Consider the following 57,198-nt stretch of genomic DNA (forward strand, 5'->3'; position numbering starts at 1 on the left):
TGGCAGGTTACAGGGCAGAAAGGCAGTGTTTACACTGGCACTATCAGGCAAGCAGCATCAGGCACAGACGGGTTCTGTCATACCTGAGTCTGGCAGAAGAAGTCATCCGGCATGAGCCCGGGAAAGTGAGACGCCTGAATATAGTTAACGAGATGAAAAAGCTGGGAAAAGAGTACAGTAATATGGTCATGGTGGCATGACCATATTACTGGGGATCCCTCAGCCCGGTGGGAGAGGGTTAGGATGAGGGCATCAGACCGCACCATTCCCGGCTATTACGCTGCCCGCTCATCCCGGTTCGCCATTACTTTTGGCGTATTCACCTCTATCCAGTCCGCCAGCGCGGCCACTTTCTCGCTCACCTCTACGCCAAGCGGCGTCAGGCTATACTCAACGTGCGGCGGTACAACAGGATACGAAACGCGATCGACAAAACCGTCATGCTCCAGTGCCTGCAGCGACTGGGCCAGCATCTTCTCGCTCACGCCGCCCATTTTACGGCGCAGATCGCTGAAGCGATGCGTTCCCTCACGTAGCGCCACCAAGATCAGAACTCCCCAGCGGCTGGTGACATGTTTGAGCACCTCTCTGGACGGGCACTGCTCCGCGAAGAGATTACCATCGCGCATTTGTTCGCTGAGTGTCGGTATCGTCATTTAATACTTACCTTTTTGTACGTACTTACTAAAAGTTAGTTATGGTGCTAGTGTGCCACAACACCAGACAAACACGAAGGAGATTGATCATGATCGCGATTACCGGCGCTACCGGCCAGCTTGGCCGCCTCGTTATCGAACAGCTGTTAAAAACCGTCCCGGCAAACCAGATTGTCGCCATTGTGCGTAACCCGGCGAAAGCGGAAGCCCTGAGCCAGCAGGGTATTGTGGTTCGTCAGGGCGATTACACCGACCAGGCCGCGTTGACCACGGCGCTGAAGGGAGTGGAGAAACTGCTGCTGATCTCATCCAGCGAAGTGGGTCAGCGCGCCACGCAGCACCAGAACGTCATCAACGCTGCCAAAGCGGCTGGCGTGACATTTATCGCCTACACCAGCCTGCTGCATGCGGATAACTCACCGCTGGGCCTGCACGTTGAGCATGTTGCTACGGAAAAAGCGCTGGCAACATCCGGCATTCCTTATGCCCTGCTGCGCAACGGCTGGTATACCGAAAACTACCTGGCGAGCGCGCCGCCTGCGCTGGAACACGGCGTGTTTATCGGTGCCGCAGGTGAAGGCAAAATCGCCTCAGCCACCCGTGCGGATTACGCGGCGGCGGCGGCAAAAGTGGTTTCGGAAGAGGGCCACGCTGGCAAGGTCTATGAACTGGCAGGCGACAGCGCGTGGACGCTGAGCGAACTGGCGGCTGAACTCAGCAAGCAGAGCGGTAAACCGGTGGTTTATCAAAACATGAGCGAAGCGGATTTCGCCGCTGCGCTGAAGAGTGTCGGCCTGCCTGCCGGGCTGGCGGATATGCTGGCGGACTCTGATGTGGGCGCATCTAAAGGCGGGCTCTTTGACGATAGCCATACGCTGAGCAAACTGATTGGGCGACCAACGACCTCTCTGGCGGAGAGCGTCAAGGCCATCCTGTAATTGTTACGGATTGGTTATTTTTTGTGGCATCCCCTCGGGTCATCTCTGATAATGAAGCGATGACCCACGAGGAGGCTCACCGTGCAAGGCGTACCGGAACAATTTAGCGATGAGAGAGACAGCGCGCGCTTTCGCCATCTGGCGCAGTTGCCGGGTCTGGAACTTTATCACGCGCATATCGCTGACTACGCCTTTGAGCCTCACACGCATGAAGCCTTCGGCATCGGCACCATCGAAACCGGTGCCGAGCGCTTTCGCTATCGCGGTACCCAGCACCTGGCCGCTGAAAAATCCGTTGTCACCATGAACCCGGACGAGATCCACACCGGTGAATCGGCCACCGAGGGCGGCTGGCGCTACCGGATGGTTTACATCGAACCCGCTTTACTGGAAGAGGTGACTGGCCTGCGCCACTGGTGGTTTAGCGACGTTACCCGCCACGACCCTCTGCGTTCGCAGCAAATCGGCCAGCTGATCTACGGCCTGTGGCATACCCAGGACCCGCTTGCGCAAAAAGGACTGCTGCTGGATCTGATTGAGACCTTCCAGCCGTTGGCCCATCACGCTCCAATAATTAAGGAAGGCGCGCACCGGTTCGAACGGGTACGCGAGTATCTGCACGACAACTACATGCACGCCGTGACGCTGGACGAGTTGGCCAACGTGGTTTCTCTCAGCCCTTACCATTTTCAGCGCCAGTTTAAAGCCCATTTCCACGTCACGCCGCACCAGATGCTGATGGCTATTCGTCTGTGGCGCGCCAAAGGCTTCCTTACGCACGGTATGCCCGCCGCCGAAGTGGCCGCCGCGACCGGGCTGACCGACCAGTCGCATTTAACCCGCGCGTTTACCCGCCGCTACGGGATTACGCCCGTCCGCTACCAGAAACAAGTTATCGGGCGCTGATGCGCAATCTCATACAATACGCGCGCAATCCCCCCTTCTACACTGAGTACAAAGTCAATTGATGTGGATGGAATAATGATTAGTGGCGTGTTGTATGCCCTGCTGGCAGGGCTGATGTGGGGGCTGATTTTTGTCGGCCCGCTGATTGTGCCCGAGTATCCGGCGGCCCTGCAGTCAACCGGACGCTATCTGGCGCTGGGGCTGATTGCCCTGCCGCTGGCCTGGCTCGGTCGTACGCGTTTACGCCAGCTCAACCGCCAGGACTGGATGACCGCGCTGGCGCTGACCATGATGGGCAACCTTATCTATTACGTCTGCCTGGCGAGCGCCATTCAGCGTACCGGCGCGCCGGTATCGACCATGATTATCGGCACGCTGCCTGTCGTTATCCCCGTCTTTGCGAACCTGCTGTACAGCCAGCGCGATGGCAAACTGGCATGGTCAAAAATGGTACCCGCGCTGATCTGCACGGGCGTCGGGCTGGTCTGTGTGAATATTGCCGAGCTTCGCCACGGGCTCGCTGATTTCAGCGTCTGGCGTTACGGCTCGGGGATCGGTTTAGCGTTTATTTCGGTCGCCTGCTGGGCCTGGTATGCCCTGCGTAATGCGCGATGGTTGCGGGAGAACCCGGATAAGCATCCGATGATGTGGGCAACGGCACAGGCGCTGGTAACGCTGCCAGTCTCGCTGGTGGGCTATGCCGGGGCGTGCCTCTGGTCTGCGCAGCAACAGCCGGACTTCGCCCTCCCTTTCGGGCCGCGGCCGTGGGTCTTTGTCGGGCTGATGATCGCTATCGCTGTGCTCTGTTCCTGGGTGGGTGCGCTGTGCTGGAATATCGCCAGCCAGAAACTGCCCACGGTGATCTTAGGGCCGCTGATTGTCTTCGAAACGCTGGCCGGGCTGCTGTACACCTTCCTGATGCGCCAGAGCGTACCGCCGCTGTTAACGGCCTGCGGAATAGTGCTGCTGGTGATGGGGGTAGTGATGGCGGTAAGAGCGAAGCCGGAAAAACCGATGGTCGTTCCGGCGTCGGAAATGTGAGGCGTTTGCAGGGCCTGCAAAAACGTAGGCCCGGTCAGGCGTAGCCGCCTCCGGGCAAGCTTTTAAAACGTTTCCCAGTTGGCTTCAGACGCAGAAGCAACGGGCTGCGTTTTTGGCGCATAGGTTTTCGCCGGAGCCGCCTTCACTGCCTGGCTGCGGGCAATTTTAAACACTGCCACCGCGTCGTTCAGGCGTGCCGCCTGGTCTTCCAGCGCGGCCGCTGCGGCCGCAGACTCTTCCACCAGCGAGGCGTTCTGTTGGGTAACACGATCCATCTCTGCCACCGCCTGGCCCACCTGGTCGATACCGCGGCTCTGTTCATCAGACGCAGAGGCAATTTCACCCATAATGTCGGTGACGCGAGTCACGGCGTTAACAATCTCCGCCATGGTGGCCCCGGCTTCGTTCACCAGCTGCGAGCCTGCGTTAACCCGCTCACCAGAGTCATCAATCAGCGCTTTGATCTCTTTCGCCGCCTGGGCGCTGCGCTGAGCGAGCGTACGCACTTCTCCGGCTACCACCGCAAAGCCACGCCCCTGCTCACCTGCGCGCGCCGCTTCAACTGCCGCGTTAAGAGCCAGGATGTTCGTCTGGAAGGCAATGCCGTCAATGACATTGGTAATTTGCGCAATTTTGCTGGAACTGGTGGCGATTTCGTCCATGGTGCGCACCACGCCTTCTACAACGTTACCGCCCTTCTTCGCCGTTGAAGAGGCATCAAGCGCCAGACGGGAAGCCTGACGGGCATTGTCGGCGTTTTGTTTCACCGTTGCCGTCAGCTGCTCCATACTGGCAGCCGTCTCTTCCAGCGAGGCAGCCTGCTGCTCGGTACGGGAAGAGAGATCGTTACTGCCCGCAGAGATTTCCCCCGCACCGGTGTAAATGGTATCCGCACCTTCACGAACCACGCCCACGGTGTTTGCCAGCGCGGTTTGCATCTCCTGGACGTTTTGCGCCAGCACGGCCATCTCGTTTTTACCCTCTGCATGGATCGGCTGGGTTAAATCACCGGCGGCAATGGCGCGGATATGACTTATCACATCCTGCAGCGGCAACAGCAGCACGCGGCGCATGGCAATCCAGCTGGAGATAATCACGATAATTACCAGCAGCATAACCGCAGAGAGGATCCACAGGATACGCTTGTAATCACTTTCGTTATCTTTGATACCTTTATCCGTAAGCACGGCCTGGGCTTCACGCCATTCCCGGTAAACGTTTTGCATCGCGGTCTGTTTCTGCTCTGCATTCTGCTTGAACATCTCTTCCAGATTGCCCTGAGAGAGCAAAACGTTCATTTGGGTCAGCGTCGCGGAGTAATTGCGGTACTGCTCTTCCAGGCGATTTGCCAGATTGGGATCCAGCCCTGGGGTATTCGGCAAAGCATAGTATTTGTCGTAATGAGACTGGGCATTGGCCAGCAGGTTTTTCGCCGTGTTTACCAGCTCATTGAGCTGTCCGCCGTTAATCTGCGATGCCATACTGCTTTGCAGACGCAGCATGCCGCGGTTCAGGGTGACGCGCGCCTGGTTCAGGCTGATCCATGCATCGGTAAACTCCGCCACGTTCTTGCTGGATAGCTGCGACACGGTGAAATTGTCTTTATCGTTATTCAGCGCGTTGATAAAGATACCGGCGGAAACGAGTTGCATGATGCCGAGCACAAGCAGCACCGAAATCAAAAGGGTAATGACTTTTATACGTTTAAACATGCGTTGCCTTTGTAATATGCAGGTTTGTCTGACGTGGGTATATCGGCAGGCGCGGCGGGTTGTTTACTGTTTCTCCACGTTAAAAAAGTTTCTAAAGTTATTTTCTGCATTCATTCAGTGAGTTAAACACGCTAATTTTTTGTGACTTACATCTCATTTTCACCCTTGCCTCTAAAGGGTTATAGCGCCGCCTTAAAGATGTATTTAATATACATCTTATATTCTTGATGATGAGGTAACTGCTATGGCCTTCCGCGACCAACCACTCGGCGAGCTGGCGCTCTCCATCCCTCGCGCTTCTGCGCTGTTTCGTAAATACGACATGGATTACTGTTGCGGCGGTAAGCAAACTCTGGCACGTGCGGCCTCGCGCAAAGAGCTGGATGTAGAGGTTATTGAAGCGGAGCTGGCTCTGCTGGCAGAGCAACCCATCGACAAAGAGTGGCGCACGGCCCCGCTTGCCAAAATCATCGACCACATTATCGTGCGTTACCACGATCGCCACCGCGAACAACTGCCGGAGCTGATCCTGCAGGCCACCAAAGTTGAACGTGTGCACGCCGACAAGCCTTCCGTGCCGCGCGGCCTGGCGAAATACCTGACCATGCTGCATGAAGAACTCACCAGCCACATGATGAAAGAAGAGCAGATCCTCTTCCCGATGATTAAACAGGGAATGGGCAGCCAGGCGATGGGGCCAATTAGCGTGATGGAAAGCGAACATGACGACGCGGGTGAACTGCTGGAAGTCATCAAACACACGACCAATAACGTCACGCCGCCGCCAGAAGCCTGCACCACATGGAAAGCGATGTACAACGGCATTAACGAGATGATCGATGACCTGATGGAACACATCAGTCTTGAGAATAACGTTCTGTTCCCGCGTGCATTAGCGGGTGAATAAAAAAGGCCACTGAAGCCTGATGCCCTCACCCGGCCCTCTCCCACGGGGAGAGGGTGCAAAAACTAAAAACGGCAACCGAAGTTGCCGTTTTGCTTTTACCTTACGCCTGCCATTCGTTTCTTACCAATGAACAGCCAGCCCAATCCCAGGGCAATGAACCACAGCGGCGTGACGATCAGCGCCTGACGGGTGTCATCTTCCAGCGTCAGCAGAACCAGAACGAACGCGAAGAACGCCATGCACACCCAGCACATCAGCTTGCCCAGCGGCATCTTATAGATCGATTTCTCATGCAGATGCGGACGCTGTTTACGATACACCAGGTACGAACAAAGGATGATCGTCCAGACGAACATAAACAGGATCGCCGAAACGGTGGTGATCATGGTGAACGCACCGATAACGCTCGGGTTCACGTAGAGCATTACCACCCCACCCAACAGGCACATGCAGGAGAACGTCAGCCCTTTCGCCGGAACAGCACGCTTAGAGAGCTTCGCGAACGCGCTCGGCGCAACGCCTTCCTGCGCCAGGCCAAACAGCATGCGGCTGGTTGAGAACACACCGCTGTTCGCCGATGACGCTGCAGATGTCAGCACCACGAAGTTAATCAGGCTCGCTGCTGCAGGCAGTCCCACCAGCACGAACAGTTCAACAAATGGGCTCTTGCTTGGCACAACCGAGCTCCACGGCGTTACGGACATAATAATGATCAACGCGAAGACGTAGAACATGATGATACGAACCGGAATGGAGTTGATTGCACGCGGCAGGGATTTTTCCGGGTCTTTGGTTTCCGCAGCGGTGGTTCCCACAAGCTCAATCCCCACAAAGGCAAATACCGCAATCTGGAAGCCGGCAAAGAAGCCGCTGATGCCTTTCGGGAACCAGCCGCCGTCATTCCACAGATGGGTAAACGAAGCCTGTACGCCAGTTGGCGACTGGAAGTGCGTCAGCACCATTACCAGGCCCACCACAATCAGCGCCACAATAGCGACAATCTTGATCATCGCGAACCAGAACTCCATCTCACCGAACATCTTAACGGTGGCGAGGTTGAGGCTCAGCAGCAGAATAATCACCGCCAGCGAGGCGACCCAGTCCGACAGCCCCGGGAACCAGAACTGCGCATAGGCAGTAATGGCGACGACATCCGCCATGCCGGTTACGACCCAGCAGAACCAGTAGGTCCAGCCGGTGAAATAACCCGCCCAGGGACCGAGCAGGTCGGAAGCAAAATCGCTGAAAGATTTGTATTCGAGGTTGGAGAGCAGCAATTCACCCATTGCACGCATCACAAAAAAGAGCATAAAACCGATGATCATATAAACAAAAATGATCGACGGCCCGGCAAGACTGATGGTTTTGCCTGAGCCCATAAACAGCCCGGTACCGATGGCACCCCCGATGGCGATAAGCTGAATATGACGGTTTGTGAGATTGCGCCGTAGCGACTGTTCAGACGTCGCCTCTTCTGTCGCGGCGACTTTGACCTGATCTACCATGTAATTTTCCTGTTTATGCCTGTCTGTGTTGTTAAGGCTCTTCTGGCCTTTAAAAACGTCAAATAAATGACGGTCCCTTTGTAAGGGTTTATCGATATTAGGTAAGAATCGGCGGGATGAATACTATGATTTAGATATTATGTTAATAATATGTTGGAAGTGAGTGTCATATCACTCATACAGCGCGAAACAGCTCACAAAAATACACGCAACAGTTTCGTTTGCAAGATAAAATATTGATTCCGTCGTAACTATAGGTTTTAACACTATTTTCCTCTCCCCGGACGGAGAGAGGAAATAAGAAAAGCCGATTACAGGATTTCCAGCAGCTCGACTTCAAACACCAGGGTGCTGAATGGTGGGATGGACGCACCAGCGCCACGCTCACCGTACGCCAGGTTGTGTGGGATAGTCAGTTCCCATTTGGAGCCGACTGGCATCAGGGTCAGAGCCTCAATCCAGCCTGCGATAACGCCGTTAACCGGGAATTCAGCCGGTTCGCCGCGTGCAACAGAGCTGTCGAACACGGTACCGTCGATCAGCTTACCGGTGTAGTGTACGCGAACGTGGTCAGTGCGTGCCGGGATAGCGCCGTCGCCCTGGTTGATCACGCGGAACTGCAGGCCAGACTCGGTGCTGTTCACGCCTTCACGCTCACGGTTCTCTTCCAGATATTTCACACCTTCTGCCGCCATCTCTTCGAAGCGCGCGCGACGCACAGCGTCCGCACGTTCGTGGATTTCACGCAGCGCACGGTGCACAACATCAACCGGAACGGCTGGCTGTTTGCCTTCCAGCGCGTCAGCGATACCCGCCACCAGCGCTTCTGGTAACAGACCTTCCAGGCCGGATTCGCTCAGTTGCTGTCCTACCTGCAAGCCGATACCGTAACTTGCCTGCGCTTCGATAGTGTCAAAAGTCGGGGTGGTCATGGGTTTTCCTTCCATCACATTTAAAGTAGCGGGCAGCATAGCAGCCATGCCCTTATGGGTAAAACTTTGTCTGAAGTTAAGGTGACAAACTGCGACGAAACAGAAACAATAGAGGTAACCAGGATTAATCCCGAATGGATGTCACGGATGTCGGGTTTGCTACGCCGTTCAGGCAGTTAGCGAACTATACTTCGGAGCACAGGATAAAAAAGACGCGGAGCAGGAGGAGAGCCATGCCCGGGCGATTTGAACTGAAACCTACCCTGGCGAAAATCTGGCATGCGCCGGACAATTTTCGCATTATGGACCCGCTACCTCCTCTGCATCGCAGAGGGATTATCATAGGCGCGCTGCTGATGATCGTCGGTTTCCTGCTCCCTTCTGGCGGCGATAATGTCGACACCGCACCGGTCACCCGCAATGCGCAACTGGATCTTCAGTCGCAAACGCGCCCGCAGCCTGACACGCAACCCATGCAGACACAGCTTGTGACGCCGTCTAACGATCCGGGACAGGTTGCACCGGTTGAGCCAGAGCCTATTCAGGAAGAACAGCCGCAGGAGCAGGCCGCAGCCCCGTCTGAACCCCAGACGCAGCAGCCAACCGGCATTGAGCAGCAATGGCGTTCCTACCGCGTGGAGGCGGGCAAAACGCTTGCCCAGCTGTTCCGCGACCATAACCTGCCGCCAACCGATGTCTATGCGATGGCTCAGGTAGAAGGTGCGGGCAAGCCGCTCAGTAACCTGCAGAACGGCCAGATGGTGCAGATCCGCCAGAATGCCAGCGGCGTGGTCACCGGGCTAACGATTGATACGGGAAATGGCCAACAGGTGCTGTTTACCCGCCAGCCAGACGGCAGTTTTATCAGAGCACGGTAATGGCGTAGGCCGGGTAAGGCGAAGCCGCCACCCGGCACTTTTGTTCTCAGGCACTCCGTTTATTCACCCACCAGATCCCCGAGCAGACCAGCACCAGCGCAATCGCGTATTTAATCTCAAGGATGTTTTCGCCGAGGAAAATAGCGGACAGTACCGTCCCGGTGACGGGAATCACAAAGTTGAACGGGGCAATCATACTGACGCGGTTCACTTTCAGTAGCGCGCTCCACAGGGCGAAGGCGACGGATGAGAGCAACGTCAGATACCCTAATACCGCCACCGCGGTAAGGCTATGCACCTCCAGCGTCCCGCCCGTTGCATATCCCCCTGCCACCAGCGCAAGACCACCAATGCCCAGCTGCCAGCCGGTCATCACCGTGGGATCAACCGTCTGAGAAATCCGTTTGCCGTAAAGCGTGGCGGCGGAGAGGATGAACGCCGCCAGCACCACAAACCCGTCACCATTCCAGACAAAGCGGAAATCACGAATACCACTGTGGAAATTCACCAGCATCACCCCGGCAAACCCCAGAATACAGCCCAGCGTTTTGTTATAGCTGAGCTTGTCGTTGTGGTAGATAAAATGCGCCAGCAGTACGCTGAAGAAGGTGCCGGTGGCGTTCATGATCGAGCCATTAACGCCCGTGGTGTATGCCAGCCCGATATAAAAGAAGGTGTACTGAATGGTGGTCTGCGTCAGTCCCAGGATCGTAAGCTGGCCAAACTGCGTGGGCGTGAGCCTGGCGATGGGTTTACGCTGTGCCAGCGCAAAAAGCAGCAGCAGTGCTCCGGCAAACAGAAAACGGTATCCGGCAAAGACGACTTTTGACGGGATATCATCGGTTGCGATCTGAAAGAGTTCATAGCCACTTTTAATGGCCGGGTAAGAGCTACCCCAGAGCAGACAGCAGAGTGTGGCGCAGGCGTAGGCCACATTGCGACGGGCAAAGACAGGCGTAGACAGAGCGGTTTCCATGGCAAATCTCAAAGATAAAATTGCGTTTCATTTTATTATCAGAGAATGCGTCAGGAATCGCGACCATACAAGCTAAAAGAGAGGTTCGTCAGGTTTTAAAAAGCAAAACGCCGGCACAAGGCCGGCGCTTCGACGCGAGCAGAGTAAAAAATTACTCAGCTACAACGTTAACAACCAGTTTAGCGAACACTTCGCTGTGAACCTGGAAGTCAACTTCGTGCTCACCAGTGGTACGCAGAACGCCGTTCGGCAGACGAACTTCGCTCTTAGCCACTTTAACGCCTGCTGCAGAAACTGCATCAGCGATATCGCGGGTACCGATGGAACCGAACAGTTTACCTTCGTCGCCAGCTTTGGAAGCGATGGTAACAGTGCCCAGTGCGTTGATTGCTTCAGCGCGAGCGTTAGCAGCCGCCAGAACGTCAGCCAGTTTGGCTTCCAGTTCAGCACGACGTGCTTCGAAAAACTCTACGTTTTTCTTGGTAGCAGGAACAGCTTTACCCTGTGGAACCAGGAAGTTACGAGCGTAGCCCGCTTTAACGTTTACCTGATCACCCAGGCTGCCCAGGTTTGCTACTTTATCAAGCAGAATAACTTGCATTACCTTATCCTCTTAAAGTCGTATTAATGGACCGTGCCCGATTACTGATGACGATCAGTGTACGGCAGCAGAGACAGGTAGCGAGCGCGTTTGATAGCGCGAGCCAGCTGACGCTGGTATTTTGCACGAGTACCGGTGATACGGCTTGGGACAATCTTACCGCTTTCGGTGATGTAGTTTTTCAGCGTTGCGATATCTTTATAGTCGATCTCTTGAACGCCTTCCGCGGTGAAACGGCAGAACTTGCGACGACGGAAATAACGTGCCATATGGCTAGTCTCCAGAATCTATCAAATCAATCTGCTCGGCATGCAGAACCATTTTGCTCAGACCGTTCTTTGCCTTGTGGCAAGAGATGAACCCCTGAACGATTACTGCACTACCGACCGTTAAACTGTGAGTAATGGCCTGGTTTTCGTGTCCGCTAATGATAACGGGCATTTGGCACCACGCCTGCCGGTGAAACCCGGCTTCCTCTTGCACAGAACGATGCTCAAGCACGAACTGGCAATGCGGAATTCCTGATGGACTGACCTTTCGAAGGGGAGCCCTGCATACGATGCCGGACAACGCCAGACGGTTGGTCATCAGAAATTACTCTTCAGAATCCCCAGCATCAGAATCATCTGCGGTTTCGTTTGCGAAATCATCGCGACGCTCACGGCGCTCGTCTTTCGCTTTAACCATCGGAGATGCTTCGGTAACTGCGTGTTTGGTACGCATAACCATGCTGCGGATAACGGCATCGTTGAAGCGGAAGGTAGTTTCCAGCTCATCGATCACTTCCTGCGGAGCTTCAACGTTCATCAGAACGTAGTGTGCTTTGTGCAGTTTGTTGATCGGGTAAGCCAGCTGACGGCGGCCCCAGTCTTCCAGACGGTGGATCGTACCTTCTGCACCAGTGATGGCAGCAGAGTAACGCTCGATCATACCCGGAACCTGTTCGCTCTGGTCAGGATGGACCATAAAAACGATTTCGTAATGACGCATCGAATTGCTCCTTACGGATTATTCAGCCTCCTGTCTGGGTCAGCCGAGGCCCGGGGAGGCAAGGAACGTGTTAAAGGTCGGCTGAAAAATTGACGCGTCATAATACTTGCGCCCCCCAGGAAACTCAAGCTGATTGCACAAATAATTCGCACAAACCGCAAAGCTGGTCTAAGTGGGTGATTTAAAATTAACCACATCAGGAAGCGTTGTTTTTTTGAACAACTGCATCAGAAATGGTCACGCATCCTCGCTGGATAAGTGATTACACTTTAATCAGAGACCATATAAATACCGGAGGGGAGCAAACAACCGTCTCACAGCACGCAGTCGTGGAGCGCATATCATGAAAAAAATCGCAATTGCCGTAATGGCTGCGCTTTTGCTCAGTGCAAACGCGATGGCAGCCATCAAGATAGACAGCCGACAGGCCAGAAACATGGATGATGTGCAGAGCTTAGGCGTTATTTACATCAATCACCATTTCGCCACAGAGAGCGAAGCAGATCAGGCGCTTAATAAAGAAACCGATGCTCAGGGGGCAAATTACTACCACGTTATTCTGATGCGTGAGCCCGGCAGCAACGGCAACATGCACGCCAGTGCAGATATTTACCGATAACGCTTTGACGCTAGCACCAGGAAAGCTAACAAAAAGAATATAGCCATCGTTTTACTTGCCCCCTGCCCGGGGGCTTTTTTTTATGAATGGCTCTGAAATACCACCGGTTACAACTGTTTTCGGTATTCCAGAGCACTTATTCACTTCTGCCCGTAATAGGCGTTTGGACCGTGCTTGCGCATGAAATGCTTGTTCATCAGGTAATCATCAATGCCCTGAAGCTGTGGGTTGATGCCGCGAGCAATCCACGCCATGCGTGCCACCTCCTCCATGACTACCGCGTTATGGACAGCGTCATGCGCATCTTTTCCCCAGGCGAACGGACCGTGCTGATAGACCACAATGCCCGGCGTATGCAGCGGTTCGCTCTCACCCAGCGTTTCGATAATGACGTTGCCGGTGTTGAGCTCGTACTCGCCTTCCACTTCGGTCTGCGTGAGTGCCCGCGTGCACGGAATGTCACCAAAGAAGTAGTCCGCATGCGTGGTTCCCAGAGCCGGAATGGCCCGCCCCGCCTGTGCCCAGGCTGTGGCATGCGTAGAGTGCGTATGCACTACGCCGCCCAGAGAAGGGTAACGCCGGTAGAGCGCCAGATGGGTGGCTGTATCTGAAGAAGGGCGCCATTTGCCGTCGACAACGTTACCCTCAAGATCAACCACCACCATATCGTCAGGGCTCATAGCGTCATATGCCACGCCGCTGGGCTTAATCACCACGAGTCCCTGCTCTCGGTCGATAGCACTGACGTTTCCCCAGGTGAAGGTCACCAGCCCATAGCGCGGGAGATCCATATTAGCGTCAAAGACCTGCTGCTTAAGCTTAAGCATATTCAGCCTCCAGTAAGCCGGCCCGTGCCATACGTTCCCGTACCCAGTCGCGAGCGTTAGCCACTTCACCTGCCGGGTCATCTGACGTTTCGCTCCACATCTCAATCAGGTAAGGTCCGCAATACCCCGCCTGTTTGAGCGTCTGGAAGCACCGTTCGAAGTCCACCACCCCGGTGCCGAACGGAACGTTTTTGAATACCCCAGGACGTGTATCTTTGACATGAACCGCGACGATATGGCCCATCCCCGCCAGCAGTTCCATTTGTACGTCGTTATCCCACGCCGACAGGTTGCCGATATCAGGATAGAGCTGGAACCACGGATTGTTCAGGTAATGCGCGTAGCCCAGCGCCTTGCTGATCGAGTTCATTAACGGATAGTCCATGATCTCCATCGCCAGCGTCACCTGCGCGCGGCTAGCCATTTCAACGCTCTCTTTCAGGCCATCACGAAAACGACGACGCGTTTCGTCATTGGCTTCCTGATAGTAAACGTCATACCCGGCAAGCTGTATCACGCGAATACCGACATCCTGCGCAAAACGAATGGCTTTACGCATGATCTCCAGCCCCTGCGCGCGCACCGTATCATCTTCACTGCCAAGCGGAAAACGGCGGTGGGCACTGAGGCACATAGACGGCACGCGTACGCCCGTTTCGGCGACCGCACTCACCAGCGCCAGACGCTGCTCCTGGCTCCAGTCGAGGCGAGAAAGACGTTCATCGGTCTCATCCACGGACATTTCGACAAAATCGAAGCCCAACTGTTTCGCCAGTTTCAGCCGCTCCAGCCAGCACTCCCCCGCGGGGAGTGCCTTTTCATAGATGCCAAGCGGGACCTGTTTAGACAACATACCCGCTCCTTAGCCCCAAAGCTGAGCGATTGAACGTTTGAACTGACGTGCCGCTTCCACCGGAGACGCGGCATCACGAATGCTGCGACCCGCGATAAAGACGTGAATAGGGATACCTTTAAACAGCGGCAGATCTTCCAGTGCCAGGCCACCGGTAACGGTCACTTTAAAGCCCATGTCAGCAAGACGTTTAATGGCGCTGATATCCGCGTCTCCCCACGCCACGCCGGCGGCCTGCGCATCACGGCTGCGGTGATAAACGACCTGCTGAATGCCAGCATCGCGCCACGCCTGGGCCTGTTCCCAGGTCCAGAAACCGGTCAGTTCAATCTGCACATCGCCGTTGAACTCTTTCGCCACATCCAGCGCGCCTTTCGCGGTGTTGATATCTGCACAGCAGATCACAGTGACCCAGTCGGCATTGGCTTCAAAACACATGCGGGAGAGAATTTTGCCTGCATCGGCAATCTTGGCATCGGCCAGCACGATTTTATGCGGGTAGAGCGCTTTCAGATCGCGAACGGCGCGCACGCCTTCGCCTACGCACAGAATGGTGCCAACTTCGATAATATCCACCTCTTCCGCAATCAAGCGGGTGGTTTCATACGCATCGGACAGAGTCTGGTTATCCAGCGCAACCTGCAACATTGGTAATGACATTTTCAATTCCTTCTTAAACTGCCGCCGCTGTGGCGTTATCAATTAAATCCAGCACTTCCTGCTCGGTGCGGCAGGCGCGTAAACGATCAAAATTCGCTTCGTCATCAAACAGGTTAACGATCTGCATGATGCCAACCTCCTGATGGGTATTGGCATCGACGGCCGCCATGGTGATCAGGATGTCGACCGGGTCGTTATCTTCATGGTTAAACACCAAAGGCGTTTTCAGCGTTACCAGCGCGAAGCCGGTTTTCTTCACGCCCTCTTCCGGGCGACCGTGCGGCATTGCAAGGCCTGGCGCGATGACAAAATAAGGACCATGCTGCGCCACACCATCAAGAATGGCCTGGTAATACCGCGGCTCGACAACGTCAGCCTTAACCAGCAGATCCACACTCAGCTTGACCGCCTCCTGCCAGGTGCTGGCCTCAGCCTGTAAAAGGATGGAGTTATTCTCTGCCAGCGAATCACGTAGTTTCATGTGGCGTCCTTACTTCACGTCTTGTGGGAAATGCGCTTTGATCACTTCCAGCAGTTTTGGGCCGAAATCCGCAGGGGAGAGCATATTGCGTACCCCCACGACATACTTGTTGCCAGAAACGCTAATTTCACCGGCGATATGGGTAGACGCGATGATGATATCGGCGCCGTTCAGTTCACTTTTGTATTCACCCACCGCGCAGCTGTTCACCGTGTGGTCAATGTTTGACTGGGTTAAAAACTGGTCCACTTTCATCTTCATGATCATGGAGCTACCTTGCCCATTGCCACACACAGCCAGGATACGTACGGTCATAATCGAAACTCCTTAGTGAGCAGAAACTTCTGCTGTTTGTTTTTCCGCATCTTCTTCAGCTCGCAGAGAACGGCCAGCGAAGAACATATAAGCCAGAGCAATCAGGATGATGACGGCCATAAAGACCAGCCCGACGGACGCAAAGCCCTGCATCATTGGCGGTGCCAGGATTGACCAGTCCGCCATGCCCATCCAGGCGCTCATACCGGTGAGCTTGACCGCCCACACGCAACCGAAGATCTCCACCATGCCCATCACCAGACAGATCTTGAGCGCCGCGCGCCAGCCGCCAAAGTGGTTAGCAAAGACGCCAATGGTGGCGTTGGAGAAGAACATTGGGATAAAGCCAGGAATAATCAGAATGGATGAGCCGCAGCCGACCAGAATGCCTACCGCAATCAACTGGCCGATGGTGCCCCACATGAAGCCCCAGACCACCGCGTTTGGCGCAAAGCTGTAGATAGCCGCACAGTCAATGGCCAGCACCGCACCAGGAATCAGGCGTTGGGAGATCCCATTAAAGGCTTCAGACAGTTCGGCAACAAACATACGGACGCCCTGGGTAATGATGAAAATGGCTACCGCGAAGGAGAAACCGGTCTGCAGGATATAAACCGTCCAGTGCGTTTTCCCCGCCATCGCCTGCACCACATCAATCCCGAAGGAGAGCAGAATGGCGCCGAAGAAGATGGTCATCACAATGGCGGTTGAGACGATGTTGTCGTGGAAGATATTCAGCCAGCCCGGCAGCTTGAGATCTTCTACGCTGTCCTCTTTTTTACCCAGGTACGGTGCGACCTTGTAAGCGAGCCAGGCGGCGAATTGCTGCTGATGGCCGATGGAGAAACCGCAGCCGTCGGTGACCTCCTGCGTCGGCTTGTACATCATGTTGGAGGTGATACCCCAGTAGAGCGATACCAGCACGGCGGTGCAGATAACCGTGGTCCACATGGGGTAGCCGAAGATATAGAGAGACACCGCAATCAGCCCGGCCTGCTGGAACATAATGTGGCCAGTCAGCATGATGGTGCGGATGCCGGTAATGCGGCGCAGCAGAACGTAAATGATGTTCAACGCCAGCGCGAGCAGTACCGCGTACCCCACCCAACTGTAGGCATCTCCCATGCGGTCAATGGTGGCCATCATCGACGCGTAGGTGTCAGAGATGGCGCCGTTGATGCCATACACCTCCGACATCTTCGCAACCACAGGCTTAAAGGTGCTGGTCAGAATACCTGAACCCGCCTGCAACAGCATGAAACCGATGATGGTTTTGATTGTGCCTTTGATGATGACGCTGACGCTTTTGCGCAGAAGGATGTAGCCCAGGCACGTCACGATACCCAGCAAAAGCGGGGCGTTAGTCATTACCTGATTAAAGAACACGGTAAAGACGTTGTAGAGGATCTCCATAACTCTCTCCAGAAATGAGAACACGAGGGGGTAATCCCTGTTCGGTTGGTGCCATCACTCTATTAATCACAAATAATCACCACAAGATTGCATTTGATTATTTGTGACGTATCACGCAAATTATTTCCATGGTGTTAGTAATGATTTTCACTACCGATTCTCACGTATAAATTATTCCTTATAATTCATACAATTAATCATTGATAGCGGATATTCTAACAACGTAGAAATGGATTATCTGTGACATGGCGAAGATAAATTTCCTCAATTTACTCGTTGCAAACCGATTCAAAGAGTGCCAGCATTAATCACAACAAATCACCAAATGATTACTTTTGATTAAACCAGGAGTCAAAACGATGAGTAAAGTGAACACCATCACCCGTGAATCATGGATTCTGAGCACCTTCCCGGAATGGGGCAGCTGGCTGAATGAAGAGATTGAGCAGGAACAGGTTGCTCCTGGTACGTTTGCAATGTGGTGGCTGGGTTGCACCGGCATCTGGCTGAAATCCGAGGGTGGCGCCAATATTTGCGTTGATTTCTGGTGCGGTACCGGCAAACAGAGCCACGGCAATCCACTGATGAAAAAAGGTCATCAGATGCAGCGCATGGCAGGTGTAGAAAAATTGCAGCCGAACCTGCGTACCACGCCGTTTGTTCTTGATCCTTTTGCCATTCGCCAGATCGACGCCGTCCTTTCCACCCACGATCATAACGATCACATCGATGTAAACGTGGCGGCAGCGGTGATGCAAAACTGCGCGGACGACGTGCCGTTTATCGGGCCGCAGACCTGCGTGGATCTCTGGATTGGCTGGGGCGTGCCGAAAGAGCGCTGCATCGTCATGAAGCCAGGCGACGTGGTGAAAATTAAAGACATTGAAATCCACGCGCTGGACGCCTTTGACCGCACCGCGCTGATCACCCTGCCTGCTGACCAGAAAGCCGCAGGCGTCCTGCCAGACGGCATGGATGAGCGAGCAGTGAACTATCTGTTTAAAACCCCTGGCGGTTCCCTCTACCACAGCGGTGATTCTCACTACTCCAACTACTATGCGAAGCATGGTAACGAGCATCAGATTGACGTGGCGCTGGGCTCCTACGGCGAGAACCCACGCGGCATCACCGACAAAATGACCAGCGCCGATATGCTGCGCATGGCGGAAGCACTGAACACCAAAGTGGTGATTCCTTTCCACCACGATATCTGGTCAAACTTCCAGGCCGATCCGCAGGAAATCCGCGTATTGTGGGAGATGAAAAAAGACCGTCTGAAGTATGGCTTCAAGCCATTTATCTGGCAGGTAGGCGGCAAGTTCACCTGGCCGCTGGACAAAGACAATCTCGAGTATCACTACCCACGCGGTTTCGATGATTGCTTCACCATAGAGCCAGACCTGCCGTTCAAGTCATTCCTCTGATTGTGAACCCCCATCGCCAGACCTTACGTCTGGCGATTTCATATTTATTTTAGTAATTTCACGCTATTTCAAATATCATCTTTTCAAATCAATTCTTATCGGAATAGCTCATGACGGAAGCGCAACGGCATCAAATATTACTGGAACTCCTGGCGCAAACAGGGTTTATCACCGTCGAGAAAGTGATCGAACGTTTAGGGATTTCACCCGCGACGGCACGACGAGATATCAACAAGCTGGATGAGAGCGGTAAGCTGAAAAAAGTCCGTAACGGCGCGGAAGCCATCAGCCAGCAGCGCCCCCGCTGGACGCCGATGAACATCCATCAGGCGCAAAACCACGATGAAAAAGTGCGCATTGCCAGAGCCGCATCACAGCTGGTCAACCCGGGTGAGAGCGTGGTGATCAACTGCGGCTCCACGGCATTTCTGCTGGGCCGCGAGATGTGCGGTAAACCGGTGCAAATCATCACCAACTATCTGCCGCTGGCTAACTATCTTATCGATCAGGAACATGAAAGCGTGGTGATCATGGGCGGCCAGTATAATAAGAGCCAATCCATTACCCTCAGTCCCCAGGATAGCGAAAACAGCCTCTATGCCGGGCACTGGATGTTTACCAGCGGCAAAGGCCTGACCGCGGACGGGCTCTACAAAACCGACATGTTAACCGCGATGGCAGAGCAAAATATGCTTAACGTCGTGGGCAAGCTCGTCGTACTGGTCGACAGCAGCAAAGTCGGCGAGCGAGCTGGCATGTTGTTCAGCCGCGCCGAACAGATTGACATGGTGATCACCGGCAAACATGCCAATCCAGAGATCCTCCAGAAGCTGGAAGATCAGGGCGTCAAAATTCTGCGCGTTTAAAGATGCTGGCGGAAAAAGTCCACCGTCGCGTCCAGCGCCGCTGGCGTGATACGGTGGCGAACCCCCGCTTCCCACAGGCAGGTCAGGTTGCCGTCCAGCCCTTCGCGCTGTAGTGCCTGCTGGAGACGGAAGGTTTCGCCAGGGGGCACCACATCATCCGCGTCACCATGCCACAACAGCAACGGGCGATCGGCCAGACGCGATAACGCCCGGGTCACTTCCCATTCGGCCAGCAACGCATCAATCTCCGTCGCGTCTTGCGGTGGAAACAGCGTTTTTGACAATGACGTAAAATAGCCCGAGCCCATCAGGCACGCCACGGAGCTCACCTCAGGGTGGCGGGCCATGATCCCGAGCGCCGTCATTCCCCCCATCGATGCGCCGGCCACCGACAGCCGTTGATCCGCCACCAGCCCCGCCTGGTAAAGCGCATCGCGCAGCCCGGCAAATTCGGTAAGGCTACCGTGCAAAATCTGCCAGAACTGCCCAAGTCGCACCTGTTCATCACCGGTAAAACGTGCACCGTGATCGGGCGCATCCGGCATCACTACCCGAAAACCGGCCTGCGCCAGCGCCACCGCAAAGTAGCTGTAAACCAGCTTCGATGAAGTAAAGCCATGATAAAAAACCACAACAGGCAGCGGGTGTGCACTTTTTCCCGCAGGGATAGCGTGTAATATTTCATGATTGCCGAGGCGGCGAGTTTCAATTTCAATCATTGTCGACCCTGTGCTGATGAATGATTCATAATGTTGAGAACTGGATTACGCTTTCACGATATTTTCATTCGAAATATACGTACCAGATAACACTTCGGGAACATTCCCCCAAAACTAAATTCGCAGACAACTACACTATGGCTATCAGGAAACGAGATATGGTTATGCGCAGGTTTGCTACTTTATTGTTGCTGGTTCTGCTCAGTGGCTGTAGTGCACTACAGGGGACACCGCAACCCGCTCCCCCGGTCGCCGACTATCCGCAGGAGATTCGTCGTAATCAGACGGAAGGATTACAACGAATGGGTACCGTCTCCGCGCTGGTTCGCGGATCCCCGGATGACGCAGAGGAGTCAATAAAGGCGCAAGCTGCCGCCGCCAAAGCAGATTATTACGTCATCATTATGATCGATGAAACCATCATTACGGGACAGTGGTATTCACAGGCTATTTTGTACCGTAAATAACGATCTTCATTTGAACGACATTTACACTGCTTTGCGTCCATAGACATTTTCCTGTCCACAATAAACTCCATGCCCGCGACAATGGAAGTGAGTTTATTTGCGAAGGAGTGCCCGGCGGATACCGGAGAAATGTGAAATGGAGCTGACAATGAAACGAACTCTTGCTTTGACCTCTCTGTTGCTCTCAGTAGGCCTTGTGAGCACGACTGCACAGTCAGCAGAATTCGCCAGTGCTGATTGCGTCACTGGCCTTAATGAAATTGGCCAGATCTCCGTCAATAACATTTCGGGGAGCCCGCAAGATGTTGAACGTGTCGTGGCACTAAAAGCCGATGAACAGGGCGCTTCCTGGTATCGAATTATTCGGATGCAGGAAGATAACCGCAGCGATCATTGGCGCGTACAGGCTATTCTCTACGTCTAATCACCTCCGATAAAAGCCACTTATTTTTAGTGGCTTTTCGTTTTTGCAAATTTTTTATCTTCTTTCAACCCTATTAAAAACAACCTGATAACATTTTGTTACATTATTTAAGTAAATGTTAGCTCTGTCCTGCCGTTGAAAAGCCATACCTTTTCAATAATGAGCAATTTATGATCACCTTTTTTCGCCGTGCGGGTCTGGGCGCAAAGCTATCGCTTCTTACCGGCGTGAGTGTCGCCACGCTGTTTCTGCTTTTCACTTTTCTGCTCAGCCATAAAGCCAGCCAGCAGCTTGAAGCCCTTGCGGTAGAAGACCTGCATAACCAGTCCACCGGTATGGTTGATATGGTACAGATGTTTAACACCAGTCTGAGCGAAGAGGTCGAGAGCTATACCCGGCTGTTCACCACCTTTTTACCGCAGCCTTTGAGCGTCGACAGCAGTCAACTCCAGACCATTAACGGGCTTAGCGTTCCCCTTCTGAAAGGGGGTGAAACAGGCCTGCATGAAAACAATGCACTTTCTGACGACTTCCTGACGCGTACAGGGGCAATCTCGACCCTGTTTGTGCGCAGCGGTAATGACTTTGTCCGTGTCGCCACCTCCCTGCGCAAAGAGAACGGCGATCGGGCAATGGGTACCGTTCTGGACACTGCCAGCCCGGCCTATGCGGCCGTCACTAAAGGCGAGGTCTATCGCGGTCTGGCGTTGCTGTTCGGTAAGCGCTATATCACCCAGTATCAGCCGTTCAAAAACGCAGAAGGCCAGGTCATTGGGATCATTTTTGTTGGTGTGGATATCACCCACTCCTGGAACGTGATGCGCGAAAAAATTCTCAATCGTCGTTTAGGTGACAGCGGACACTTCTTCGTGCTGGATCGCAGCAACGGTAAAACGCGCGGACAGTTCCTTTTCCACTCGAACCGGGAAGGCCAGCTTCCTGAGTGGGACAGCGCCACCCAGCAGCAGTTGCTGAGCAATACCCCGGGCACGCTGGAACGCGCAAGTGAGGATGGTCGCATACTGAAAATGGCCTATACGCCGCTGCCAGGCTGGAACTGGACCATTGTGGGGGAAGTGGATAAATCGGCGCTGCTCTCAAGCGTCACCACGATGCGGGATCGCTTCCTGCTGGCAGGCGTGGCGCTGTCAGTCCTGTTTGCCGCGCTGTTTGTCATCATCATTCGTCGCATGCTGACGCGTCCGCTGCGTAACGTCATTCACCTTGCCCGACAATATGCGGCAGGCGATCTGCGTGCCAGCCTGTCCGTTACCCGCCAGGATGAGGTTGGCCAGCTTATCGACGCCATCAACGGGATCGGCGGCGGTCTGCAAAAGATTGTCCTGCAGGTACGCGAGGCCGCAGGCGAGATCCATCTGGGCACTAACGCCCTGGCCTCTGATACCGGTGAGATCTCAGAGCAGATCAACAAACAGGCCAGTAGCGTTGAAGAGACCTCCGCGAGTATGGAACAACTCGCCGCAACCGTGCAGCAAAACGCGGCCAATATGGAACAGACGCAGCAGCTGGTGGGGGAAACCTCACGCGCGGTCCATCAGGGGGGCGAGACGGTGACGAACGCAGTCTCCACCATGGACGATATTCGCGACGCCTCAAAGCGCATCGAGGACATCACGCGCGTGATTGAGTCGATTGCTTTCCAGACTAACATTCTGGCGCTTAATGCAGCGGTTGAAGCAGCACGCGCCGGCGAACACGGAAAAGGGTTTGCTGTGGTCGCGCAGGAAGTGCGCGCCCTGGCGGCACGCAGCGCTAATGCGGTGAAAGAGATTGAGCAGTTGATTGGCGACACGCTGAACAAGGTGAGTGAAGGCCATGCGCTCTCAGAGCAGACGCGTCTGGCGATGGATGCCATCATCGCGCACATCGATAACATCAACCAACTGGTGACCGAGATTAACCATGCATCCCGCGAACAGTCGGCGGGGATCCGTCAGGTGAATCTGGCCATGACCCATATTGGTGAAGCCTCCCACATCAACGCCGATCGCGTCTCGCGCAGCGAGCAAACCGCACAATCACTGCGCGAGAAAGGGTCGCACCTCACTCAACTGGTGAGCCTGTTCCAGCTTAAAAACTAGCCTACCCTGCCCGTGGCGCGTAGCAGAAGATCGCTTTGAACCTGCTCTGTCATCAGCGTGCCGCCACGGGTATCCAGCATCATGCGGCACCACGCCTGCGCGACGGGCGGAGAGGCGTGCCGCAGCATCTGGCTTCCGGCGCCCAGCAGGAATAGCTGATGCGCAATCTCCCGCCCCTGCGCCTCCTGCGGTTTACGCAGTTTTTGCTGCAACTGCCGCCAGCTGCGATCGAAGTGTCTGTCCTGACCTTTCACCTGCGCAAAATCCTCTGCCAGCAGATCGAACATACCCGGCTGCTTCGCCAGAACGCGCAGAACATCCAGACACATGATGTTCCCTGAGCCTTCCCAGATGCTGTTCACCGGCATCTCGCGATACAGACGGGGGAGTTCACTCTCCTCGCAGTACCCGATGCCGCCCAACACCTCCATCGCCTCTGCCACGAACGGGATACCCGCTTTGCAGACGCTGAATTTCGCGGCTGGTGTGAAAAGCCGCGCCCAGGCCGCCTCCTGCGGATCGGCGCGTTTATCCCACGCCCGGGCAAGACGAAACAGCAGCGCCGTTTGCCCCTCCAGCACCAGCGCCATGCGGCTCAGGACGTCGCGCATCAGCGGCTGATCGATGAGGTTTTTTCCAAACGTCTGCCGCTGATGGGCGTAGTACAGCGCCACGGATAATGCCCGACGCATCAACCCATGGCTGCCCAGAGCGCAGTCAAAACGCGTTAACCCGCCCATGCGGAGGATCTGTCGTACCCCTTCCCCCTCTTCCCCTAACAGCCAGCCGGACGCATCCAGAAACTCCGCTTCACTGCTGGCGTTAGAGCGGTTGCCGAGCTTGTCTTTCAGCCGCTCCAGGCGCACGGCGTTGCGCTGCCCGTCAGGCAAAAAGCGAGGAACAAAAAAGCAGGACAACCCGCCTTTCGCCTGTGCCAGCACCAGATGCGCATCGCTTTGTGGCACAGAGAAAAACCACTTATGACCCACCAGCCGGTAGCTGCCGTCGCTGCACTTTTCTGCTTTGGTAGTGTTGCTGAGCACGTCCGAGCCGCCCTGTTTTTCCGTCATCCCCATGCCGATCAGCAGGCCGCGCTTTTGGGCTCCAGGGGCAAGGTGAGGATCATAACGATCGCTCAGTAGCGGCGTGAGCCAGTTCTGGTAAGGTTCAGGGAGCGCCTGTTGCAGCAGCGGCGTGGCGGCAAACGTCATGGTCACGGGGCACAGCGTTCCGGCCTCAACCTGAGCATGCAACACGAAGCGCGCGGCGCGAGCGACAAAGGAGCCTTTACGCGCCTCCTCTTCCCACGCCAGGTTATGCACCCGGTTAGCGCACAGCCCCTGCATCAGAAGATGCCAGGCGGGGTGAAAACGGACATCATCCAGCCGCTCACCGGTGGGGTCATAGCGAAGTAACTCCGGCGGATTGACGTTCGCCAGCCTGCCAAGCTCCAGCGACTCCGCCGTACCTAACTGCTGGCCGATACTAGCCAGCAACTCGCTATCCCACTCCGCGCCTTCGCGGGCCACCGCGTCACGCAGGGCACAATCAGAGAGAAAAAGGTTGCTGTTCGAAAGCGGTGCGGGTTGGTTAAAAACGGTATGTGTTTGCCAGTGCATGCTGTCTCCCTCCTTCAGTGGCAATGAAGATAAGTATGGACAGACCCTGTGCACGCTGCATGGGAGTAAGGTCACACGGTAGCGATCCCGCTGATATCATTCGTGAAATAGCTCACAGAACATAAGAATAAACTATTTCATCACTTCACTTTTATTGAATAATTTATTCTTACCCCTTTCAGTGAGGAAAGTTATGCAACCGAATGCGCATAAGCGTGCGTTAATTGCAGGCTCCATTGGTAATTTCATCGAGTGGTATGAGTTTGCGGTCTACGGCTTTCTGGCCACCGTGATTGCGAAAAACTTCTTCCAGCTTGAAGGCGAGTCGGGGCTGACCAGCCTAATCCTCACCTACGCCTCGTTTGCCATCGCTTTCTTTTTCCGCCCACTGGGGGCGGTGGTATTTGGCCGCATCGGCGACCGGATTGGCCGCAAACCGACGCTGATTATTGTGCTGGTGCTGATGACGCTCGCCACCGCCGCCATCGGTGTTGTGCCAGTCTATGCCAGCATCGGTATCGCTGCGCCGCTGATCGTTACGTTGCTGCGCATCCTGCAGGGATTGTTCGCGGGGGGTGAGTACGGTGGTGCGGTTTCCTTGATGACGGAATTTGCACCACGCGGTAAACGTGGTCTGTATGGCGCATGGCAATCGTTCACGGTGGCGCTGGGGCTATTAGCGGGCGCGGGTATTGTCGCCTTGCTTTCTGCCTTACTGACACCGGAAGCCCTGCACGACTGGGGCTGGCGTATCCCATTTTTCCTGGCCCTGCCTATGGGGGTGGTGGCGCTCTGGTTGCGGGTGAGTATGGAAGAGACGCCGAGCTTCATGCAGCAGCAGGAAAAACCGCTGATCGCGCAGGCCAGTACCGTCGCCACAATTAAAGCGATCGTGATGGGAATTGGCCGGGTGATGGTCTGGTCGGCGGCGGGATATACCTATCTGGTGATTATGCCGACCTATCTGCAATCGGCACTGCATACCGGATTTAACCAGGCACTGTTGATAGCCGTGATTTCGAATGTCGGCTTTGCGCTCACCATTATTCCGTCGGGGATCCTGAGCGACAGGATTGGCCGCCGCACGGTGATGATTATCGCCACCGCGTTACTGCTGATCCTCGCCCTGCCGCTGCTGAAAATTCTGCAGGCGGAGTCCAGTACCCTCGCGTTAAAAGCGATCGTGGTATTGATAGCTGGCGGTCTGGTGGGCATGCTGGCAGGTCCAGGGCCGGCAATGCTCTCAGAGATGTTCCCGACGCGTGTACGCTATACCGGGCTTGGTCTGGCGTATTCCTTGTCGAATGCCATTTTCTCGGGGTGTGCGGGGCTTATTATTACCGGGTTGATTAAGGAGACGGGAAACCTCGACATTCCGGCATATTACGTCATGGCGACGGCGGTGGTGAGTATTGTGGTGCTGATGACGCTCAGGAAGGATGACCATTTGCGGGCGTTGGAGGAGTAAGGTTATCACCGTCTGGTGCCCTCACCCACCGGGAGAGAGATAAAACACAAAAGGCCGTCCACAGGACGGCCTTGCTGTTTATTCGCCGCGCTGACGTACCGCTTCAAACAGGCAAATACCCGTTGCAACAGAAACGTTCAGAGACGACACGCTGCCCGCCATCGGGATGCTGATCAGCTCGTCGCAGTGCTCACGCGTCAGGCGACGCATGCCTTCACCTTCCGCACCCATTACCAGCGCCAGACGGCCGGTCATTTTGCTCTGATACAGAGTATGATCCGCTTCACCGGCGGTACCGACGATCCAGATATTCTCTTCCTGCAGCATACGCATGGTGCGCGCCAGGTTGGTGACGCGGATCAGCGGAACGTTTTCCGCTGCACCGCAGGCCACTTTCTTCGCCGTTGCGTTCAGTTGTGCAGAACGATCTTTCGGTACGATCACCGCGTGCACGCCCGCCGCATCGGCGCTGCGCAGGCACGCGCCGAGGTTGTGCGGATCGGTCACGCCATCAAGGATCAGGAAGAACGGGTTATCCAGTGCGGCGATCAGATCCGGCAGATCGTTTTCCTGATACTGACGGCCTGGCTTCACGCGGGCAATAATCCCCTGGTGAACCGCGCCTTCACTTTTCTCATCCAGGAACTGGCGGTTGGCCAGCTGGATCACCACGCCCTGTGCTTCCAGTGCGTGGATCAGCGGCATCAGACGTTTGTCTTCACGCCCTTTCAGAATGAACACTTCCTGAAAACGCTCCGGTGCGCGCTCCAGCAGGGCCTGCACCGCGTGGATGCCGTAAATCATTTCACTCATTGATGATTCTCATAATAGGTATTTCCCCCTCTCCCCAGTGGGGAGAGGGTCAGGGTGAGGGGAGAATTTACTCCGCCTGCTGTTTCTTCGCTGCGCGCTTCGCTTTGGTCGCAGCAGCAATTTTTTGTGTTTTCGCGGACGGCTTTTTCGCCTTGCGAGCCTCTTTCTTCGCCGCTTTTGGCTTCTGCTTTTTCTCACCGCGGAAGGCGCTGTCTGGCTCGAAGTTCACTTTCTTACCCGCCTGACGACGTTTGCCGCTCGCGTTGCCGTTACCGCCTTTTTTCGCCTTCTCACGCGCGGTTTTACCTACGTTACGTGGCGCGCGCTCGCTGGAGATCAGACTGAAGTCAATCTTACGCTCGTCCATGTTGACGGCTTCGACTTTGACCTCCACCCGATCGCCAAGGCGATAGGTCTGTCCACCCGATTCACCAATCAGGCGCTGTCCAACCTGGTCGAAACGGTAATAGTCGTTATCGAGGCTGGAGACATGCACCAGACCGTCGATAAACAGCTCGTCAAGGCGAACAAAGAAACCAAACCCGGTCACGCTGGCGATAACACCTTTGAAAATGTTACCGACCTGATCCAGCATAAAGTCGCATTTCAGCCAGTCAGAGACTTCGCGCGTCGCTTCATCGGCACGGCGTTCGGTCATGGAACAGTGCTGGCCAAGCTGCAGCATCTCTTCCATTGAATAGTGGTACCCGCCGGTTTCAGTCGTGTTCCCTTTATGGCCCTGCTCCTGCGCCAGCAGATACTTGATCGCACGGTGCAAAGACAGGTCCGGATAACGGCGGATCGGCGATGTAAAGTGCGCGTAAGACTGCAGCGCCAGACCGAAGTGACCACGGTTTTCCGGATCGTAAATCGCCTGCTTCATGGAGCGCAGCAGCATAGTCTGCAGCATTTCTGCATCCGGACGATCGCCAATGGATTCCAGCAGCTCAGCATAATCGCGCGGCTCTGGCTTGTTACCGCCAGGCAGCTCCAGACCGAGTTCAGCCAGTACGGAGCGGAACGCAGTAATGGCTTCCGTCGACGGTTTATCGTGGATACGGAACAGCGCCGGCTCTTTAGCTTTCTCAACGAAACGTGCCGCCGAGATGTTCGCCAGGATCATACACTCTTCGATCAGCTTATGCGCATCGTTACGCTGGGTCTGTTCAATACGCTCAATGCGGCGTTCAGCGTTGAAAATGAACTTCGCCTCTTCGCTCTCAAACGAGATCCCGCCACGCTCTTCGCGCGCCTGATCCAGCGTTTTGTAGAGGTTATGCAACTCTTCGATGTGCTTCACCAGCGGCGCATACTGTTCACGCAGATCCTGATCGCCCTGCAGCATATGCCAGACCTTGGTGTAGGTCAGACGCGCATGGGAGCTCATTACCGCTTCGTAGAATTTATAACCGGTTAAGCGACCTTTACTGGAGATGGTCATCTCGCAAACCATACACAGGCGATCAACCTGCGGGTTCAGGGAACAGAGGCCGTTGGAGAGCACTTCCGGCAGCATCGGTACCACCTGAGACGGGAAGTAAACCGACGTACCACGGCTGCGCGCTTCGTTATCGAGCGGCGTATGGGGACGAACGTAATAGCTCACGTCGGCGATAGCAACCCACAGACGCCAGCCGCCGCCACGTTTTTTCTCGCAGTATACGGCGTCATCGAAGTCGCGGGCATCTTCACCATCAATGGTGACCAGCGGCAAACTGCGGAGATCCACGCGTCCCGCTTTGGACTCTTCCGGCACCTCTTCCTTCAGACCCACAATCTGCTCTTCAACCGCTTTTGGCCAGATGTAAGGGATCTCATGCGTACGCAGGGCCATATCAACAGCCATGCCGGTACCCATGTTATCGCCCAGCACTTCGACGATTTTACCTACCGCTTTGGTGCGACGCGTTGGACGCTGAGTAAGCTCCACTACTACCACAAAGCCCATGCGCGCGCCCATCACCTCTTCAGGCGGGATCAGGATATCGAAGCTCAGACGGCTGTCATCCGGTACCACAAAGCCTACACCGGCATCGGTAAAGTAGCGGCCAACGATCTGGCTGGTTTTTGGCACCAGCACGCGAACCACGCGTGCTTCGCGACGGCCTTTACGATCGGCACCCAGCGGCTGCGCCAGGATCTGGTCGCCGTGAATACACATCTTCATCTGTTCGGATGAGAGGTAGAGGTCGTCTTTGCGGCCCTCTACGCGCAAAAAACCGTAACCGTCGCGGTGACCAATGACGGTCCCTTTCAACAGGTCGAGGCGTTCTGGCAGCGCATAGCACTGGCGGCGGGTAAAGACCAGTTGCCCGTCGCGCTCCATGGCGCGCAGGCGGCGGCGAAGGGCTTCAGTTTGCTCTTCACCTTCAATGTTTAATTCAACAGCAAGTTCTTCACGATTGGCGGGTTTTTCGCGTTTTGTTAAGTGTTCAATGATGAACTCGCGGCTGGGGATAGGATTCGCGTATTTTTCAGCTTCGCGTTCCTGGAAAGGATCATGTGACATATCGGTTCCTCCGTTGTCAGCTCCGGTGGAAATTTTCTTCATTCCACCAGCAATAATTTATAAAGCGGTTGATTCTCTTCAACCAAATCGGCCAGCGTGTAGTTATCCAGTTCCTTAAGAAAACTTTGCACGGCCAGAGAAAGCGCCTGTTTCAGGCGACAAGCGGGTGTAATGTGGCAGAACTCGCTGCTGCAGTTCACCAGAGACAAAGGCTCCAGTTCACGCACCACATCCCCAATACGAATACTTTGCGCCGGTTTACCAAGACGGATCCCACCATTTTTCCCGCGGACGGCAGCAACGTATCCGGCACGACTAAGTTGATTGATTATTTTGACCATATGATTACGGGACACGCCGTAGACCTCTGTCACTTCAGAGATACTGGTCATTTTCCCATCGGGTAACGACGCCATGTAAATTAGCGCGCGTAAGCCGTAATCGGTGAAACTTGTTAACTGCACATCAACCTCAGGAAAAAAGGGAAAACGCGGTAAAACCGCAGAGATATTCATTAATGATGATAAACCAGCCAGATAGTTAGGGGCTAATTTATTTGACAGACGGGGCGAAAAAGCGGATATCCAGGAGCGGTCGCCGGATGGCGCTACGCTTATCCGGCCTACGGGTTTCCCCGCAGGCCAGCAGTCACGAAGATTATGCGTCGAACGGGTCGCGCAGGATCATCGTTTCAGTACGATCCGGGCCGGTAGAGATAATGTCGATCGGCACTTCGGTCAGTTCTTCAATGCGCTTGATGTAATCCAGCGCTGCCTGTGGCAGGCCGCTACGCTCTTTCACACCGAAAGTGGTCTCAGACCAGCCTGGCATGGTTTCGTAGATTGGCTCGATACCTTCCCAGTCGTCAGCAGCCAGCGGAGTGGTGGTCACTTCACGGCCATCTGGCATGCGGTAGCCGACGCAGATTTTCACCTCTTTCAGGCCGTCCAGGACGTCCAGTTTGGTCAGGCAGAAGCCAGACAGGGAGTTGATCTGCACTGCACGACGCACAGCCACTGCATCCAGCCAGCCGGTACGACGACGACGACCGGTGGTCGCGCCAAACTCGTTACCCTGCTTGCACAGGAACTCGCCGGTTTCATCAAACAGTTCGGTCGGGAATGGACCCGCACCCACGCGAGTGGAGTACGCTTTGATGATGCCCAGAACGTAATCCACATAACGTGGACCCAGGCCAGAGCCGGTCGCCACGCCACCTGCGGTGGTGTTAGAGGAGGTTACGTACGGATAGGTACCGTGGTCGATATCCAGCAGCGTACCCTGCGCACCTTCGAACATGACGAAATCGCCACGCTTGCGCGCCTGGTCCAGCAGATCGGACACATCAACTACCATGCCGGTCAGAATGTCTGCAATCGCCATGACATCATCCAGCACTTTCTGGTAGTCAACAGCGTCTGCTTTGTAGAAGTTCACCAGCTGGAAGTTGTGATATTCCATCACTTCTTTCAGTTTTTCAGCGAAGGTGGCTTTATCGAACAGGTCGCCCACGCGCAGACCGCGACGAGCCACTTTGTCTTCATAAGCCGGGCCGATACCACGACCGGTGGTGCCGATCGCTTTCGCGCCACGCGCTTTTTCACGCGCAACGTCCAGCGCCACGTGATAATCAAGGATCAGTGGGCAGGCTTCGGAGAGCAGCAGACGCTCGCGAACCGGGATACCACGGTCTTCCAGACCTTTCATCTCTTTCATCAGCGCAGCCGGAGACAGCACTACGCCGTTACCGATGATGCTGGTGACGTTTTCGCGGAGAATGCCTGATGGAATAAGATGGAGGACGGTTTTTTCACCGTTGATTACGAGAGTATGGCCTGCGTTGTGACCGCCCTGGTAGCGTACAACATATTTAGCCCGTTCAGTCAGAAGATCAACAATCTTCCCTTTACCTTCGTCACCCCATTGGGTGCCCAGTACGACGACGTTGTTACCCATTTTTTTCAAAATCACCGTTTGCTTAAAAATGGATTCTACCATCGCTTTTTCAGATATACAGCACTTTTTGACCCCAAAATATGCCAAAACCGATCACTTTTTGATCAGCCAATCGTTTTCCTCAACATGTAGTAGATAACAATGCCAGCAACCACAAGACCGCCGCCGAATCGGCGCAAAATATTATCCGGCAACTGGCTCAGGGTGGCGATCATGCGACGCCAGGCGCGCGGATAGAGCATCGGGCCCAGGCCTTCCAGGACTAAAACCAGCGCCAGTGCCAGCCAGATCGTTGAATTCATTTTTAATCCTTATAAAAGAAAACCACCGCTCCGTTAAGAGCGGTGGTTTGAATACTCAAACGAGACTGAGTTTATCGCGTTGCGTTAGTCGGCGTCTTCATATAACGGAAGAAATCGCTGTCCGGGCTGAGCACCATCACATCCTGATTGCTCTGGAAGCTATTCTCGTAAGCACGCAGGCTACGGATAAAGGCGTAGAAGTCTGGATCCTGGCTAAACGCATCGGCGAACAGTTTCGCGGCTTCCGCATCACCTTCACCACGCAGGATACGGCCCTGACGCTCAGATTCCGCCAGCGTCTTGGTCACTTCGTAGTCCGCGGCTGCACGCAGTTTTTCCGCTTCTTCCTGCCCCTGTGAACGGTGACGACGGGCTACCGCTTCACGCTCGGCGCGCATACGGTTGTAGATCGCCTCAGACACTTCAGCCGGCAGGTTGATCTGCTTAATACGCACATCCACCACTTCGATACCCAGCGCAGCCATACTGTTCGGGTTGATTACAGGCACTTTACCATTGGTTTCAGCCTGAACACGTTCCGCCGCTTTAGCAATTGCATCGTCCGCAGCTGGCGTTTCAACTTCGTCTTCCGTACCCGCGGTGCCGGAGTTCAGCGCATCGCGCACTTCCAGCGTCAGACGACCACGAGAGTCGGTCACGATGTCTTTCACATCCAGACGACCAATTTCAGAACGCAGACGGTCAGAGAATTTACGTTTCAACAGCACTTCCGCCTGAGAAACATCACCGCCGCCCGTTGCCAGGAAGTAACGGCTGAAATCACTGATACGCCACTTGATATAAGAGTCAACGATCAGGTCTTTCTTCTCTTTGGTCACGAAACGGTCGGCCTGGTTATCCATGGTCTGGATACGCGCATCAAGCGTCTTCACTGACTGGATAAAAGGAACCTTGAAGTGCAGACCCGGCTCATAAATCACCGGACGCTTGTCACTGTCACGGACGACGCTGCTGAACTGGAACTTAATCCCGCGCTCGCCCTCTTTCACCACAAAGATAGAGGTATAAAGTACGACCAGTACGATGACGATGATCGCAATAACTGACTTACGCATCCTTATTCCCCCTGACGCTGGTAGTCGTTACGCTGCGCGTTAGCACGGCGTTGGTCCATAATGTCACCATCGTTCGAAGAAGGCGTGGTTGTTGCGCTGGAGCTACCGGACGATGCAGGTGGCAGACGCAGCAGGTTATTCGCACCGCTGTTGTCTTTTGCTGCCGGTGCAGAACCGCCTTTCAGCATCTGATCCAGCGGCAGTACCATCAGGTTTCCACCTTTGCTGTCGTTAACCAGCACTTTACGTGTATGGCTCAGCACTTTTTCCATGGTTTCGATATAGAGACGCTCGCGGGTAATTTCCGGAGCCGCTTTATATTCCGGCAGGATTTTCGCGAAACGTGCCACTTCACCCTGCGCTTCCAGGATGGTCTGGGTCTTATACGCGCGTGCTTCTTCAAGAATACGCTGCGCCTGACCGTTAGCACGTGGCTGAACTTCGTTGGCGTACGCTTCCGCTTCACGGATGTACTGCTGTTCGTTCTCACGCGCGGCAATCGCGTCATCAAACGCGGCTTTCACCTCTTCCGGCGGACGAGCAGCCTGGAAGTTGACGTCCAGCAGGGTGATACCCATGTTGTACGGACGAATGGTCTCTTCCAGCTCACGCTGGGTATCGCTACGAATAACGGTACGACCTTCAGTCAGAATGCGGTCCATGGTGTATTTACCGATCACGCCACGCAAGGCGCTGTCGGTCGCCTGACGCAGGCTGTCATCGGCACTGGTCACGCTAAACAGATAACGTTCTGGGTCCGTAACACGATATTGCACGTTCATCTCAACGCGCACTACGTTCTCATCAGAGGTCAGCATCACGCCGGAAGCGGCCAGCTCACGCACCGACTCCACGTTCACAGCAGTGACGTCGTCAATGAAGGTCGGTTTCCAGTTCAGGCCCGGCTCAACCAGATGGCTGAACTTACCAAAACGGGTGACCACGCCGCGCTCGGCTTCTTTAATGGTGTAGAACCCGCTGGCAGCCCAGATGATGACCACGGCAGCGGCCACAATGCCCACGATGCGACCACCCATTTGCGGGCGCGGGCCCTGGGTAGAATTGCCACCCGAGCCAGACCCTTTTCCTCCACCAAGCCCACCAAGCTTCTTGCTTAGCTTGCGGAAGATATCATCCAGATCCGGCGGCCCCTGATCGCGACCACCTTTGTTGCCATTTCCCCCAGAGTTGCCGCCTTGATTATTGCTGCTTCCCCACGGGTCGCGGTCCTGTCCGTTATTACCGGGCTGATTCCACGCCATGTATATGCTCCATATTTGTTATGCAAGGGCGAATTATTCAGGCATCCCCTTTCCGATCAGACGATATAGTCGACCAGCGCAGGTTCTTGTTTACAGAGGCGACGCCAGTCAACGATCGGCATACGCACCTGCATCCCCACGCTGCCGTCATCCTCCATCCACTCTTTTTCTATCGCCTGAAGCTGATAAAACCGGCTGCGCAGCCTGCCTTCCTGTGGTGGCAGTCGCAGCGTGTGCTGGGCTACCTCACCGGAAAGACGTTCTGTCAAAGCCTGGAAAAGCAGTGGCACGCCAATACCGGTCTGGGCGGAAAGCCAGACCCGAATTGGTTTGTTCTCTTCATCACGATCGATACGCGGCTCAAAATCATCCAGCATGTCGATCTTGTTCATCACCAACAGCGTTGGGATCTCGTGGGCCTCGATCTCTTCGAGCACCACATTCACCGCGTCGATGTTTTCCTGCACGCGGACATCTGCAGCATCAATCACGTGCAGCAGCAGGGTCGCCTGACGCGTCTCCTGCAGGGTGGCTTTAAACGCGGCCACCAGATCATGCGGCAGGTGGCGGATAAACCCTACGGTATCCGCCAGCACGGTTTCACCCACATCCGCCACGTCGATACGACGCAACGTTGGGTCCAGGGTCGCAAACAGCTGGTCTGCGGCATAGACCTGGGCCTCGGTAATCTGGTTAAACAGGGTGGATTTACCGGCGTTGGTATACCCCACCAGCGACACCGTCGGGATGTCGGCTTTCGTACGCGCCCGACGTCCCTGCTCACGCTGTTTCTCGACTCTTTCCAGACGAGAGAGGATCTGAGTAATACGGCCGCGCAGCAAACGGCGGTCGGTTTCGAGCTGGGTTTCACCCGGACCGCGCAAACCAATCCCGCCTTTTTGTCGTTCAAGGTGGGTCCAGCCACGTACAAGACGCGTGGCCAGATGGCGCAGCTGCGCCAGCTCAACCTGCAGCTTACCCTCGTGGGTACGTGCACGCTGAGCAAAAATATCTAAAATCAACCCCGTGCGATCGATAACACGGCATTCGCAAAGCGCTTCCAGGTTACGCTCCTGAGCCGGAGACAGCGCATGATCAAACAACACGACTGACGCACCGGTTGCTTTTACGGCATCCGCAATTTCTACTGCTTTACCTTCACCAACAAAATACTTTGGGTGCGGCGCTTTACGGCTACCGGTAATCACCTGCATTGCTTCGACACCGGCGGAAGAGACCAGAGATTCAAACTCCTGGAGGTCTTCCATATCTTTGTCTTGCGAAAAATAGATGTGTACCAGCACCGCCTGCTCACCGGCATCATAACGGTCAAACAAGCGTAAAACCCTCTAAAAATATCAGCGGGGAACGCAGGATCCCTGGCTCCCCGTGTGGATAACAGTGCGAAACCTTATTCGGTCTCGTCGCTGTCCTGCGCAGGAGCAGAAGAACCCTGCGCGTTGCTGCCATGATGGTAGTTACTACCAGTGCCGCCGCCAGCGTTATTGCTGTGATGAGATACCGGACGGGACGGAACAACAGTAGAAATAGCGTGCTTGTAGACCATCTGGCTGACCGTGTTTTTCAACAGGATCACGAACTGATCGAAAGACTCAATCTGACCTTGCAGCTTAATACCATTCACCAAATAAATAGAAACTGGAACACGTTCCCGACGCAATGCGTTCAGGAACGGATCTTGTAAAGATTGCCCCTTAGCCATTCTATCTTTTCCTTATATGCTTGTTTTGTACTTAGAACCTTGCGATTCTGAAAAATTGCGCACGATACGTCTCAATTGTACACATTCAGTGAGCGATATCACCAATAACCTCAATCACTTCGTTTAGCGCCTGTTGCGGTTTTTCGCTGTCTAACCAGTGAACCCCTTCCCAACCGCGCAACCAGGTGATCTGGCGCTTCGCTAACTGTCTCGTGGCGCAAACACCTCTATAAACCATTTCATCATATGAAATCTCGCCTTCAAGATATGACCACATCTGGCGGTATCCCACACAACGAACGGAAGGCATGTCCGTATGCAAATCTCCACGGGCAAATAACGCCCGCACTTCTGCTTCAAAATCTGAAGCCAACATCTGATGAAAACGCTGCTCAATTCGTTGATGGAGCAGTTCACGGCTCGCCGGGGCGATAGCGAACTGATGCACCTGATACGGCAGAGCGTCTCCTGACGTTTGCGTCAGTTCCGTTAAAGTTTTACCCGAAATGAAAAAAACTTCCAGTGCCCGGGAAAGCCTTTGCGGATCATTTGGATGGATCCGTGCTGCGGCAACCGGGTCAATCTCTGCCAGTTGCTGATGCAAAACGTCCCATCCCTGCTCTGCCGCCTGCTGTTCAATTTTTGCTCTTATTTCAGGGTCCGCCGATGGCAGAGGAGAGAGCCCCTCCAGCAACGCCTTGAAATAGAGCATGGTGCCGCCAACCAACAGCGGTATACGTCCCGCCGCCGTTATCTCGGCCATCTCGGCTAAGGCATCGCGGCGAAAATCCGCTGCGGAGTAGGCCTGCGCCGGGTCGAGAATGTCCAGCAAACGATGCGGAGCCGCGCGCAGTTCGGCTGCGTCGGGCTTCGCCGTGCCAATGTCCATTCCTCGGTAGATGAGGGCAGAATCGACACTAATCAACTCTACGGGCAAAACTTTACGTAGCTCAATGGCTAACGCCGTTTTGCCGGAGGCCGTAGGGCCCATCAAAAAAATCGCCTTAGGCAGGCTCGCCTTACTGACATCAATCATCTTTAAGGGCAGTCATCGCCGTTTGTAAATCAACAGGTTGTAATAATCCACCCGGCGGTGCTTTCACCAGATGCGGGCAAAGGCGTTCCACCTCTGCCAGCACGCTAATCGCCTGTGCCATACTCCACGGCGTATGTTCGCTGGCCAAATGGCGGGCGATCCACTGCGCGGTGTTGGCGGCATCAAACGTTGTTTGTTGCGCCAGGTAGCCTATCAGTTCAGGAATCAAGTTTTGTAAATTTTGTTGGCGTAAGGGTAAAGGCACTGCGCGAATTGTCACATGCTGTGATTCCAGTACCATTTCAATCCCCATCTGCGCCAGTTGGGCCTCTGCGCGCTGCAGTACCCTTGTTTCTTCAGTGGATATTTTTAGTCGAACCGGGATCAAAAGCGGTTGCGCACAAGCCGCGTTTTCTCCCGGGGTCAGCTGCACCTGTTTTAGCCAGCGTTCAGCAACCGGCAGGGCCAGGAGCATGAGCTTGCCCTCGCGTTCGAGTAACGCCATATCCGGCGCAATAATCGTCAGCACCCGGCCAAAGCTCTGACTATGCCCTTCCAGCGAAGGCGCTTGTACCTCACTGTGCTCTTTACGCGTGACTGCGGGGGTTTCCAGCAGTTTACGGTACAACGCCCCCTGCTGCTTTTGATAGCCGGGCTGAGCGTTGGGATAGTTCGCACCGGTGGGTCGCGGCGCGCTTCCTGCCGACGAGAAACGTGGCGCTTCCGGTTCACGCGCGACAGCGGGCTCGGCAAAATGGTTACGCCCCGCCGCAACACGGTTTTCCGGTATTGGACGCGAAGCGGGCTCTTCTTTTTCCAGCGGCAGCGTGGGTTCAACCTGCTGCTGCAAAACGCTCAGCACGCCCTGATAGATGAAATCGTGCACCAGTCGCGACTGATGGAACCGAACTTCATGCTTGGCAGGATGGACGTTAACATCAACCTGATGCGGGTCGATTTCCAGATAAAGCACAAACGCAGGCTGCTGATCCGCGCCGAGCTTATCTTCACAGGCCTGACGAATGGCGTGGTTGATCAGACGGTCGCGCATCATGCGGCCGTTAACGTAGCAATACTGGATCTCCGCGAAGGCGGCGCTGCTGGCGTTCGGGTCGGCAACCCAACCGCGTAAGGCCAAATCACCGTGCTGCCATTCAATGGCCAGCGCCTGTTCCAGAAACGGCGTACCGCAGATTGCCCCCAGACGACGCTCTTTCTGCCCGCCCTCCGCTACTGCGCGGTACTGGCGCATCACCTTGCCGTTGTGGCTGAGGTTGATGGTGACATCGAAACGCGCCAGCGCGATACGGCGGATAATCTCATCGATATGACCGAATTCGGTCTTCTCGGTGCGCATAAACTTACGGCGGGCGGGAGTGTTGTAGAAGAGATCCAATACTTCGAGCGTCGTGCCAACAGGATGCGCCGCAGGTTTAATCGTGACGTCCATATCGCGCCCTTCGGCATAGGCCTGCCAGGCTTCCTGCTGTTCGGCCGTACGGGAGGTTAGCGTTAAACGGGAAACCGAGCTGATACTGGCCAGCGCCTCGCCGCGAAACCCGAGGCTGATGATCGCTTCCAGGTCGTCCAGAGAGGCGATTTTACTGGTCGCGTGACGCGCCAGCGCCAGCGCCAGCTCCTCTTTTTTGATACCGCACCCGTTGTCCCGAATGCGAATCAGCTTTGCGCCACCACGTTCGATATCAATATCGATGCGGGTAGCTCCCGCATCAAGACTGTTTTCGACCAGCTCCTTCACCACCGACGCAGGGCGCTCCACCACCTCACCGGCGGCGATTTGGTTCGCAAGCTGCGGCGGTAGAACCTGAATCGGCATGAATTCTCCTTAGTTGGTCGCGGTCATCTCACCCGGCAGCACGGCGCTGGCCGTCTGGGCTGCACCGCCCTGCGGCGCAGACTGCAGCGGATGAGCCTCAAAATATTTACGCAGACCGTTATAAATCGCTTCGGCAATTTGCTGCTGATAGCTGTCGCTGCCCAGCAAACGCTCTTCGCTGTTATTACTGATGAAGCCCGTTTCCACGAGGATCGATGGAATGTCCGGCGAACGCAGAACCCCAAGGCTCGCATGCTCCGGACGGCGTTTATGCAATGCCCCGATGCCTTGCAGCTGATTCAGTACGTTGGTGGCGACATCATACCCGACGCGCTGAGAATGACCGAACTGTAAATCGAGCACCGCCTGGCTGAGATACGGGTCAGACTGGCTGTTGGCCAGCACATCGCCCGCACCACCCAACAGTTCGGACTGCTTCTCATGCTCTTCAAGCCAGTTAGCCATTTCACTGTTCGCCCGACGGTTTGACAGCACCCACACCGATGCCCCTGTGGCGTTACGGTTTGGCGCGGCATCCGCATGAATGGAGACCAGGAAGTTAGCATTTTGCTTACGCGCCACGTCTGAGCGTCCCATAACGGAGATAAAGTAATCGCCGTCACGGGTCAATACGCCTTTAAACATCGGGTCATCGTTCAACAGCGTCCGTAGCTTACGGGCAATGGCGATGGTCACGTTTTTCTCGCGCGTACCACCTGGACCAATTGCACCCGGATCCTGCCCGCCATGACCGGCATCAATGGCGATAATCACTTTATCACCGCTGACCACACGACGCGCGCTGGCCGCCGGGCGTGTCACGGTATTACTGCTGGTGACGCCGGTGATGCGATCGTTGTCGGTTTTAAACGGATTACGCGCAGGTTCAGACGGGCGCGGGGTGTAAACCGGCTCTTCCACCCGTTTCGCCACAACCGGCGGCGGTGGCGGTGGCGGAGGCGCATCGGCATTGATGGTAAAGACCACCGTATAATTCGCGCCGTTTTGCTGCTTCACCGCCCGCGTTTTACCCTTTTCGGTCAGATCGACCACCAGGCGCAATGACTGACTGTCTTTTGGCGTACCGGAACGAATACTTTTGACCAGGTTGTTACCGCTGAACTGCAAGGGCAACCCCTGGATCACACCCGTCTGTTTGATATCCAGCGCCACGCTGCGGCTGTCTGGTTGAGAAAAAGCATATTCAGGGTCGCCCATAAAACTGAACGTGATTCGGGCCTGGCTCTCCCCGTTAGACACCTGAATATCCGAGAGGCTTGCCGCACCAGCCTGCGCGCACAGCAGCACTGTGGCAGCCAATAACCAACCTTTAACGTGATTTATCATCCCGTCATCCCTACGCTCAACCGGCTAAACGCGCCAGTAAGGAACTGCCTGATGAGGAAACAGCACTGATGCGCGCCTCACGCCCTTGTGCCTGGTAATCTAAGTGAATTTCGACATCCGGGTCAGGCAACACACCCGCACCTTGTTGCGGCCACTCCACCAGGCAGATGGCATCATTGGCAAAATAATCACGGATCCCCATAAATTCCAGCTCCTCAGGATCCGCAAGTCGGTATAAATCGAAGTGATACACCATGAGATTTTCAAGAGTGTACGGTTCTACCAGCGTGTAGGTTGGGCTTTTCACATTCCCGTTATGGCCTAACGCCTGCAAAAAACCCCGGCTGAAGGTGGTTTTACCCGCACCTAAATCACCATAAAGATAAATGACAGTCGCCCCCTGACAGGCCTGCGCCACGCGCTTGCCGAGTTCTAAAGTGGCTTGTTCATCAGGTAAAGGAATCGCTCGATTAGTCATTTTCTACGTCAATCACATCCGGGTTAACAACACGCCGCAGCGTGCAAAAAAGATCGGTGGCCAGCATACCGCGTGTGCCATACCGTGCAGCCAGGCTGTCAGCCGCCGCACCGTGAGCCACGCAGCCGGCACAGGCTGCATCATAAAGGGGAAGTTTCTGCCCGAGCAATGCGCCGATGATGCCTGAAAGCACATCGCCCATTCCGCCACTCGCCATGCCCGCATTTCCGGCATCAATAATGCCCAGTGCCTCATCGCTTGCGATGACGGTTCCCGCCCCTTTGAGAACGGCAACACCTCCGTAACGTTTTACCAGACGGCGAGCAGAAAGTAAGCGATCGCTTTCAATTTCTGCCACGCTGCAGTTAAGCAGCCGCGCGGCTTCGCCGGGGTGTGGCGTCAGGATGCGATTGTGACGCTTATCCGGGTTGATTGCCAGAAGGTTCAGCGCATCGGCATCCCAGAGCATCGGTTTACGAAAATTCTCGACCTTTTGCAGAGCCTGCTTACCCCAGGCCTGTTGCCCGAGTCCCGGGCCAATCACCACCACATCCGCCCACTCAAGACTCTCTTCAAGGGTCTGCGGCGTAAGCTCATGCACCATCAGCTCTGGTCGGGCCGTAATAATGGGCGGGATATTTTCACTGCGCGTCAGCACCCGGACCAGCCCCGCGCCGCTACGCAACGCAGCTTCCCCCGTCATCCGGATAGCGCCGGCCGTGCCGTGATCGCCGCCAATGATGACCAGCCTGCCGTGGTCGCCCTTGTGCGACGTTGGCCGACGCGGCGGCAGCCAGTGGCTAAGCTGAGTAGCATCAAAGCGGGAAAGGTGTGTCTCCTGCCCGGCAAGCCAGCTCTCCAGCCCCAGGGCGTTATGGTGCAACGAGCCCACCACATCCCTCGCTTTCCCGGTGAGTAACCCGGGCTTCAGGGCAATAAACGTGACGGTATGCGCGGCCTGGATCACCGCTCCTGGCGTCGCACCGGTTTCCGCCATCAGACCAGAGGGAATATCCAGTGCCACCACCGGCGCGGTATGGGCATTGGCGCGCGCAATCAGAGCGGCTACGTTATCACGGGGCGCACTACGTAACCCGGTGCCCAGCAGACCATCAACAATCAGATCAACATCCTCTGGCCAGACGATATCGGATGCATGAATCACTCCGCCTGCATTCAGCCAGGCTTCCCGCGCGGCGCTGGCTTCTTCCGGCAGCGGCTTATCGCTCTCCAGCGCCAGTAACGTAACGCGGAGACCTGCCGCGACCGCCAGCCGGGCGACAACGTAACCATCGCCGCCGTTATTGCCGTGTCCGCATAAAATGAGCCAGTGGCCGGATTGCGGATACGCACTACGAGCAATGTTGAATGCCGCCTCGCCCGCCCGTTGCATGAGCTCATAAAGGGTAATGCCAAGACTGTCTGCAGCCTCTTTTTCGGCGCGTCTGAGGTCATCCGCATGCCAGATGGAATGTGGTATACTTGCGGGGTTTTTCTTCACAGTATGGTCCGTCATGTCACAGCCCCTCGATCTCAATCAGTTAGCGCAAAAAATAAAACAGTGGGGTGCTGAACTGGGCTTCCAGAAGGTGGGGATCACCGACACCGATCTCTCCGCCAGCGAGCCAAAACTGCAGGCCTGGCTGGATAAACAATACCACGGCGAAATGGAGTGGATGGCGCGTCACGGCATGATGCGGGCCCGTCCACACGAGCTGTTGCCGGGTACGTTACGCGTTATCAGCGTACGCATGAATTATCTTCCCGCCAACGCGGCTTTTGCGCGTACGTTAAAAAATCCCTCTCTCGGTTACGTTAGCCGGTATGCCCTGGGGCGTGATTACCATAAGCTTCTGCGTAACCGACTAAAAAAACTCGGCGAAACTATTCAGCAGCACTGTGTTTCGCTGAATTTTAGACCGTTTGTCGACTCCGCGCCTGTTCTTGAGCGCCCTATCGCTGAAAAAGCCGGGCTTGGCTGGACTGGTAAGCACTCACTTATTCTGAGCCGCGACGCAGGATCGTTCTTTTTCCTTGGTGAACTGCTGATTGATTTACCGCTGCCGGTAGACGGCCCGGTAGAAGAAGGCTGTGGGCGCTGCGTGGCCTGTATGACTATCTGCCCAACCGGCGCTATCGTTGAGCCCTATACGGTGGATGCCCGACGCTGCATCTCTTACCTCACCATCGAACTGGAAGGGGCGATCCCTGAAGAATTCCGACCACTTATTGGCAATCGCATCTACGGCTGCGACGACTGCCAGTTAATTTGCCCGTGGAACCGTTATTCGCAGCTCACAGACGAAGAGGATTTTAGCCCGCGTAAGGCGCTGCATGCGCCACAGCTCATTGAACTGTTCGCCTGGAGTGAAGCCTGGTTCCTGAAAGTGACGGAAGGTTCGGCCATTCGCCGTATTGGCCATCTGCGCTGGCTGCGTAATGTCGCCGTTGCGCTGGGGAATGCCCCGTGGGATGAAGCGAATATCCGGGCGCTTGAGAGCCGTAGAGGTGAGCACCCACTTCTCGATGAACACATAGATTGGGCGATTGCGCAGCAAATCGAGAAGCGAAATGCCTGCGTGGTTGAGGTGCAACCACCGCAAAAACAACGCCTGGTGAGGGTGATAGAAAAAGGGCTTCCGCGGGATGCGTGAACTATTCACAGCCTGTGAATAAAATTACAAACTCAAGCAGCATCAGGGCTGGAGATGAGGTCAAGTGATCTCAATAACATTTTGAAATCAAATTTTCTCAAGCATATACAGCAAGTTACAGAGATACTATTCACCCTGCTAACTTTTCACACGGTTTCGGTCATACCCAAAATCTGTGGATAACTCTGTTTACAAGAGTATTTCGGAAGTAATAGAAAACGTCCCCAACGCATTTTATCGCTGTGGATATTTTTGATATCAAGAAGAATTTGGAGCGGGAAACGAGACTCGAACTCGCGACCCCGACCTTGGCAAGGTCGTGCTCTACCAACTGAGCTATTCCCGCTTGGGTGTTCTGAAGCTGTGCGTATCTTGCGATACTTTCAAATTTTGGAGCGGGAAACGAGACTCGAACTCGCGACCCCGACCTTGGCAAGGTCGTGCTCTACCAACTGAGCTATTCCCGCTTGGGTGTTCTGGTGCTGGCGTATCTTGCGATACTTTTCAAATTTTGGAGCGGGAAACGAGACTCGAACTCGCGACCCCGACCTTGGCAAGGTCGTGCTCTACCAACTGAGCTATTCCCGCAAATTTGTACTGCTTTTGTTGCTGTCGTAACGCGTATTTCTCTGTCGTTACGGGAGGCGCATTATACGAGAAATCCTTTTAGCTGCAACCCCCCTCAACGCGATTTTTTCGAAAATCAGTTCAAGTGCTTATTTAATCGGCAAGCTGAACAATTTAACGACAAAAACCCGGCCACGCAAGGCGCCAGGTCTCAAAATCACAGCTTAATAAAGTTTTCGCGATAGTACGCCAGCTCCGCGACGGACTCACGGATATCGTCCATCGCCTGATGCGTACCCTGCTTTTTAAAGCCATCGAGGATTTCGGGTTTCCAGCGGCGCGCCAGCTCTTTAAGGGTGCTCACGTCCAGATAACGGTAGTGGAAGTAAGACTCCAGCTCCGGCATGTACTTAAACAGGAAACGACGATCCTGGCCAATGCTATTACCACAGATAGGGGATTTGCCCGCCGGGACCCACTGTTTCAGAAACTCAAGCGTCGCCAGCTCCGCCTCGCGGTCGCCCATCGTGCTCGCCTTCACCCGTTCAACCAGCCCGCTGCCGGTGTGGGTACGCACGTTCCACTCATCCATCAACGCCAGCTGATCGTCGGACTGGTGCACCGCAATGGTTGGCCCTTCCGCCAGAATATTCAGGTTTGCATCGGTGACCAGCGTGGCAATCTCAATAATGCGATCGCGCTCGGGATCCAGCCCGGTCATTTCAAGATCGATCCAAATCAGGTTGTTTTCATCCGCGCTCATGTTATTTTCCACCCTTCTCGCATAACCGGCTGTAGCAGGTTAACTAGTATTAATTAGAGTGTATCATAGAGGTTTTGCCCCTTACGGGCGACCAGGAGCCAGCGCGATTGAGTAAAAATAAACTCTCCAAAGGGCAGCAGCGCCGCGTGAATGCCAATCACCAGCGCCGCCTTAAAACCACTTCGGAGAAGGTCGATTACGACGACAACCTGTTTGGTGAACCGACGGAAGGCGTCGTCATCAGCCGTTTCGGTATGCATGCCGACGTGGAATCCGCCGACGGTGAGATCCACCGTTGCAACATTCGACGGACTATCCGTTCGCTGGTCACCGGCGATCGCGTTGTCTGGCGTCCAGGTAAAGAGGCGGCGGAAGGCGTAACGGTCAAAGGTATCGTTGAAGCGGTTCACGAGCGCACGTCGGTACTTACCCGTCCCGATTTCTACGACGGGGTAAAACCCATTGCCGCCAATATCAACCAGATCGTCATCGTCTCGGCGATTTTGCCCGAGCTGTCGCTCAATATTATCGACCGCTACCTTGTTGCCTGCGAAACGTTACAGGTTGAGCCAATCATTGTTCTGAACAAGATCGATCTGCTGGATGATGAAGGTATGGACTTCGTGAATGAGCAGATGGATATCTACCGCAAGATCGGTTATCGCGTGCTGATGGTCTCCAGCTACACCAAAGATGGCCTGAAACCCTTAGAAGAAGCGCTGACCGGGCGCATCAGTATCTTTGCGGGTCAGTCCGGCGTGGGGAAATCCAGCCTGCTGAATAATCTTCTCGGTCTCCAGCAAGAAATTCTGACTAACGATGTCTCTGATGTCTCGGGCCTGGGCCAGCACACCACTACCGCTTCTCGTCTCTACCACTTCCCGCATGGCGGCGATGTGATTGACTCTCCGGGCGTGCGCGAATTCGGTTTGTGGCACCTTGAGCCGGAACAAATCTTCAACGGATTTGTCGAATTCCATGATTATTTAGGGGCTTGTAAATACCGGGACTGTAAACACGATAACGACCCGGGCTGTGCCATCCGCGAAGCGGTCGAGAAAGGTGAGATTGCGGAGACCCGCTTTGATAACTACCACCGCATTCTTGAGAGCATGGATCAGGTAAAAACGCGTAAAAACTTTTCTGATTCTGATAACTGACAACTAAGCTAAGCATCGCTAAAATCGTCCCCTTTTTTCAGGTTCCGGCTGATTACAGCCGGATCAGGAACGACAAAAAATGGCCTGGAGGCTACCTTGTTAAACGCATTTAAACTTTCGCTTCAATACATTCTGCCAAAACTGTGGCTCACTCGCCTGGCGGGCTGGGGCGCGAGCAAACGAGCGGGCTGGCTGACCAAACTGGTCATCGACCTTTTCGTAAAATATTACAAGGTCGACATGAAAGAGGCGCAGAAGCCAGATACCGCCAGCTATCGCACCTTCAACGAATTCTTCGTGCGCCCACTGCGCGACGAAGTCCGCCCGGTTGATACCGATCCTAACGTGCTGGTCATGCCTGCGGATGGCGTGATTAGCCAGCTGGGTAACATCGAAGACGACAAAATCCTGCAGGCAAAAGGCCACAACTACAGCCTGGAAGCGCTGCTGGCGGGTAACTACCTGATGGCGGATCTGTTCCGCAACGGTACCTTCGCCACCACCTATCTCTCTCCGCGTGACTATCACCGCGTGCACATGCCGTGCAACGGGATCCTGCGTGAAATGATCTACGTGCCGGGCGATCTGTTCTCCGTGAACCACCTGACCGCGCAAAACGTTCCCAACCTGTTCGCGCGTAACGAACGCGTCATCTGCCTGTTTGATACTGAGTTTGGCCCAATGGCGCAGATTCTGGTGGGTGCAACGATTGTCGGCAGCATCGAAACGGTCTGGGCTGGAACCATCACCCCACCACGTGAAGGCGTGATCAAACGCTGGACCTGGCCTGCCGGTGAAGAAGAAGGCGCGGTCGCTCTGCTGAAAGGCCAGGAGATGGGTCGCTTCAAGCTGGGTTCCACGGTTATCAACCTCTTTGCCCCTGGCAAAGTGAAGCTGGCTGAACAGCTCCAGAGCCTGTCGGTCACCAAACTCGGCCAGCCGCTGGCGGTCTCGACTGAACCTTTTGTGACGCCGGACGCAGAGCCTGCACCGCTCCCGGAAGAAGAGATCAAGGCCGAACTTGACGCCAGCCCGCTGGTTGACGACACAAAAGACGAAGGCTAACAACAGAAGGAACGCTGACGTGCGCCCGATTATCGTACTACTGATGGCCTGGTGCCTCAGCATGGGGGCGTACGCAGCGACAGCCCCCGACGCAAAACAGATAACCCAGGAACTGGAGCAGGCGAAAGCGGCAAAACCCGCTCAGCCAGAGACCGTGGAGTCGCTCCAGTCTGCACTGAATGCGCTTGAGGAGCGGAAAGGCTCCCTTGAGCGCGCTCAGCAATATCAGCAGGTTATCGACAACTTCCCCAAACTCTCGCAAACGCTACGCAATCAGTTGAGCAATCTGCGCGATGAACCGCGCGATGTGCCTGCTGGCATGACCTCTGACGCGTTGAATCAGGAGATCCTGCAGGTTAGCAGTCAGCTTCTGGAAAAGAGTCGTCTGGCACAGCAGGAGCAGGAACGCGCACGTGAAATCGCCGACTCGCTGAGCCAGCTTCCGCAACAGCAAACCGATGCCCGCCGTCAGCTCAACGAGGTTGAGCGCCGTATCGGTACCCAAACGGGTAACACACCGCAGAACCAGGCGCAAAATCTGTCGCTTCAGGCTGAATCAGCCAGACTTAAAGCACTGGTCGATGAACTGGAGCTGGCGCAGCTCTCGGCAAACAACCGCCAGGAGCTGTCGCGGATGCGCTCCGAACTGGCGCAAAAGCAGAGCGAACAGCTCGATGCTTACCTGCAGGCTTTACGTAATCAACTTAACAGCCAGCGCCAGCGTGAAGCTGAGCGCGCGCTGGAAAGCACCGAGCTGCTGGCAGAAAACAGCGATAACCTGCCAGCGGGCATCGTTGACCAGTTTAAGGTTAACCGTGAGCTCTCTGCTGCACTGAATCAGCAGGCGCAGCGTATGGATCTGGTGGCGTCCCAGCAACGTCAGGCCACCAATCAAACCCTTCAGGTTCGCCAGGCGCTCAACACCCTGCGCGAGCAGTCTCAGTGGCTGGGCTCGTCCAACCTGCTGGGAGAGGCATTACGCGCCCAGGTTTCACGCCTGCCGGAGATGCCAAAACCGCAGCAGCTGGATACCGAGATGGCACAGCTGCGTGTTCAACGCCTGCACTATGAAGACCTTCTCAATAAACAGCCGCAAATCCGCCAGATCCGTCAGGCCGATGGGCAGCCTCTCACCAGCGAGCAAAACCGTATTCTGGAAGCCCAGTTGCGGACCCAGCGCGAGCTGCTGAACTCCCTGTTACAGGGCGGGGATACGCTGATTCTGGAGCTGACCAAGCTGAAGGTCTCCAACAGTCAGCTGGAAGATGCGCTGAAAGAGGTGAACGAGGCAACGCACCGTTATCTCTTCTGGACCTCTGACGTGCGCCCAATGACCTTCTCATGGCCAATCGAGATCGTTCAGGATCTGCGCCGTTTGATCTCGCTGGATACCTTTAGCCAGCTTGGAAAAGCCAGCGTGATGATGCTCACCAGCAAAGAGACCATTTTCCCTCTTCTGGGCGCGTTGATTCTGGTGGGCTTTAGCATTTACTCACGCAGACACTTCACCCGCTTCCTGGAACGCTCCAGCGCCCGGGTGGGTAAGGTTACGCAGGATCACTTCTGGCTGACGCTGCGTACCGTGTTCTGGTCAATACTTGTCGCCTCGCCGCTGCCGGTCCTGTGGATGACGCTCGGTTATGGACTGCGGGAGGCCTGGCCCTACCCGCTCGCGGTCGCCATTGGCGATGGCGTGACCGCTACCGTCCCCCTGCTGTGGGTAGTGATGATTTGCGCCACGTTTGCGCGACCGAATGGTCTGTTCATTGCTCACTTTGGCTGGCCGCGTAACCGCGTGGCGCGCGCCATGCGTTACTACCTGATGAGCATCGGGCTGATTGTGCCGCTGATTATGGCACTGATCATGTTTGATAATCTCAATGACCGGGAGTTTTCGGGATCGCTGGGCCGTCTCTGCTTTATGTTGATATGCGGTGCGCTGGCCATCGTCACGCTCAGCCTGAAACGGGCTGGTATACCGCTCTATCTGGATAAAACCGGCAGCGGCGACAACATGTTTAACCGCATGCTCTGGAACCTGCTGCTGTGCGCCCCCCTGGTTGCCATGCTGGCAGCAGCGGTGGGTTACCTGGCGACCTCGCAGGCACTGCTGGCGCGACTGGAAACCTCCGTTGCCATCTGGTTCCTGCTGCTGGTGATCTATCACGTCATCCGCCGGGGGATGTTGATCCAGCGACGCCGTCTGGCGTTTGACCGCGCCAAGCACCGTCGGGCAGAGATCCTCGCCCAGCGTGCGCGAGGCGAGGATGAGCCAAACCACGTCAACAGCACCGAAGGCACGATAGATGCGGACGAGGTTGAGCTGGATCTCGACGCAATCAGCACCCAGTCTCTGCGTCTGGTACGCTCCATCCTGATGCTGATTGCGCTGCTGTCGGTGATCTTCCTGTGGTCAGAAATCCACTCCGCGTTTGGTTTCCTGGAGAACATCTCGCTGTGGGATGTGACGTCCACGGTGCAGGGTGTGGAGAGCCTGGAGCCCATAACCTTAGGTGCGGTGCTGATTGCCATTCTGGTGTTGATCATCACCACGCAGCTGGTGCGTAATTTCCCGGCACTGCTGGAGCTGGCGCTGTTGCAGCACCTGGATTTAACCCCCGGTACGGGCTATGCCATTACCACCATCACCAAATACCTGATTCTGCTCTTTGGCGGGATGGTTGGATTCTCCATGATTGGTATTGAGTGGTCTAAATTGCAGTGGCTGGTTGCCGCGCTGACGTTTGGTCTGGGCTTTGGCATGCAGGAGATTTTCGCTAACTTTGTGTCCGGCCTGATTATCCTGTTTGAAAAACCGATTCGTATTGGCGATACGGTGACGATCCGCGATCTGACAGGCAGCATCACCAAAATCAACACCCGCGCCACCACGATCAGCGACTGGGATCGCAAAGAGATCATCGTGCCCAACAAGGCGTTTATCACCGAGCAGTTTATCAACTGGTCGCTGTCAGACTCCGTCACGCGTGTGGTGCTGACGGTACCGGCGCCCTCGGATGCCAACAGTGAAGAGGTCACACAGATCCTCTACACCGCCGCCGAACGCTGCACGCTGGTCCTTGATAACCCGGCGCCGGAAGTGTTCCTGGTCGATCTCCAGCAGGGTATCCAGATTTTCGAATTACGTATTTACGCCGCCGAAATGGGGCACCGTATGCCGCTGCGCCATGAGATCCACCAGCTGATTTTGGCTGGCTTCCGTGAGCACGGTATTGATATGCCGTTCCCACCGTTCCAGATGCGTCTGGAAAGCCTGGACGGACTTAAGACAGGAAAAACATTAACCTCTGCGGCGCGTAAACGCCCGGCGGGGAGTTTGTAAGCCAGCCAGTACCCCCTCTCCCGTGGGAGAGGGGGTACTGCCGTCAGGCTCGATCGACGGTAAAAGCAATCACATCGCCCAGCTGTTCCGCGCCCAGCGCCAGCATCACCAGACGATCCACACCCAACGCCACGCCAGAACAATCCGGCAGACCCGCTTTCAGGGCCTCCAGCAGGTTAGTATCAATAGGCTGCTGCGGCAGACCGCGCGCGGCGCGCTTGCGGTTATCCTGCTCAAAACGCTGCTGCTGTTCGCGGGCGTCGGTCAGTTCGTGGAAGCCATTCGCCAGCTCAATGCCCTTGTAATAGACCTCAAAACGCTCCGCCACGCGGTGATCTTCAGTGCTGATCTGCGCCAGAGAAGCTTGGCTTGCCGGGAAGTGGTAGACGAAAGTCGGACGATCTTTGCCAATCTGCGGTTCAACCCCAAAGGTGAAGAGCAGTTGCAGCAGCGTGTCGCGATCTTCTTCAGTATCCGCCACGTTGCTCAGATCCAGTTTTGCCGCGACTTCGCGCAGCTGGGTTTTGTCCGCTGACAGTGGATCAATTTCCAGATAACGCTGGAAAGCCTGCTGATAAGAGAGCGTTTCCGCTTCTGAGCAGTCGAGAACCTGCTGCAGCAGATCGTCTACCTCGTTCATCAGGCGGTACATATCGTAATGCGGACGGTACCACTCCAGCATGGTGAATTCCGGATTATGGTGACGCCCCATCTCTTCATTACGGAAACTGCGGCACAACTGATACACCGGGCCACACCCTGCCGCCAGCAGGCGTTTCATGTGGTATTCCGGGCTGGTCATCAGCCAGAGGTTCATGCCCTGTGAATGGCCGGGGCCAACAAAACGGGTTTCAAACGGCACCAGATGAATATCCGTTACCGTAGCCTGACTCATGCACGGCGTTTCCACCTCAAGGACTCCGCGGTCGGCAAAGAAGCGGCGGATCTCCGCCATAATTGCAGCGCGTTTCAGCAGATTGGGGATGGATGCGCTCGGCTGCCAGGTGGCCGTTTCGCTCATGGGTAATTCTCCGATTTCAGACAAGGGCACGAAGTCTACTCGTTAGCACGGACAGAGACAAATTTTGCGCAATAAAAATCGCATTTCATTTAGGGCAACTATCACGTGACGGAATTCATCATTCACGATGATAAATCACCGCACAGAACAGCAAAAAAATCGAACACGTCAAATTTCCCTGCCGTTCGCGCGGTTATACTTCTTTACCCATAAAGGAGCAGTGGAAACGCTTTCGCAATCGTCCTTGCGGACAGGTGGGCTACCTTTAGTTTATCGCGTTGCGAAATAACAAAAATCTGGAGGAATGTCGTGCAAACTTTTCAAGCCGATCTTGCCGTAATAGGCGCTGGCGGAGCGGGATTACGTGCTGCGATTGCTGCAGCACAGGCTAATCCCAACGCTAAAATCGCACTGATTTCAAAAGTCTATCCGATGCGCAGCCACACGGTTGCCGCAGAAGGAGGATCCGCCGCCGTTGCGCAGGATCATGACAGCTTCGAATACCATTTCCACGACACGGTTGCAGGGGGCGACTGGCTTTGCGAACAGGATGTCGTTGACTACTTTGTACATCACTGTCCAACGGAGATGACCCAGCTTGAACAGTGGGGCTGCCCGTGGAGCCGCCGTCCGGACGGCAGCGTCAACGTTCGTCGCTTCGGCGGAATGAAAATTGAACGCACCTGGTTTGCCGCTGATAAGACCGGCTTCCATATGCTGCACACCCTGTTCCAGACCTCCCTTCAGTTCCCACAAATCCAGCGTTTTGACGAACATTTTGTCCTCGATATTCTGGTCGATGACGGTCACGCGCGCGGTCTGGTGGCGATGAACATGATGGAAGGCACGCTCGTGCAGATCCGAGCTAACGCGGTAGTGATGGCAACGGGCGGCGCGGGCCGGGTTTACCGCTACAACACCAACGGCGGCATCGTCACCGGTGACGGTATGGGCATGGCGCTCAGCCACGGCGTACCGCTGCGCGATATGGAATTTGTCCAGTATCACCCTACCGGCCTGCCGGGTTCCGGCATTCTGATGACGGAAGGTTGCCGCGGCGAAGGCGGTATTCTGGTCAACAAGAATGGGTACCGTTATCTGCAGGATTACGGCATGGGCCCGGAAACGCCGCTCGGTGAGCCGAAAAACAAATACATGGAGCTCGGCCCGCGCGACAAAGTGTCTCAGGCCTTCTGGCATGAGTGGCGCAAAGGCAACACGATCTCCACGCCGCGTGGCGATGTGGTCTACCTCGATCTGCGTCACCTCGGCGAGAAGAAACTGCTGGAACGTCTGCCGTTCATCTGCGAGCTGGCAAAAGCCTACGTGGGTGTCGACCCGGTGAAAGAGCCGATTCCGGTACGCCCAACAGCGCACTACACCATGGGTGGGATTGAAACCGACCAGCAGTGTGAAACGCGCATCAAAGGGTTGTTCGCCGTCGGCGAATGCTCCTCTGTCGGCCTGCACGGTGCCAACCGTCTCGGGTCAAACTCGCTGGCGGAGCTGGTTGTCTTTGGCCGCATGGCGGGCGAACGCGCAATGGAGCGTGCCGCAACGGCGGGCGAAGCCAACGGCGCAGCACTGGACGCGCAGGTCGCTGACGTTGAGAAACGGCTGAAGGATCTGGTCAACCAGGAAGGCAACGAAAACTGGTCGAAAATCCGCGACGAAATGGGCATGTCGATGGAAGAGGGCTGCGGTATCTACCGTACACCAGAGCTGATGCAGAAAACTGTCGATAAGCTGGCGGAACTGCAGGAGCGTTTCAAACGCGTGCGCATCACCGACACCTCCAGCGTGTTCAACACCGACCTGCTTTATACCATCGAGCTCGGTCACGGCCTGAACGTCGCGGAATGTATGGCGCACTCTGCGCTGGCACGCAAAGAGTCACGCGGGGCACATCAGCGTCTTGATGAGGGCTGCACCGAGCGTGACGACGTCAATTTCCTGAAACACACCCTCGCCTGGCGCGACGCGGATGGCACCACTCGTCTGGACTACAGCGACGTGAAGATCACAACGCTGCCACCGGCTAAACGCGTTTACGGCGCAGAAGCAGAAGCCGCCGAGAAGAAGGAGAAGGCGAATGGCTGAGATGCAAACACTGAAAGTTGAAGTGGTGCGCTACAACCCGGAAGTGGACACCGCGCCACACAGCGCTTTCTATGAAGTGCCCTATGACGAGCAAACCTCTCTGCTGGATGCGCTCGGCTATATCAAGGATAACCTGGCACCGGACCTGAGCTACCGCTGGTCCTGCCGCATGGCCATCTGCGGCTCCTGCGGCATGATGGTGAACAAAGTACCGAAACTGGCCTGTAAAACCTTCCTGCGTGATTACACCAAAGGCATCAAGGTTGAAGCGCTGGGCAACTTCCCGATTGAGCGCGATCTGGTGGTCGATATGACCCACTTTATCGAAAGCCTGGAAGCCATTAAGCCGTACATCATTGGCAACCCGCGCACGCCGGATCAGGGACCGAATACCCAGACACCCGCCCAGATGGCGAAATACCATCAGTTCTCCGGGTGCATCAACTGCGGTCTTTGCTACGCCGCGTGTCCACAGTTTGGCCTGAACCCTGAGTTCATCGGCCCGGCGGCGATCACGCTGGCGCACCGCTACAACGAGGATAGCCGCGACCACGGTAAAAAAGAACGTATGCCGCAGCTTAACAGCCAGAACGGCGTCTGGAGCTGTACTTTTGTGGGCTACTGCTCCGAAGTCTGTCCGAAGCACGTCGACCCGGCCGCCGCTATTCAGCAGGGTAAAGTGGAAAGCTCGAAAGACTTTCTTATCGCCACCCTGAAACCACGCTAAGGAGTGCATGATGACGACTAAACGCAAAGCCTACGTGCGGCCGATGCCGTCCACCTGGTGGAAGAAACTGCCGTTTTATCGCTTCTATATGCTGCGTGAAGGCACTGCGGTGCCTGCGGTCTGGTTCAGCCTTGAACTGATGTATGGCGTCTTTGCCCTCAAACATGGTCCTGAAACCTGGGCCAGTTTTGTCGGGTTCCTGCAAAACCCGATCATCGTGATCCTGAACCTGATTGTGCTCGCAGCCGCCCTGCTTCATACCAAAACCTGGTTTGAACTGGCGCCAAAAGCGGCGAATATTATCGTTAAAGGCGAAAAAATGGGGCCAGAGCCGGTCATTAAAGGGCTTTGGGCAGTGACGGCAGTGGTCTCTGTGGTCATTCTGTTTGTCGCACTGTTCTGGTAAGGAGACTATTGTGATCAATCCAAATCCAAAACGTTCAGACGAGCCGGTCTTCTGGGGCCTCTTTGGCGCAGGCGGCATGTGGAGTGCCATCATTGCGCCTGTCATTATCCTGCTGGTCGGCATTATGCTGCCGCTGGGTCTGTTCCCCGGTGATGCGCTGAGTTATGAGCGCGTCCTGGCATTTGCAGGTAGCTTTATTGGCCGGGTATTCATCTTCCTGATGATTGTCCTGCCGCTGTGGTGCGGCCTGCACCGTATCCATCATGCGATGCATGATCTGAAGATCCACGTACCGAGCGGTAAATGGGTGTTCTACGGTCTGGCAACTATCCTGACCGTGGTCACACTGATTGCCGTAGTCACTATCTGACACACCAGGCCCGCCCTCCGGCGGGCCTGTTATTTCTGCATCTTCCCCACCAGCCACTGAGCAAATTCACGCATTGCCGGGGTTTGGGCGCGTGACTGCAGCCGCGTTAGCCAGTAACTGCCAAGATCAATCTGCGTCGTAAACGGCTGCACAATGCGCTCGCTGTTCAGCAGATGGGTAAACATATCGACAGGAGCGATAGCAATGCCTGTGCCTGTCTGTGCGGCCTCCAGCATAGTGACCGACGAATCAAACACCATCACCCGATGCGTGGGTGAAGGCGGGTTTTCTCCGGCGGCCTGCATCCAGGCTGTCCACTCGTCGCGCCGGTAAGAGCGCAGCAGGGTAAACTTCAGGATATCGGCAGGGGTTTGCAGCGCGGCTGCAATGTCAGGCGTGCAAAGTGGTGCCAGCGGCGCTGAACAGAGGAACGTCGCCTCCGTGCCGTGCCACGCTCCCCCACCGTAGCGAATGGTGTAATCAAGCCCTTCCGCTGCCGGATCGACGCGATTGTTGTGCGTGGAAAGCTGAAGATCGATATGCTGATAACTGCGACGGAAATCATCCAGCTGTGAGAATAACACCCCAGTGGCAAAGGTCCCCACCACGCCAATTTTCAGCTTCTCCTGCGCCCGATGGTTAGCAAAGCGATCCAGCATGCCTGCGATACGATCGAAGGAGTCATTCAGCACCGGCAGCAGATTCTCGCCTTCGGTGGTTAACATCAACCCGCGCGAAACGCGGACAAACAGCTGGCAGTTAAGGTGTTGTTCCAGTGCCTTCACGTGCTGGCTAATCGCGGAATGGGTCACATTCAGCTCAATCGCAGCATGAGTAAAACTGAGGTGCCTGGCGGCGGCTTCGAACGCCCGAAGCGAATTAAGAGGGAGATAGCTGCGTGTCATGGTCCCTTCCGTTAGAAAAATTAACAGCTAATGCTAAATTTAACCGTTTGTCAGCCTCAGTCAAATCACCCAGACTACGAACGTCTGACGGGCCCGGACATCCCCTTGATTCGCTATTACGGAAGATAACTGATGATGAAAAAATCCCTAAGCTGCGCCCTGCTGCTCAGCGTTGCTTGCTCTGCTTTTGCCGCGCCGATGTCAGAAAAACAGCTGGCTGACGTCGTGGAACGTACCGTTACGCCCCTGATGAAGGCGCAGGCCATACCCGGTATGGCCGTGGCCGTCATTTATCAGGGCCAGCCACACTATTTTACTTTCGGTAAAGCAGACGTCGCGGCGAATAAGCCCGTCACGCCGCAAACCTTATTTGAACTGGGCTCCGTCAGTAAAACCTTTACTGGCGTGCTGGGTGGCGATGCCATTGCCCGCAAAGAGATTTCTCTGGCCGACCCGGTCACGAAATATTGGCCTGAATTGACGGGCAAGCAGTGGCAAGGCATTCGCCTGCTAGACCTGGCAACCTATACCGCAGGCGGATTGCCGTTGCAGGTACCGGATAATGTCACCGATAACGCCTCTCTGCTGCGTTTCTACCAGTCCTGGCAGCCAAAGTGGGCCCCGGGTACCACGCGTCTGTACGCCAACACCAGCATCGGTTTGTTTGGCTCACTGGCCGTTAAACCGTCCGGCATGCGCTTCGAGCAGGCCATGGCGGAGCGGGTCTTTAAGCCCCTGAAACTCAACCATACGTGGATAAACGTTCCACACGCTGAAGAGTCGCACTACGCATGGGGTTATCGTGAGGGAAAAGCGGTTCACGTTTCGCCTGGTATGCTGGATGCAGAAGCCTATGGCGTGAAATCTAACGTCAAAGATATGGCGAGCTGGGTGATGGCCAATATGGCACCTGAGACACTCCCGCCGTCCACTCTGCAGCAGGGTATTGCGCTGGCGCAGTCTCGCTACTGGCGCGTGGGTGCCATGTATCAAGGGTTAGGCTGGGAGATGCTCAACTGGCCGGTCGACGTCAAAACCGTGGTGGATGGCAGCGACAATAAGGTCGCACTGGCGCCGTTGCCGGTCGCAGAAGTGAATCCTCCGGCTCCGCCAGTAAAAGCCTCCTGGGTGCATAAAACGGGCTCTACGGGTGGGTTTGGCAGCTACGTGGCGTTTATTCCTGAAAAGCAGATCGGTATTGTGATGCTCGCAAATAAAAGCTATCCGAACCCGGTACGGGTGGAAACGGCTTACCGTATTCTCGAGACGCTACAGTAAACCTTTGCCGGGTGGTGGCTTCGCTTACCCGGCGAAACACTCCGCACAATCTTCCGCAATTTCCCTGCTGTCATCTACACTTAACAAAAAACAGTAAGGAAACTCCTATGCGCATTCTGCCTGTTATCGCCGCGGTGACAGCCGCGTTTTTAGTGGTTGCCTGCAGTTCCCCTACCCCTCCCTCCGGCGTCACTGTTGTAA

The 57,198-nt window shown here is 55.3% G+C and carries 56 protein-coding genes and 3 tRNA genes (1 of these 59 only partly in view); 22 read left to right on the top strand and 37 right to left on the bottom strand.

Annotation, left to right across the window (positions count from 1 at the left end; translation table 11 throughout):
• Positions 1-275 precede the first annotated feature (275 nt).
• Positions 276-656, bottom strand: coding sequence for a helix-turn-helix domain-containing protein (locus APU11_RS03430; protein ID WP_028027891.1), 381 nt, complete (start codon positions 654-656; stop codon positions 276-278).
• 89 nt (positions 657-745) lie between these two features.
• Between APU11_RS03430 and APU11_RS03435 the strand changes: the two genes are divergently transcribed.
• The 3 genes from APU11_RS03435 (at position 746) to APU11_RS03445 (ending at position 3,541) form a co-directional block, all read left to right on the top strand.
• Positions 746-1,594, top strand: a complete 849-nt coding sequence (locus APU11_RS03435; RefSeq protein WP_058650664.1) for an SDR family oxidoreductase — start codon at positions 746-748, stop codon at positions 1,592-1,594.
• Positions 1,595-1,675: 81 nt separating this feature from the next.
• The gene (locus APU11_RS03440) at positions 1,676-2,500 is read left to right on the top strand and encodes an AraC family transcriptional regulator (RefSeq protein ID WP_013095315.1); all 825 of its coding nucleotides are present in this window, start codon (positions 1,676-1,678) and stop codon (positions 2,498-2,500) included.
• A gap of 75 nt (positions 2,501-2,575) precedes the next feature.
• Entirely contained in the window at positions 2,576-3,541 is a 966-nt protein-coding gene (locus APU11_RS03445) for a DMT family transporter (protein WP_023619710.1), read from the top strand.
• 62 nt (positions 3,542-3,603) lie between these two features.
• On the opposite strand, the gene APU11_RS03450 is transcribed toward APU11_RS03445, so the two are convergent.
• Entirely contained in the window at positions 3,604-5,253 is a 1,650-nt protein-coding gene (locus tag APU11_RS03450; protein ID WP_020684395.1) for a methyl-accepting chemotaxis protein, read from the bottom strand.
• Between the two features lie 244 nt (positions 5,254-5,497).
• Between APU11_RS03450 and ytfE the strand changes: the two genes are divergently transcribed.
• Positions 5,498-6,160, top strand: coding sequence for an iron-sulfur cluster repair protein YtfE (ytfE, locus tag APU11_RS03455; RefSeq protein WP_058650665.1), 663 nt, complete (start codon positions 5,498-5,500; stop codon positions 6,158-6,160).
• A gap of 95 nt (positions 6,161-6,255) precedes the next feature.
• Here the strand turns inward: ytfE and cycA are convergent, their stop codons facing one another.
• Together cycA and fklB are read right to left on the bottom strand one after the other, a co-directional pair.
• Entirely contained in the window at positions 6,256-7,665 is a 1,410-nt protein-coding gene (gene cycA / locus APU11_RS03460; RefSeq protein ID WP_023619712.1) for a D-serine/D-alanine/glycine transporter, read from the bottom strand.
• A 311-nt stretch (positions 7,666-7,976) separates the two neighbouring features.
• Positions 7,977-8,597 (bottom strand): FKBP-type peptidyl-prolyl cis-trans isomerase, encoded by a 621-nt coding sequence (gene fklB, locus APU11_RS03465; RefSeq protein ID WP_008502892.1) that lies wholly within the window; start codon positions 8,595-8,597, stop codon positions 7,977-7,979.
• Between the two features lie 233 nt (positions 8,598-8,830).
• Between fklB and APU11_RS03470 the strand changes: the two genes are divergently transcribed.
• Positions 8,831-9,475: an OapA family protein gene (locus APU11_RS03470; RefSeq protein WP_058650666.1), complete on the top strand. Its 645-nt coding sequence runs from the start codon at positions 8,831-8,833 to the stop codon at positions 9,473-9,475.
• A gap of 46 nt (positions 9,476-9,521) precedes the next feature.
• On the opposite strand, the gene APU11_RS03475 is transcribed toward APU11_RS03470, so the two are convergent.
• From APU11_RS03475 to rpsF, 5 genes are all read right to left on the bottom strand, one after another.
• On the bottom strand, positions 9,522-10,451 hold the full coding sequence (locus tag APU11_RS03475; protein WP_058650667.1) for a DMT family transporter: 930 nt from the start codon (positions 10,449-10,451) through the stop codon (positions 9,522-9,524).
• Positions 10,452-10,602: 151 nt separating this feature from the next.
• Complete coding sequence (gene rplI / locus APU11_RS03480; RefSeq protein WP_008502894.1) at positions 10,603-11,052, bottom strand: 50S ribosomal protein L9; 450 nt, start codon at positions 11,050-11,052, stop codon at positions 10,603-10,605.
• Between the two features lie 41 nt (positions 11,053-11,093).
• On the bottom strand, positions 11,094-11,321 hold the full coding sequence (gene rpsR / locus APU11_RS03485) for a 30S ribosomal protein S18 (protein WP_000135199.1): 228 nt from the start codon (positions 11,319-11,321) through the stop codon (positions 11,094-11,096).
• A gap of 4 nt (positions 11,322-11,325) precedes the next feature.
• Positions 11,326-11,640, bottom strand: a complete 315-nt coding sequence (gene priB, locus APU11_RS03490) for a primosomal replication protein N (RefSeq protein ID WP_008502895.1) — start codon at positions 11,638-11,640, stop codon at positions 11,326-11,328.
• A gap of 6 nt (positions 11,641-11,646) precedes the next feature.
• Complete coding sequence (gene rpsF / locus APU11_RS03495; RefSeq protein WP_003856034.1) at positions 11,647-12,042, bottom strand: 30S ribosomal protein S6; 396 nt, start codon at positions 12,040-12,042, stop codon at positions 11,647-11,649.
• 343 nt (positions 12,043-12,385) lie between these two features.
• On the opposite strand from rpsF, the gene yjfY reads away from it, so the two are divergent.
• Positions 12,386-12,661: a DUF1471 family protein YjfY gene (gene yjfY / locus APU11_RS03500; protein WP_013095308.1), complete on the top strand. Its 276-nt coding sequence runs from the start codon at positions 12,386-12,388 to the stop codon at positions 12,659-12,661.
• A gap of 140 nt (positions 12,662-12,801) precedes the next feature.
• On the opposite strand, the gene APU11_RS03505 is transcribed toward yjfY, so the two are convergent.
• The 6 genes from APU11_RS03505 to ulaA are packed head-to-tail and all read right to left on the bottom strand — an operon-like array spanning position 12,802 to position 17,210.
• A complete protein-coding gene (locus APU11_RS03505; protein WP_013095307.1) occupies positions 12,802-13,488 on the bottom strand; it encodes an L-ribulose-5-phosphate 4-epimerase in 687 nt (228 codons plus the stop codon).
• A complete protein-coding gene (locus tag APU11_RS03510; RefSeq protein ID WP_013095306.1) occupies positions 13,481-14,341 on the bottom strand; it encodes an L-ribulose-5-phosphate 3-epimerase in 861 nt (286 codons plus the stop codon). Before APU11_RS03510 ends, APU11_RS03505 begins: the two co-directional genes overlap by 8 nt.
• Before the next feature lie 9 nt (positions 14,342-14,350).
• Positions 14,351-15,001: a 3-keto-L-gulonate-6-phosphate decarboxylase UlaD gene (gene ulaD / locus APU11_RS03515; RefSeq protein WP_013095305.1), complete on the bottom strand. Its 651-nt coding sequence runs from the start codon at positions 14,999-15,001 to the stop codon at positions 14,351-14,353.
• A 13-nt stretch (positions 15,002-15,014) separates the two neighbouring features.
• The gene (gene ulaC, locus APU11_RS03520) at positions 15,015-15,482 is read right to left on the bottom strand and encodes a PTS ascorbate transporter subunit IIA (protein ID WP_013095304.1); all 468 of its coding nucleotides are present in this window, start codon (positions 15,480-15,482) and stop codon (positions 15,015-15,017) included.
• Positions 15,483-15,491: 9 nt separating this feature from the next.
• A complete protein-coding gene (gene ulaB / locus APU11_RS03525) occupies positions 15,492-15,797 on the bottom strand; it encodes a PTS ascorbate transporter subunit IIB (protein WP_004109091.1) in 306 nt (101 codons plus the stop codon).
• Between the two features lie 12 nt (positions 15,798-15,809).
• Positions 15,810-17,210 carry a PTS ascorbate transporter subunit IIC gene (ulaA, locus tag APU11_RS03530; RefSeq protein WP_058650668.1) on the bottom strand — a complete coding sequence of 467 codons (1,401 nt, stop codon included), beginning with the start codon at positions 17,208-17,210 and terminating at the stop codon, positions 15,810-15,812.
• A gap of 359 nt (positions 17,211-17,569) precedes the next feature.
• Between ulaA and ulaG the strand changes: the two genes are divergently transcribed.
• Together ulaG and ulaR are read left to right on the top strand one after the other, a co-directional pair.
• Complete coding sequence (gene ulaG / locus APU11_RS03535; RefSeq protein ID WP_010427455.1) at positions 17,570-18,634, top strand: L-ascorbate 6-phosphate lactonase; 1,065 nt, start codon at positions 17,570-17,572, stop codon at positions 18,632-18,634.
• Positions 18,635-18,744: 110 nt separating this feature from the next.
• On the top strand, positions 18,745-19,500 hold the full coding sequence (gene ulaR, locus APU11_RS03540; protein WP_013095301.1) for an HTH-type transcriptional regulator UlaR: 756 nt from the start codon (positions 18,745-18,747) through the stop codon (positions 19,498-19,500).
• Here the strand turns inward: ulaR and yjfP are convergent.
• A complete protein-coding gene (gene yjfP, locus APU11_RS03545; RefSeq protein WP_058650669.1) occupies positions 19,497-20,219 on the bottom strand; it encodes an esterase in 723 nt (240 codons plus the stop codon). The two genes, ulaR and yjfP, sit on opposite strands and share 4 nt — an antisense overlap.
• A gap of 137 nt (positions 20,220-20,356) precedes the next feature.
• Between yjfP and bsmA the strand changes: the two genes are divergently transcribed.
• The 3 genes from bsmA (at position 20,357) to APU11_RS03560 (ending at position 23,212) form a co-directional block, all read left to right on the top strand.
• Positions 20,357-20,686, top strand: coding sequence for a biofilm peroxide resistance protein BsmA (gene bsmA / locus APU11_RS03550; protein ID WP_072200357.1), 330 nt, complete (start codon positions 20,357-20,359; stop codon positions 20,684-20,686).
• Between the two features lie 148 nt (positions 20,687-20,834).
• The gene (yjfN, locus tag APU11_RS03555) at positions 20,835-21,110 is read left to right on the top strand and encodes a DUF1471 family protease activator YjfN (protein ID WP_141397339.1); all 276 of its coding nucleotides are present in this window, start codon (positions 20,835-20,837) and stop codon (positions 21,108-21,110) included.
• A 170-nt stretch (positions 21,111-21,280) separates the two neighbouring features.
• Positions 21,281-23,212, top strand: a complete 1,932-nt coding sequence (locus APU11_RS03560; RefSeq protein ID WP_058650672.1) for a methyl-accepting chemotaxis protein — start codon at positions 21,281-21,283, stop codon at positions 23,210-23,212.
• On the opposite strand, the gene APU11_RS03565 is transcribed toward APU11_RS03560, so the two are convergent.
• Complete coding sequence (locus APU11_RS03565; RefSeq protein WP_058650673.1) at positions 23,209-24,831, bottom strand: isovaleryl-CoA dehydrogenase; 1,623 nt, start codon at positions 24,829-24,831, stop codon at positions 23,209-23,211. The two genes, APU11_RS03560 and APU11_RS03565, sit on opposite strands and share 4 nt — an antisense overlap.
• A gap of 193 nt (positions 24,832-25,024) precedes the next feature.
• Here APU11_RS03565 and APU11_RS03570 point away from each other — a divergent pair, with 193 nt between their 5' ends.
• Positions 25,025-26,299, top strand: a complete 1,275-nt coding sequence (locus APU11_RS03570; RefSeq protein ID WP_058650674.1) for an MFS transporter — start codon at positions 25,025-25,027, stop codon at positions 26,297-26,299.
• 78 nt (positions 26,300-26,377) lie between these two features.
• On the opposite strand, the gene rlmB is transcribed toward APU11_RS03570, so the two are convergent.
• The 14 genes from rlmB to nnr form a co-directional block, all read right to left on the bottom strand.
• On the bottom strand, positions 26,378-27,112 hold the full coding sequence (rlmB, locus tag APU11_RS03575) for a 23S rRNA (guanosine(2251)-2'-O)-methyltransferase RlmB (RefSeq protein ID WP_013095294.1): 735 nt from the start codon (positions 27,110-27,112) through the stop codon (positions 26,378-26,380).
• Between the two features lie 67 nt (positions 27,113-27,179).
• Entirely contained in the window at positions 27,180-29,621 is a 2,442-nt protein-coding gene (gene rnr / locus APU11_RS03580; protein ID WP_013095293.1) for a ribonuclease R, read from the bottom strand.
• 38 nt (positions 29,622-29,659) lie between these two features.
• Positions 29,660-30,085 carry a nitric oxide-sensing transcriptional repressor NsrR gene (nsrR, locus tag APU11_RS03585; RefSeq protein WP_014830384.1) on the bottom strand — a complete coding sequence of 142 codons (426 nt, stop codon included), beginning with the start codon at positions 30,083-30,085 and terminating at the stop codon, positions 29,660-29,662.
• 193 nt (positions 30,086-30,278) lie between these two features.
• On the bottom strand, positions 30,279-31,577 hold the full coding sequence (locus APU11_RS03590; protein ID WP_006178975.1) for an adenylosuccinate synthase: 1,299 nt from the start codon (positions 31,575-31,577) through the stop codon (positions 30,279-30,281).
• Between the two features lie 104 nt (positions 31,578-31,681).
• On the bottom strand, positions 31,682-31,879 hold the full coding sequence (locus APU11_RS03595; RefSeq protein WP_013095291.1) for a DUF2065 domain-containing protein: 198 nt from the start codon (positions 31,877-31,879) through the stop codon (positions 31,682-31,684).
• A gap of 71 nt (positions 31,880-31,950) precedes the next feature.
• Positions 31,951-32,955: a protease modulator HflC gene (gene hflC / locus APU11_RS03600; protein ID WP_013095290.1), complete on the bottom strand. Its 1,005-nt coding sequence runs from the start codon at positions 32,953-32,955 to the stop codon at positions 31,951-31,953.
• Positions 32,956-32,957: 2 nt separating this feature from the next.
• Positions 32,958-34,217, bottom strand: coding sequence for an FtsH protease activity modulator HflK (gene hflK / locus APU11_RS03605; RefSeq protein WP_013095289.1), 1,260 nt, complete (start codon positions 34,215-34,217; stop codon positions 32,958-32,960).
• A 56-nt stretch (positions 34,218-34,273) separates the two neighbouring features.
• Positions 34,274-35,554: a ribosome rescue GTPase HflX gene (hflX, locus tag APU11_RS03610; RefSeq protein WP_013095288.1), complete on the bottom strand. Its 1,281-nt coding sequence runs from the start codon at positions 35,552-35,554 to the stop codon at positions 34,274-34,276.
• A gap of 74 nt (positions 35,555-35,628) precedes the next feature.
• On the bottom strand, positions 35,629-35,940 hold the full coding sequence (gene hfq, locus APU11_RS03615; protein ID WP_013095287.1) for an RNA chaperone Hfq: 312 nt from the start codon (positions 35,938-35,940) through the stop codon (positions 35,629-35,631).
• An 85-nt stretch (positions 35,941-36,025) separates the two neighbouring features.
• Positions 36,026-36,976 carry a tRNA (adenosine(37)-N6)-dimethylallyltransferase MiaA gene (miaA, locus tag APU11_RS03620; RefSeq protein WP_020688973.1) on the bottom strand — a complete coding sequence of 317 codons (951 nt, stop codon included), beginning with the start codon at positions 36,974-36,976 and terminating at the stop codon, positions 36,026-36,028.
• Entirely contained in the window at positions 36,969-38,813 is a 1,845-nt protein-coding gene (gene mutL / locus APU11_RS03625; RefSeq protein ID WP_013095285.1) for a DNA mismatch repair endonuclease MutL, read from the bottom strand. Before mutL ends, miaA begins: the two co-directional genes overlap by 8 nt.
• Before the next feature lie 9 nt (positions 38,814-38,822).
• Positions 38,823-40,160 (bottom strand): N-acetylmuramoyl-L-alanine amidase AmiB, encoded by a 1,338-nt coding sequence (gene amiB / locus APU11_RS03630; RefSeq protein ID WP_038984057.1) that lies wholly within the window; start codon positions 40,158-40,160, stop codon positions 38,823-38,825.
• 16 nt (positions 40,161-40,176) lie between these two features.
• A complete protein-coding gene (gene tsaE, locus APU11_RS03635; protein ID WP_013095283.1) occupies positions 40,177-40,638 on the bottom strand; it encodes a tRNA (adenosine(37)-N6)-threonylcarbamoyltransferase complex ATPase subunit type 1 TsaE in 462 nt (153 codons plus the stop codon).
• Positions 40,631-42,154, bottom strand: a complete 1,524-nt coding sequence (gene nnr, locus APU11_RS03640) for a bifunctional ADP-dependent NAD(P)H-hydrate dehydratase/NAD(P)H-hydrate epimerase (RefSeq protein WP_023619488.1) — start codon at positions 42,152-42,154, stop codon at positions 40,631-40,633. The genes tsaE and nnr overlap by 8 nt, the downstream gene beginning before the upstream one ends.
• Here nnr and queG point away from each other — a divergent pair.
• Positions 42,153-43,292, top strand: a complete 1,140-nt coding sequence (gene queG / locus APU11_RS03645; protein WP_058650675.1) for a tRNA epoxyqueuosine(34) reductase QueG — start codon at positions 42,153-42,155, stop codon at positions 43,290-43,292. The two genes, nnr and queG, sit on opposite strands and share 2 nt — an antisense overlap.
• Before the next feature lie 270 nt (positions 43,293-43,562).
• Here queG and APU11_RS03650 read toward each other — a convergent pair.
• From APU11_RS03650 to orn, 4 genes are all read right to left on the bottom strand, one after another.
• Positions 43,563-43,638: transfer RNA gene (locus APU11_RS03650), tRNA-Gly, on the bottom strand.
• A 45-nt stretch (positions 43,639-43,683) separates the two neighbouring features.
• A tRNA-Gly gene (locus tag APU11_RS03655) sits at positions 43,684-43,759 on the bottom strand.
• Between the two features lie 45 nt (positions 43,760-43,804).
• Positions 43,805-43,880: transfer RNA gene (locus APU11_RS03660), tRNA-Gly, on the bottom strand.
• A gap of 196 nt (positions 43,881-44,076) precedes the next feature.
• Positions 44,077-44,622, bottom strand: a complete 546-nt coding sequence (gene orn, locus APU11_RS03665) for an oligoribonuclease (RefSeq protein WP_013095280.1) — start codon at positions 44,620-44,622, stop codon at positions 44,077-44,079.
• A gap of 107 nt (positions 44,623-44,729) precedes the next feature.
• Between orn and rsgA the strand changes: the two genes are divergently transcribed.
• The 3 genes from rsgA (at position 44,730) to mscM (ending at position 50,190) form a co-directional block, all read left to right on the top strand.
• Positions 44,730-45,782, top strand: a complete 1,053-nt coding sequence (gene rsgA / locus APU11_RS03670; RefSeq protein ID WP_013095279.1) for a small ribosomal subunit biogenesis GTPase RsgA — start codon at positions 44,730-44,732, stop codon at positions 45,780-45,782.
• A gap of 96 nt (positions 45,783-45,878) precedes the next feature.
• Positions 45,879-46,847, top strand: coding sequence for an archaetidylserine decarboxylase (gene asd / locus APU11_RS03675; RefSeq protein WP_058650676.1), 969 nt, complete (start codon positions 45,879-45,881; stop codon positions 46,845-46,847).
• Positions 46,848-46,866: 19 nt separating this feature from the next.
• Entirely contained in the window at positions 46,867-50,190 is a 3,324-nt protein-coding gene (gene mscM / locus APU11_RS03680) for a miniconductance mechanosensitive channel MscM (RefSeq protein ID WP_029883866.1), read from the top strand.
• A 43-nt stretch (positions 50,191-50,233) separates the two neighbouring features.
• Here mscM and epmA read toward each other — a convergent pair whose 3' ends face one another.
• A complete protein-coding gene (gene epmA / locus APU11_RS03685) occupies positions 50,234-51,211 on the bottom strand; it encodes an elongation factor P--(R)-beta-lysine ligase (RefSeq protein ID WP_014830371.1) in 978 nt (325 codons plus the stop codon).
• 309 nt (positions 51,212-51,520) lie between these two features.
• On the opposite strand from epmA, the gene frdA reads away from it, so the two are divergent.
• Genes frdA through frdD form a run of 4 tightly spaced genes read left to right on the top strand, consistent with a single transcriptional unit; the run spans position 51,521 to position 54,814 of the window.
• Positions 51,521-53,311: a fumarate reductase (quinol) flavoprotein subunit gene (gene frdA, locus APU11_RS03690; RefSeq protein WP_013095275.1), complete on the top strand. Its 1,791-nt coding sequence runs from the start codon at positions 51,521-51,523 to the stop codon at positions 53,309-53,311.
• On the top strand, positions 53,304-54,038 hold the full coding sequence (frdB, locus tag APU11_RS03695) for a fumarate reductase iron-sulfur protein (RefSeq protein ID WP_013095274.1): 735 nt from the start codon (positions 53,304-53,306) through the stop codon (positions 54,036-54,038). Before frdA ends, frdB begins: the two co-directional genes overlap by 8 nt.
• 10 nt (positions 54,039-54,048) lie before the next feature.
• Positions 54,049-54,444 (top strand): fumarate reductase subunit FrdC, encoded by a 396-nt coding sequence (frdC, locus tag APU11_RS03700; protein ID WP_013095273.1) that lies wholly within the window; start codon positions 54,049-54,051, stop codon positions 54,442-54,444.
• 10 nt (positions 54,445-54,454) lie between these two features.
• Positions 54,455-54,814, top strand: a complete 360-nt coding sequence (gene frdD / locus APU11_RS03705; protein WP_013095272.1) for a fumarate reductase subunit FrdD — start codon at positions 54,455-54,457, stop codon at positions 54,812-54,814.
• Between the two features lie 29 nt (positions 54,815-54,843).
• On the opposite strand, the gene ampR is transcribed toward frdD, so the two are convergent.
• Positions 54,844-55,719, bottom strand: a complete 876-nt coding sequence (ampR, locus tag APU11_RS03710; RefSeq protein ID WP_058650677.1) for a LysR family transcriptional regulator AmpR — start codon at positions 55,717-55,719, stop codon at positions 54,844-54,846.
• 132 nt (positions 55,720-55,851) lie between these two features.
• Between ampR and APU11_RS03715 the strand changes: the two genes are divergently transcribed.
• Together APU11_RS03715 and APU11_RS03720 are read left to right on the top strand one after the other, a co-directional pair.
• The gene (locus tag APU11_RS03715; RefSeq protein ID WP_058650678.1) at positions 55,852-56,997 is read left to right on the top strand and encodes a class C beta-lactamase CMH-9; all 1,146 of its coding nucleotides are present in this window, start codon (positions 55,852-55,854) and stop codon (positions 56,995-56,997) included.
• Positions 56,998-57,104: 107 nt separating this feature from the next.
• Positions 57,105-57,198 carry the 5' end (the start) of a lipocalin family protein gene (locus tag APU11_RS03720; protein WP_013095269.1) on the top strand. It continues 437 nt past the right edge of the window, so the window shows 94 of its 531 coding nt (coding positions 1-94); its start codon is at positions 57,105-57,107; its stop codon lies beyond the right edge, outside the window.

Source organism: Enterobacter sp. 50793107, assembly GCF_001463365.1.
Lineage (GTDB): Bacteria > Pseudomonadota > Gammaproteobacteria > Enterobacterales > Enterobacteriaceae > Enterobacter > Enterobacter cloacae.

Coding starts and splice junctions, on each gene's coding strand:
- APU11_RS03430 (WP_028027891.1), bottom strand. CDS start 656: ATGACGATACCGACACTCAGCGAACAAATGCGCGATGGTAATCTCTTC.
- APU11_RS03435 (WP_058650664.1), top strand. CDS start 746: ATGATCGCGATTACCGGCGCTACCGGCCAGCTTGGCCGCCTCGTTATC.
- APU11_RS03445 (WP_023619710.1), top strand. CDS start 2,576: ATGATTAGTGGCGTGTTGTATGCCCTGCTGGCAGGGCTGATGTGGGGG.
- APU11_RS03450 (WP_020684395.1), bottom strand. CDS start 5,253: ATGTTTAAACGTATAAAAGTCATTACCCTTTTGATTTCGGTGCTGCTT.
- ytfE (WP_058650665.1), top strand. CDS start 5,498: ATGGCCTTCCGCGACCAACCACTCGGCGAGCTGGCGCTCTCCATCCCT.
- cycA (WP_023619712.1), bottom strand. CDS start 7,665: ATGGTAGATCAGGTCAAAGTCGCCGCGACAGAAGAGGCGACGTCTGAA.
- fklB (WP_008502892.1), bottom strand. CDS start 8,597: ATGACCACCCCGACTTTTGACACTATCGAAGCGCAGGCAAGTTACGGT.
- APU11_RS03470 (WP_058650666.1), top strand. CDS start 8,831: ATGCCCGGGCGATTTGAACTGAAACCTACCCTGGCGAAAATCTGGCAT.
- APU11_RS03475 (WP_058650667.1), bottom strand. CDS start 10,451: ATGGAAACCGCTCTGTCTACGCCTGTCTTTGCCCGTCGCAATGTGGCC.
- rplI (WP_008502894.1), bottom strand. CDS start 11,052: ATGCAAGTTATTCTGCTTGATAAAGTAGCAAACCTGGGCAGCCTGGGT.
- rpsR (WP_000135199.1), bottom strand. CDS start 11,321: ATGGCACGTTATTTCCGTCGTCGCAAGTTCTGCCGTTTCACCGCGGAA.
- priB (WP_008502895.1), bottom strand. CDS start 11,640: ATGACCAACCGTCTGGCGTTGTCCGGCATCGTATGCAGGGCTCCCCTT.
- rpsF (WP_003856034.1), bottom strand. CDS start 12,042: ATGCGTCATTACGAAATCGTTTTTATGGTCCATCCTGACCAGAGCGAA.
- yjfY (WP_013095308.1), top strand. CDS start 12,386: ATGAAAAAAATCGCAATTGCCGTAATGGCTGCGCTTTTGCTCAGTGCA.
- APU11_RS03505 (WP_013095307.1), bottom strand. CDS start 13,488: ATGCTTAAGCTTAAGCAGCAGGTCTTTGACGCTAATATGGATCTCCCG.
- APU11_RS03510 (WP_013095306.1), bottom strand. CDS start 14,341: ATGTTGTCTAAACAGGTCCCGCTTGGCATCTATGAAAAGGCACTCCCC.
- ulaD (WP_013095305.1), bottom strand. CDS start 15,001: ATGTCATTACCAATGTTGCAGGTTGCGCTGGATAACCAGACTCTGTCC.
- ulaC (WP_013095304.1), bottom strand. CDS start 15,482: ATGAAACTACGTGATTCGCTGGCAGAGAATAACTCCATCCTTTTACAG.
- ulaB (WP_004109091.1), bottom strand. CDS start 15,797: ATGACCGTACGTATCCTGGCTGTGTGTGGCAATGGGCAAGGTAGCTCC.
- ulaA (WP_058650668.1), bottom strand. CDS start 17,210: ATGGAGATCCTCTACAACGTCTTTACCGTGTTCTTTAATCAGGTAATG.
- ulaG (WP_010427455.1), top strand. CDS start 17,570: ATGAGTAAAGTGAACACCATCACCCGTGAATCATGGATTCTGAGCACC.
- ulaR (WP_013095301.1), top strand. CDS start 18,745: ATGACGGAAGCGCAACGGCATCAAATATTACTGGAACTCCTGGCGCAA.
- yjfP (WP_058650669.1), bottom strand. CDS start 20,219: ATGATTGAAATTGAAACTCGCCGCCTCGGCAATCATGAAATATTACAC.
- bsmA (WP_072200357.1), top strand. CDS start 20,357: ATGGCTATCAGGAAACGAGATATGGTTATGCGCAGGTTTGCTACTTTA.
- yjfN (WP_141397339.1), top strand. CDS start 20,835: ATGAAACGAACTCTTGCTTTGACCTCTCTGTTGCTCTCAGTAGGCCTT.
- APU11_RS03560 (WP_058650672.1), top strand. CDS start 21,281: ATGATCACCTTTTTTCGCCGTGCGGGTCTGGGCGCAAAGCTATCGCTT.
- APU11_RS03565 (WP_058650673.1), bottom strand. CDS start 24,831: ATGCACTGGCAAACACATACCGTTTTTAACCAACCCGCACCGCTTTCG.
- APU11_RS03570 (WP_058650674.1), top strand. CDS start 25,025: ATGCAACCGAATGCGCATAAGCGTGCGTTAATTGCAGGCTCCATTGGT.
- rlmB (WP_013095294.1), bottom strand. CDS start 27,112: ATGAGTGAAATGATTTACGGCATCCACGCGGTGCAGGCCCTGCTGGAG.
- rnr (WP_013095293.1), bottom strand. CDS start 29,621: ATGTCACATGATCCTTTCCAGGAACGCGAAGCTGAAAAATACGCGAAT.
- APU11_RS03590 (WP_006178975.1), bottom strand. CDS start 31,577: ATGGGTAACAACGTCGTCGTACTGGGCACCCAATGGGGTGACGAAGGT.
- APU11_RS03595 (WP_013095291.1), bottom strand. CDS start 31,879: ATGAATTCAACGATCTGGCTGGCACTGGCGCTGGTTTTAGTCCTGGAA.
- hflC (WP_013095290.1), bottom strand. CDS start 32,955: ATGCGTAAGTCAGTTATTGCGATCATCGTCATCGTACTGGTCGTACTT.
- hflK (WP_013095289.1), bottom strand. CDS start 34,217: ATGGCGTGGAATCAGCCCGGTAATAACGGACAGGACCGCGACCCGTGG.
- hfq (WP_013095287.1), bottom strand. CDS start 35,940: ATGGCTAAGGGGCAATCTTTACAAGATCCGTTCCTGAACGCATTGCGT.
- miaA (WP_020688973.1), bottom strand. CDS start 36,976: ATGATTGATGTCAGTAAGGCGAGCCTGCCTAAGGCGATTTTTTTGATG.
- mutL (WP_013095285.1), bottom strand. CDS start 38,813: ATGCCGATTCAGGTTCTACCGCCGCAGCTTGCGAACCAAATCGCCGCC.
- amiB (WP_038984057.1), bottom strand. CDS start 40,160: ATGATAAATCACGTTAAAGGTTGGTTATTGGCTGCCACAGTGCTGCTG.
- tsaE (WP_013095283.1), bottom strand. CDS start 40,638: ATGACTAATCGAGCGATTCCTTTACCTGATGAACAAGCCACTTTAGAA.
- queG (WP_058650675.1), top strand. CDS start 42,153: ATGTCACAGCCCCTCGATCTCAATCAGTTAGCGCAAAAAATAAAACAG.
- nnr (WP_023619488.1), bottom strand. CDS start 42,154: ATGACGGACCATACTGTGAAGAAAAACCCCGCAAGTATACCACATTCC.
- orn (WP_013095280.1), bottom strand. CDS start 44,622: ATGAGCGCGGATGAAAACAACCTGATTTGGATCGATCTTGAAATGACC.
- epmA (WP_014830371.1), bottom strand. CDS start 51,211: ATGAGCGAAACGGCCACCTGGCAGCCGAGCGCATCCATCCCCAATCTG.
- frdB (WP_013095274.1), top strand. CDS start 53,304: ATGGCTGAGATGCAAACACTGAAAGTTGAAGTGGTGCGCTACAACCCG.
- frdC (WP_013095273.1), top strand. CDS start 54,049: ATGACGACTAAACGCAAAGCCTACGTGCGGCCGATGCCGTCCACCTGG.
- ampR (WP_058650677.1), bottom strand. CDS start 55,719: ATGACACGCAGCTATCTCCCTCTTAATTCGCTTCGGGCGTTCGAAGCC.
- APU11_RS03715 (WP_058650678.1), top strand. CDS start 55,852: ATGATGAAAAAATCCCTAAGCTGCGCCCTGCTGCTCAGCGTTGCTTGC.